Origin of the sequence: Azospirillum lipoferum (genome assembly GCF_024170005.1) — a bacterium.
Lineage (GTDB): Bacteria > Pseudomonadota > Alphaproteobacteria > Azospirillales > Azospirillaceae > Azospirillum > Azospirillum lipoferum.
The window spans coordinates 1-56,506 of sequence record NZ_JALJXJ010000021.1; the positions used below are offsets into that span (position 1 = coordinate 1).

At 67.4% G+C, this 56,506-nt stretch carries 51 protein-coding genes and 1 tRNA gene (1 of these 52 cut by a window edge); 16 read left to right on the forward strand and 36 right to left on the reverse strand.

What is annotated here, in order from left to right; translation table 11 throughout:
- Positions 1–169 precede the first annotated feature (169 nt).
- The 4 genes from J2848_RS32100 to J2848_RS32115 all read right to left on the reverse strand — a co-directional run bounded on the left by J2848_RS32100 (position 170) and on the right by J2848_RS32115 (position 6,233).
- Complete coding sequence (locus tag J2848_RS32100) at positions 170–1,612, reverse strand: UbiD family decarboxylase (protein WP_246194391.1); 1,443 nt, start codon at positions 1,610–1,612, stop codon at positions 170–172.
- 74 nt (positions 1,613–1,686) lie between these two features.
- Positions 1,687–3,093: a sodium:solute symporter family protein gene (locus J2848_RS32105; protein WP_149234959.1), complete on the reverse strand. Its 1,407-nt coding sequence runs from the start codon at positions 3,091–3,093 to the stop codon at positions 1,687–1,689.
- Positions 3,094–3,216: 123 nt separating this feature from the next.
- On the reverse strand, positions 3,217–4,503 hold the full coding sequence (locus J2848_RS32110) for an alpha-hydroxy acid oxidase (protein WP_246194392.1): 1,287 nt from the start codon (positions 4,501–4,503) through the stop codon (positions 3,217–3,219).
- The gene (locus tag J2848_RS32115) at positions 4,503–6,233 is read right to left on the reverse strand and encodes a thiamine pyrophosphate-requiring protein (RefSeq protein WP_246194393.1); all 1,731 of its coding nucleotides are present in this window, start codon (positions 6,231–6,233) and stop codon (positions 4,503–4,505) included. The genes J2848_RS32110 and J2848_RS32115 overlap by 1 nt, the downstream gene beginning before the upstream one ends.
- Before the next feature lie 329 nt (positions 6,234–6,562).
- On the opposite strand from J2848_RS32115, the gene J2848_RS32120 reads away from it, so the two are divergent.
- From J2848_RS32120 to J2848_RS32130, 3 genes are all read left to right on the forward strand, one after another.
- The gene (locus J2848_RS32120) at positions 6,563–7,252 is read left to right on the forward strand and encodes a UbiX family flavin prenyltransferase (RefSeq protein ID WP_211103326.1); all 690 of its coding nucleotides are present in this window, start codon (positions 6,563–6,565) and stop codon (positions 7,250–7,252) included.
- Positions 7,252–8,202 (forward strand): LysR family transcriptional regulator, encoded by a 951-nt coding sequence (locus J2848_RS32125; RefSeq protein ID WP_149234961.1) that lies wholly within the window; start codon positions 7,252–7,254, stop codon positions 8,200–8,202. The genes J2848_RS32120 and J2848_RS32125 overlap by 1 nt, the downstream gene beginning before the upstream one ends.
- A gap of 132 nt (positions 8,203–8,334) precedes the next feature.
- Positions 8,335–9,786: an aldehyde dehydrogenase family protein gene (locus J2848_RS32130; protein WP_211103327.1), complete on the forward strand. Its 1,452-nt coding sequence runs from the start codon at positions 8,335–8,337 to the stop codon at positions 9,784–9,786.
- A gap of 287 nt (positions 9,787–10,073) precedes the next feature.
- Here J2848_RS32130 and J2848_RS32135 read toward each other — a convergent pair whose 3' ends face one another.
- The 5 genes from J2848_RS32135 to J2848_RS32155 all read right to left on the reverse strand — a co-directional run bounded on the left by J2848_RS32135 (position 10,074) and on the right by J2848_RS32155 (position 15,605).
- Positions 10,074–11,363 carry a TRAP transporter large permease gene (locus J2848_RS32135; RefSeq protein WP_149234962.1) on the reverse strand — a complete coding sequence of 430 codons (1,290 nt, stop codon included), beginning with the start codon at positions 11,361–11,363 and terminating at the stop codon, positions 10,074–10,076.
- 2 nt (positions 11,364–11,365) lie between these two features.
- Positions 11,366–11,860 (reverse strand): TRAP transporter small permease, encoded by a 495-nt coding sequence (locus J2848_RS32140; RefSeq protein WP_170307262.1) that lies wholly within the window; start codon positions 11,858–11,860, stop codon positions 11,366–11,368.
- A gap of 88 nt (positions 11,861–11,948) precedes the next feature.
- Entirely contained in the window at positions 11,949–12,977 is a 1,029-nt protein-coding gene (locus tag J2848_RS32145; protein WP_170307263.1) for a TRAP transporter substrate-binding protein, read from the reverse strand.
- 333 nt (positions 12,978–13,310) lie between these two features.
- Positions 13,311–14,093, reverse strand: coding sequence for an IclR family transcriptional regulator (locus tag J2848_RS32150; RefSeq protein WP_246194395.1), 783 nt, complete (start codon positions 14,091–14,093; stop codon positions 13,311–13,313).
- Between the two features lie 180 nt (positions 14,094–14,273).
- Complete coding sequence (locus tag J2848_RS32155) at positions 14,274–15,605, reverse strand: MFS transporter (RefSeq protein WP_149234966.1); 1,332 nt, start codon at positions 15,603–15,605, stop codon at positions 14,274–14,276.
- A 271-nt stretch (positions 15,606–15,876) separates the two neighbouring features.
- Here J2848_RS32155 and J2848_RS32160 point away from each other — a divergent pair, with 271 nt between their 5' ends.
- The 5 genes from J2848_RS32160 to J2848_RS32180 all read left to right on the forward strand — a co-directional run bounded on the left by J2848_RS32160 (position 15,877) and on the right by J2848_RS32180 (position 20,863).
- Entirely contained in the window at positions 15,877–16,794 is a 918-nt protein-coding gene (locus J2848_RS32160; protein ID WP_149234967.1) for a dihydrodipicolinate synthase family protein, read from the forward strand.
- A gap of 82 nt (positions 16,795–16,876) precedes the next feature.
- Positions 16,877–17,770, forward strand: a complete 894-nt coding sequence (locus tag J2848_RS32165; RefSeq protein WP_149234968.1) for a dihydrodipicolinate synthase family protein — start codon at positions 16,877–16,879, stop codon at positions 17,768–17,770.
- 68 nt (positions 17,771–17,838) lie between these two features.
- Positions 17,839–18,825 (forward strand): dihydroxyacetone kinase subunit DhaK, encoded by a 987-nt coding sequence (locus tag J2848_RS32170; protein WP_149234969.1) that lies wholly within the window; start codon positions 17,839–17,841, stop codon positions 18,823–18,825.
- Between the two features lie 2 nt (positions 18,826–18,827).
- Positions 18,828–19,448 carry a DAK2 domain-containing protein gene (locus tag J2848_RS32175; protein WP_149234970.1) on the forward strand — a complete coding sequence of 207 codons (621 nt, stop codon included), beginning with the start codon at positions 18,828–18,830 and terminating at the stop codon, positions 19,446–19,448.
- A complete protein-coding gene (locus J2848_RS32180; RefSeq protein ID WP_149234971.1) occupies positions 19,445–20,863 on the forward strand; it encodes an FAD-binding oxidoreductase in 1,419 nt (472 codons plus the stop codon). The genes J2848_RS32175 and J2848_RS32180 overlap by 4 nt, the downstream gene beginning before the upstream one ends.
- Positions 20,864–20,973: 110 nt before the next feature.
- Here J2848_RS32180 and J2848_RS32185 read toward each other — a convergent pair whose 3' ends face one another.
- From J2848_RS32185 to treS, 9 genes are all read right to left on the reverse strand, one after another.
- Positions 20,974–21,942, reverse strand: coding sequence for an IS5 family transposase (locus tag J2848_RS32185; protein ID WP_149234972.1), 969 nt, complete (start codon positions 21,940–21,942; stop codon positions 20,974–20,976).
- Between the two features lie 203 nt (positions 21,943–22,145).
- Positions 22,146–22,219: transfer RNA gene (locus J2848_RS32190), tRNA-Gln, on the reverse strand.
- 157 nt (positions 22,220–22,376) lie between these two features.
- Positions 22,377–24,581, reverse strand: coding sequence for a 4-alpha-glucanotransferase (gene malQ / locus J2848_RS32195; RefSeq protein WP_149234973.1), 2,205 nt, complete (start codon positions 24,579–24,581; stop codon positions 22,377–22,379).
- Between the two features lie 121 nt (positions 24,582–24,702).
- The gene (locus J2848_RS32200) at positions 24,703–25,785 is read right to left on the reverse strand and encodes a response regulator (RefSeq protein WP_149234974.1); all 1,083 of its coding nucleotides are present in this window, start codon (positions 25,783–25,785) and stop codon (positions 24,703–24,705) included.
- A gap of 158 nt (positions 25,786–25,943) precedes the next feature.
- Positions 25,944–28,082 carry a glycogen debranching protein GlgX gene (gene glgX / locus J2848_RS32205; protein ID WP_149234975.1) on the reverse strand — a complete coding sequence of 713 codons (2,139 nt, stop codon included), beginning with the start codon at positions 28,080–28,082 and terminating at the stop codon, positions 25,944–25,946.
- A 43-nt stretch (positions 28,083–28,125) separates the two neighbouring features.
- Positions 28,126–28,479, reverse strand: coding sequence for a HepT-like ribonuclease domain-containing protein (locus tag J2848_RS32210; protein WP_149234976.1), 354 nt, complete (start codon positions 28,477–28,479; stop codon positions 28,126–28,128).
- Complete coding sequence (locus J2848_RS32215) at positions 28,469–28,750, reverse strand: nucleotidyltransferase family protein (protein ID WP_246194396.1); 282 nt, start codon at positions 28,748–28,750, stop codon at positions 28,469–28,471. The genes J2848_RS32210 and J2848_RS32215 overlap by 11 nt, the downstream gene beginning before the upstream one ends.
- Before the next feature lie 183 nt (positions 28,751–28,933).
- Complete coding sequence (gene glgB, locus J2848_RS32220) at positions 28,934–31,216, reverse strand: 1,4-alpha-glucan branching protein GlgB (RefSeq protein ID WP_246194397.1); 2,283 nt, start codon at positions 31,214–31,216, stop codon at positions 28,934–28,936.
- A 242-nt stretch (positions 31,217–31,458) separates the two neighbouring features.
- The gene (treS, locus tag J2848_RS32225) at positions 31,459–34,794 is read right to left on the reverse strand and encodes a maltose alpha-D-glucosyltransferase (RefSeq protein ID WP_149234979.1); all 3,336 of its coding nucleotides are present in this window, start codon (positions 34,792–34,794) and stop codon (positions 31,459–31,461) included.
- A 281-nt stretch (positions 34,795–35,075) separates the two neighbouring features.
- Between treS and J2848_RS32230 the strand changes: the two genes are divergently transcribed.
- From J2848_RS32230 to J2848_RS32240, 3 genes are all read left to right on the forward strand, one after another.
- Positions 35,076–36,005 (forward strand): glycosyltransferase, encoded by a 930-nt coding sequence (locus tag J2848_RS32230; RefSeq protein WP_149234980.1) that lies wholly within the window; start codon positions 35,076–35,078, stop codon positions 36,003–36,005.
- An 89-nt stretch (positions 36,006–36,094) separates the two neighbouring features.
- A complete protein-coding gene (locus J2848_RS32235) occupies positions 36,095–36,262 on the forward strand; it encodes a hypothetical protein (RefSeq protein ID WP_170307264.1) in 168 nt (55 codons plus the stop codon).
- Between the two features lie 9 nt (positions 36,263–36,271).
- Positions 36,272–36,862, forward strand: a complete 591-nt coding sequence (locus tag J2848_RS32240) for a hypothetical protein (protein WP_149234981.1) — start codon at positions 36,272–36,274, stop codon at positions 36,860–36,862.
- 8 nt (positions 36,863–36,870) lie between these two features.
- Here J2848_RS32240 and pdxR read toward each other — a convergent pair whose 3' ends face one another.
- Positions 36,871–38,352 carry a MocR-like pyridoxine biosynthesis transcription factor PdxR gene (pdxR, locus tag J2848_RS32245; protein ID WP_149234982.1) on the reverse strand — a complete coding sequence of 494 codons (1,482 nt, stop codon included), beginning with the start codon at positions 38,350–38,352 and terminating at the stop codon, positions 36,871–36,873.
- A gap of 121 nt (positions 38,353–38,473) precedes the next feature.
- On the opposite strand from pdxR, the gene J2848_RS32250 reads away from it, so the two are divergent.
- Positions 38,474–39,154: a pyridoxamine 5'-phosphate oxidase family protein gene (locus J2848_RS32250; RefSeq protein ID WP_149234983.1), complete on the forward strand. Its 681-nt coding sequence runs from the start codon at positions 38,474–38,476 to the stop codon at positions 39,152–39,154.
- A 139-nt stretch (positions 39,155–39,293) separates the two neighbouring features.
- Here the strand turns inward: J2848_RS32250 and J2848_RS32255 are convergent, their stop codons facing one another.
- The 7 genes from J2848_RS32255 to J2848_RS32285 all read right to left on the reverse strand — a co-directional run bounded on the left by J2848_RS32255 (position 39,294) and on the right by J2848_RS32285 (position 44,489).
- On the reverse strand, positions 39,294–39,905 hold the full coding sequence (locus tag J2848_RS32255) for an OmpA family protein (protein ID WP_109083874.1): 612 nt from the start codon (positions 39,903–39,905) through the stop codon (positions 39,294–39,296).
- 170 nt (positions 39,906–40,075) lie between these two features.
- On the reverse strand, positions 40,076–40,612 hold the full coding sequence (locus tag J2848_RS32260; RefSeq protein WP_149234984.1) for a gamma carbonic anhydrase family protein: 537 nt from the start codon (positions 40,610–40,612) through the stop codon (positions 40,076–40,078).
- 177 nt (positions 40,613–40,789) lie between these two features.
- Complete coding sequence (argC, locus tag J2848_RS32265; RefSeq protein WP_149234985.1) at positions 40,790–41,854, reverse strand: N-acetyl-gamma-glutamyl-phosphate reductase; 1,065 nt, start codon at positions 41,852–41,854, stop codon at positions 40,790–40,792.
- A 150-nt stretch (positions 41,855–42,004) separates the two neighbouring features.
- A complete protein-coding gene (gene rpsI, locus J2848_RS32270) occupies positions 42,005–42,493 on the reverse strand; it encodes a 30S ribosomal protein S9 (protein WP_042698563.1) in 489 nt (162 codons plus the stop codon).
- Between the two features lie 2 nt (positions 42,494–42,495).
- On the reverse strand, positions 42,496–42,960 hold the full coding sequence (gene rplM, locus J2848_RS32275) for a 50S ribosomal protein L13 (protein ID WP_014187880.1): 465 nt from the start codon (positions 42,958–42,960) through the stop codon (positions 42,496–42,498).
- Between the two features lie 182 nt (positions 42,961–43,142).
- Positions 43,143–43,640 (reverse strand): PaaI family thioesterase, encoded by a 498-nt coding sequence (locus J2848_RS32280; protein WP_246194399.1) that lies wholly within the window; start codon positions 43,638–43,640, stop codon positions 43,143–43,145.
- A gap of 72 nt (positions 43,641–43,712) precedes the next feature.
- Positions 43,713–44,489, reverse strand: a complete 777-nt coding sequence (locus J2848_RS32285) for an outer membrane lipoprotein (RefSeq protein WP_149234986.1) — start codon at positions 44,487–44,489, stop codon at positions 43,713–43,715.
- 196 nt (positions 44,490–44,685) lie between these two features.
- Between J2848_RS32285 and J2848_RS32290 the strand changes: the two genes are divergently transcribed.
- The gene (locus J2848_RS32290; protein WP_149234987.1) at positions 44,686–44,868 is read left to right on the forward strand and encodes a hypothetical protein; all 183 of its coding nucleotides are present in this window, start codon (positions 44,686–44,688) and stop codon (positions 44,866–44,868) included.
- A gap of 98 nt (positions 44,869–44,966) precedes the next feature.
- Here the strand turns inward: J2848_RS32290 and J2848_RS32295 are convergent, their stop codons facing one another.
- Complete coding sequence (locus J2848_RS32295; RefSeq protein WP_149234988.1) at positions 44,967–45,488, reverse strand: ferritin-like domain-containing protein; 522 nt, start codon at positions 45,486–45,488, stop codon at positions 44,967–44,969.
- Positions 45,489–45,688: 200 nt separating this feature from the next.
- Here J2848_RS32295 and J2848_RS32300 point away from each other — a divergent pair, with 200 nt between their 5' ends.
- Positions 45,689–46,684, forward strand: a complete 996-nt coding sequence (locus tag J2848_RS32300; RefSeq protein WP_246194400.1) for a formylglycine-generating enzyme family protein — start codon at positions 45,689–45,691, stop codon at positions 46,682–46,684.
- 20 nt (positions 46,685–46,704) lie between these two features.
- Here the strand turns inward: J2848_RS32300 and J2848_RS32305 are convergent, their stop codons facing one another.
- Positions 46,705–47,466 carry a transporter substrate-binding domain-containing protein gene (locus J2848_RS32305; RefSeq protein ID WP_246194402.1) on the reverse strand — a complete coding sequence of 254 codons (762 nt, stop codon included), beginning with the start codon at positions 47,464–47,466 and terminating at the stop codon, positions 46,705–46,707.
- A gap of 235 nt (positions 47,467–47,701) precedes the next feature.
- Positions 47,702–48,601, reverse strand: coding sequence for a LysR family transcriptional regulator (locus tag J2848_RS32310; protein WP_149234990.1), 900 nt, complete (start codon positions 48,599–48,601; stop codon positions 47,702–47,704).
- 110 nt (positions 48,602–48,711) lie between these two features.
- On the opposite strand from J2848_RS32310, the gene J2848_RS32315 reads away from it, so the two are divergent.
- Both J2848_RS32315 and J2848_RS32320 read left to right on the forward strand, forming a co-directional pair.
- Positions 48,712–49,344 (forward strand): glutathione S-transferase family protein, encoded by a 633-nt coding sequence (locus tag J2848_RS32315; protein ID WP_149234991.1) that lies wholly within the window; start codon positions 48,712–48,714, stop codon positions 49,342–49,344.
- Between the two features lie 129 nt (positions 49,345–49,473).
- Positions 49,474–50,340 (forward strand): 5'-nucleotidase, lipoprotein e(P4) family, encoded by an 867-nt coding sequence (locus J2848_RS32320; RefSeq protein ID WP_149234992.1) that lies wholly within the window; start codon positions 49,474–49,476, stop codon positions 50,338–50,340.
- Between the two features lie 28 nt (positions 50,341–50,368).
- On the opposite strand, the gene J2848_RS32325 is transcribed toward J2848_RS32320, so the two are convergent.
- The 7 genes from J2848_RS32325 to urtA form a co-directional block, all read right to left on the reverse strand.
- On the reverse strand, positions 50,369–50,521 hold the full coding sequence (locus J2848_RS32325; RefSeq protein ID WP_170307265.1) for a hypothetical protein: 153 nt from the start codon (positions 50,519–50,521) through the stop codon (positions 50,369–50,371).
- 187 nt (positions 50,522–50,708) lie between these two features.
- Positions 50,709–51,104: a COG4315 family predicted lipoprotein gene (locus J2848_RS32330; protein WP_149234993.1), complete on the reverse strand. Its 396-nt coding sequence runs from the start codon at positions 51,102–51,104 to the stop codon at positions 50,709–50,711.
- A gap of 115 nt (positions 51,105–51,219) precedes the next feature.
- Positions 51,220–51,915 (reverse strand): urea ABC transporter ATP-binding subunit UrtE, encoded by a 696-nt coding sequence (gene urtE / locus J2848_RS32335; RefSeq protein WP_149235023.1) that lies wholly within the window; start codon positions 51,913–51,915, stop codon positions 51,220–51,222.
- 14 nt (positions 51,916–51,929) lie between these two features.
- Positions 51,930–52,676: an urea ABC transporter ATP-binding protein UrtD gene (gene urtD / locus J2848_RS32340; RefSeq protein WP_149234994.1), complete on the reverse strand. Its 747-nt coding sequence runs from the start codon at positions 52,674–52,676 to the stop codon at positions 51,930–51,932.
- A gap of 3 nt (positions 52,677–52,679) precedes the next feature.
- Positions 52,680–53,828 (reverse strand): urea ABC transporter permease subunit UrtC, encoded by a 1,149-nt coding sequence (urtC, locus tag J2848_RS32345; protein ID WP_149234995.1) that lies wholly within the window; start codon positions 53,826–53,828, stop codon positions 52,680–52,682.
- Between the two features lie 4 nt (positions 53,829–53,832).
- The gene (gene urtB, locus J2848_RS32350; RefSeq protein ID WP_149234996.1) at positions 53,833–55,455 is read right to left on the reverse strand and encodes an urea ABC transporter permease subunit UrtB; all 1,623 of its coding nucleotides are present in this window, start codon (positions 55,453–55,455) and stop codon (positions 53,833–53,835) included.
- Positions 55,456–55,602: 147 nt separating this feature from the next.
- On the reverse strand, positions 55,603–56,506 hold the 3' portion of the coding sequence (gene urtA / locus J2848_RS32355; protein ID WP_149234997.1) for an urea ABC transporter substrate-binding protein. The gene runs 407 nt beyond the window's last position; only the last 904 of its 1,311 coding nucleotides appear in the window; its start codon lies off the right edge, out of view; its stop codon occupies positions 55,603–55,605.

A 56,506-nucleotide genomic window follows, 5' to 3' on the forward strand; every position in this document is an offset into this window, starting at 1 on the left:
TGCAGGGTGCCGGGCTTCACCGGCAGATCGTCGGCATAGCGGGCGACGCCGGTCAGCAGGGCGGCGTCTTCCACCCGCGGCATAGAACGGCCGACGAACGGGACCGTCACCGGCTGCTGCGACGAAGCGCCTTTGATCTCAAAGGCCTGGGTAGCCGTCATCGTCATCCTCATTCGATCGCCACGCGCCAGGCGGCGGTGGGGGCGGCCAGCCGGTCGAGATCGACGGACTCTTCGCCTGGAACGCGGATGCGCTTGAACTTCATCTCGGGCGAGCCAACCGGGATGGTGGCGTCGATGCCCCATTTCGCCCCCAGCCCCTCGTCGGTCGAGGGGTCGAGCTTGGAGCACTGGCTGTTCCCCACCACCACCAGATCGCGGTCGGCCTGGAAGCGGGTGGCAATGGCCCATTCGACCTCGCGCGCGTTGTGGATGTCGACGTCGGGGTCGACCACCACCGCATGCTTGATGTCGTAATGGGCGGCGCAAGCGCCGAGCAGGACGTTCTTCGCCTCACCATGCTGGGTTTGGCGCAGCTTCACCACCAGATGGTAACGGCCGACCCCGCCCAGCGACAGGTGGACGTCCTGCACGTTGGGGAAGTTGCGCTGGAGCGTCGCCAGGATCGTCGCCTCGCGCGGGATGGCGCCGAGCAGCAGATGCTCCAGGCCGCCGCCGACGATGGTGTGGAAGAGCGGACGGACGCGGTGGGTCACCGCATCGACCTGGATCACATGGCGGTCGGCCCGCTCACCGTAATATTGCGGGAATTCGCCGAACGGTCCCTCCGCCTCGCGCACCCGCGGCAGCAGCCGGCCCTCGATGACGATCTCGGCCTCGGCCGGCACGCGCACCCCGTTGGTCTTGCAGCGCACGACGTCCAGCGGCTCGCCGCGCAATGCCCCGGCGATCTCCAGTTCGTCCTGGCCAACCGGGACGATGGCCTGGGAGGCCAGCAGCGTCGCCGGATCGACACCGATCACCAGCGCGATCTCAAGCGCCTCGCCCTTCGCTTCCGCCTTGCGGTAGAAATGGTCGGTGTGGCGCGGCAGCAGCAGGATGCCGATGCGGTCCGGCCCGTTGATCTGGCAGCGGTGGATCGAGACGTTCTGCACCCCCGTCTCCGGATCGCGGGCGATGGTCAGCCCGGCGGAGATGTAGGGGCCGCTGTCATGCTCGTTGTGGGTCGGGATCGGCAGCAGCCGGGTCAGGTCGATGGGACCGCAATGGACGATCTCCTGCGCCGGCGCCTCCGCCACCTCGCGCCAGGGCAGGGGTTCGGCGGCGGCGCGCTGGCAATGGGCGATCAGCTCGTCCCCCGGCACCCCCAGCGCCTCCGCCATCCAGGCCCGGTCGGACACCAAGCCCGACACCACCGTGCCGGAATGGCCGTCGGGATGGGGAAACAGCGTGGCGGTCGTCCCGTCCAGGCGCTTGGCGACGGCGGCGAGCTGATGCACCAGCCCGACGCCCGGCCGCATCACCGTCAGGCGGTTGGTCGCCTCCAGCCGATCGAGCCAGCCGCGCAGGCTGTAGGCGGCGCTCGGCGTTTCCGGGACCGGAGACAACATCGTGGCCGGGGTGGGGAAACGGTCTATGGCGTGGTTGCTCATGGCTGTCTGCCTTGGAATGGACGGTGCGACAATGCGGACAAGAGGTCGTGTGAAGAGGCAAGCGTGGCCCTGGTTCAGGCGGTGTCCCGCATCGTCCGGGAGGAGGACATCAGGCGCGGCAGGTGGCTGACGCTCATCACGATCAGCGGGATGACCAGCGCGACATAGGCGTTGTCGATGCCGTAGGGATCGCCGGCCAGATACCAGCCGATGGTCAGCACCAGCGACAGCAGGATGCTGGTGAGGGCGCCCTTCGCCGTGCCGAACTGCGGCGCGTAGAAGATGAAGAGGACCAGCACGGCAAGGGTCAGGCGCAGCGACTTCGCCAGGAAGGTGACCTTCAGCACGTCGGGGGCGAAGATAGCGAGCGGGATCGGCAGCAGGCAGACGACGGTCGACGCGATCCGCACGAACATCAGCGCCCGGGAGTCGGCGGCCGTGACCGCATCGGTCTTATGGACGGCCGGCAGATAGAAATCCTTGTAGAGCAGCGTCGCCGTACCGATGCTGATGGCGGAGATCGTCCCGAACAGCGAGCCGGCCAGACCGGCGACGACCACCGCGGCCATCAGACTGTCCATCTGCGACACGACCATCGGGAATGCCTGGAGCGCGTTGATCTTCGGGAACATCAGCGATGCGCACATGCCGCACAGCGCCGCCGCAAGCCCGAAGGGCACCAGCAGCAGGGCGGTGTAGAGGCTCGCCCGCTGCGCCTTGGCGGCGTTGTCGACGGTGCTGATCGCCTGGAGCACATACTGGGTGGAGAAGACGGCGCCGGTTCCCGCCAGGATCCAGGCGAAGATCTGCGGCCAACCGGCAGTGCCGACCTCGAACATCTCGGCCGGCAGGCGGGCCTGCAGTTCCCCCATGCCGCCGACCTGCGACAGGGCGAAGGCGGTGGCGACGAGGATGCCGACATATTTGACGATCGCGTGCATCACGTTGGTGTAGATGACCGACCGCATGCCCCCCATGCTGACATAGAGCGCGGCGACCATCCCGGTGATGACGATGGCGGTCCCCCGATCGATCTTAAGGAGCCCGGCCAGCACGGCGCCGCCGCTGGCATAGACGGAGACGGCGACGATCTGCAGCGCCGCGATCATGATGATGCTGGTGGCGAGCTTCGTCCCCTTGCCGTAGGTCTTCGCCATCACGCCGGAGATGGTGTTCTCGCCCAAATCCTTGAACTTTCGGGCGAACAGGAAGGCGTAGAACACAAAGCCGATGCCCAGCGCCGCGAGATTCCACGCCGCCGAGATGCCCCACTTGTAAGCGGCCTGGGCGGTGCCGACGCTGGCGGTGGTCCCGATGAACTCCGACATCAGCAGGAAGCCCACCAGCAGCGCCGGATAGGTGGTGCCGCCGGAGGTGAAATTGTGCGCGGTGTTGGCGAAGCGCTTGGCGGCATAGCTGATGACGCCCATCGCCAGGATATAGACGATGGCGAGCGACATGGCTGTCCAATTGGCGTCCATGGCGAATGTCCTCCCGGTGTGGCAAGGCCCGCCCGTTGCCTGGGTCTTTTGCGGGCATGTGGGTGCGTGCGGGGCCGACGATGTCAGCTGGCCCGATAGCCGGTGCGCTACGGTGCAGGCGCGCTATGGCGCGGGCACACCGGCGCGCGATGGCGAGGGATCGTGAAGCAGGGTTCCGCTCTGGATGAGGGCGGTCCGGAACTCCTCGGTGAACAGGCGGACGACATGGTCAAGCCCGTCGGCACCGGCGGCGGCATAGGCCATCAGGAAGGCGCGGCCGGCGAAGGCGGCGGCGGCGCCCCGCTTGCGGGCGCGCAGCAGGTCGAGGCCGGAGACCATGGCGCCGTCGACCAGGACGGTAGCACGACCGCGCACCCGTTCCTCGATCGGCGGCAAGGCGTCGATGGCCGCCGGAGCCGCATCGAACTGGCGGCCACCATGGTTGGAGACCAGGATGCCGTCGACACCCAGCGACACCGCCTTGTCGGCATCGTCCGGATGCAGGATGCCCTTGACGATCAGCGGACCGCGCCAGACGTCACGGAAGCGGGCGACCGACTCCCAGGTCAGCGGGCCGGTCATCTTCTGGTAGACGAAGCCGGCGAGGTCGCCGGTGCTGGCGTCCGGACCCAGATAGGGTTCGAAATTGAAGAAGCGTGGCTGACCGCGCCGCAGCATCGCCAGCGCCCACAGCGGCGCCCGCGCTACGTCCCATGCCGTCCGCAGGGTCGGGCGGAACGGCACGACAAGGCCGTTGCGCACGTCGCGCACCCGCTTGGAGCGGACCGGCACGTCCATCGTCAGCACCAGCGCGTGGGCGCCCGCCGCCTGCGCCCGGCGGATCAGGTCGAGCGACACCGCATGATCGTTTTCCGGCACATTGTACAGCTGGTACCAGAACACGTCGGGCGCAATGCGGGCGATGCGCTCGATCGAGCTGTTGGCGACCGTCGACATCACGTAGGGGATGCGGGCGCGCTGGGCCGCGGCGGCGATCGCCTCGTCGGCATCCGGCCACAGCAGGCCGGCCAGCCCCATCGGCGCCACCCCGACCGGCAGGGCATAGCCGCGGCCGAACAGCGTGGTCTCGATCGACACGCCCCGCAGATCGACGCCATAGCGCGGCACGATCTCGATGGCGTTGAGCGCCTGGCGGTTGCGCGCCAGCCCATGATCGTCCCCCACCCCGCCGGCGACGAAATCATAGGCGAAGCGCGGCGTCCGCCGCCGGGCCTGCGCCGCGAGATCGGCGACGGTGGGGAAGCGGCGGCGCAGCCGCGCCGCCTCGCTGCTCAATCCACCGCTACCCCAGCCGGCCCCGGCCGTGGGGGTCGCTTGCGGCTTCGGAACGGGCGGTACCGCGGAGGCTTGAGGCGTCGCCGCCTCCATGGCCGGATCACGCGCCGACATCAGTAGTCGCACAGCACGTTGACCAGCGCCTGACGGCGCTCCTGCGTCACCACCGCCACCGCACGGCGCAGGGTGTCGCGCAGCTCCTCCGGCCGCTCCACCCGGAAACCGGCGCCACCGCTCGCCTCCACCAGCTTCTCGAAGGCCGGCGACGGGCTAAGGTCGGCCAGCATGCGCCCGCCGCTGCGCGCGGCGACGCCGGTCTTGTACATCGCCATGGTGGCGTTGCGCACCGCGCCATAGAGCTGGTTGTTGAAGACGACGGTCAGCACCGGCAGGTCATGGGCCTCGCCGACCCAATGGGAGGCCGTCGGGTTGGCGAACATGTAAGCGCCGTCACCCAGCGTCGCCACCACCAGCCGGTCCGGATTGGCCAGCTTGGCCCCCAGCGCCGCCCCCAATCCCCAGCCGAGCCCGCCGGCGGCGCTGAGGCCGAAATAGGTGCCGCTGCGGGTCTGTGGGCAATGGTCCAGCCGCAGGGGATATTCGTTGACGACGATCGCGTCGGGACCGACCGCCTCGCCGATGCAGGCGCTGAGCCATTCCGGACCGATGCGGCCGTCGGACGGCACAGCATCGGGCGACAGCCGCTTGCCGGCCAGTGCCTGCGACTGCGCCCGCAACGCCTCGCCGCGGGCGGCGATGCTCTTGCGGTCCAGCCGCTCGTGACGATCCAGAAGGGCTTCGACGGCCGTCAGCACGTCGGCAGTCTCGCCGGCGACGCAGAGGTCGGACGGAAAACTGCGCATCGGATAGCGGGTGTAGGCGGGATCGGTCGCGACATGCACCACCCGGCAGCCGGCCGGCGGCGATTCCAGCGCCGGGATCCAGGGCACGTCGGCCTCCAGCGCGATCACCAGATCGGCCTGGGCCAGCAGCCCGCCGGGGAGCGAGCCGAGATTCATCGGATGGTCGGCGGCGATGTTGAGAAAGCGCGGGTGGAAGGAGACCACCGGCAGGGCGAAACGCTCCGCCAGCCGCGCCAGCGCGTCAAAGCCGGCCTGGGTGCGCCCGGCGCCCTGGGTGACGATCAGCGGACGTTCGGCCTCGGCGATCCAGTCGGCCAGGGTGCGGATGTCGTCCGGCTGCGGGTGGGGAGCGGCAGGCGCCGTCCGGCGACCGGCATCGGGGCGGGACACCCGGATCGGGTCGGCCAGCACGTCGCGCGGCAGCGTCGCGTAGACCGGGCCGCGCGGTGCCGTCATCGCCACCTGCCAGGCGCGCGCCACCATGTCGCCGGCCTGTTCGGGCAGATGGAGTTCATAATCCCACTTCACCGCCTCGCGCAGCATGCCGCCCTGGTCGAACATCTCCTGCGCCCAGTGGATGTAGCGGGTGCGGGTGCCGTGGCGGCCGCTTTCGCTGTAGGGGGAGCGGCCGGCGAACAGCAGCACCGGGGTCTCGTCGCGGCTGGCGTTCAGCACCGCGTTGACGGTGTTGGCAGTTCCGACATTCACATGCACCATGACCGCTTGCGGCCGTCCGGTGCTCATATAGACCCCGTGCGCCATCGACACGGCGAGATTCTCGTGCGGGACCACCATGGGGCGCGGAACGGCCGCCCCGGTCTCCTCCGCCCGGGCAAACGCCTCGGCGATCGGCGGAAAATCGGTTCCGCCATTGGCGAAGAAGTAATCGACACCGTACGCGGAGAGCTGGGTCAGGAAAAGATCCGACGCGCTCTGCTCGAATTCTCCGGATTCGCCGGCGTTCGATTGATTTTCGACCAAGGACTGTACTCCCTCAACGTGCATTGGCTGATCGTCGGTGCTCGTTCCGCCGCTTCATAGGTCGCGCGATTGGGAACGCTAATCAAATAATTTAAAATCATGGACCCGATCATCCGATTTGATCGCATGCCTGACTGATGGATTTTCGGATCATCGCCTATGCCCGGATATATCAGGCTTCCACCATGCCGCCGCGCTGCCATCAGTTTTTATGATAATCAGCATTCCCAATCATTATTTGTGATGGCGATCCGGTTCCACCATAGTCCGGCAGCAAGCCCTGCCCCCACCTGCGGGCGACGACCGACCAGGATTGAGGATGCCGACCGATGGAGATGTCCACCGATACGCCGCACCACGGCACAGGCCCGGACGGGCGCCCGCGCACTGCGGCGCCGCAACGGCTGATCGTCGGCATTTCCGGCGCATCGGGTGTGGTGTACGGCATCCGGATGCTGCAGACCCTGCGGGCGCTGGATGTGGAGACGCATCTGGTGCTGACCCGCTCGGCGGAGGTCACCATCGCCATGGAGACCGACTGGAAGATCGCAGAGGTCCGCGCGCTCGCCAGCGTCGCCCATCCGGCGGACGACATCGCTGCGTCGATCTCCTCCGGGTCGTTCCGGACGATGGGCATGGTGGTGGCGCCCTGTTCGATGCGCAGCATGTCCGACATCGCCTGCGGCACCACGACCGGCCTGTTGAGCCGGGCGGCCGACGTCGTGCTGAAGGAGCGGCGCCGGCTGGTGCTGATGGTCCGCGAGACGCCGCTCCATCTCGGCCACCTGCGCACCATGACCGCCCTGGCCGAGATGGGCGCGATCATCGCCCCGCCGGTTCCCGCCTTCTACGCCAAGCCCGACGGGCTGGACGACCTGATCGATCACACGGTCGGGCGGGTGCTGGACCTGTTCGAGCTGGACAGCGGACGGGTACGGCGCTGGGGAGAAGCTGCGCGCCGGTCCGGCCGTTCCCCCGCCCGCCAGGCCCCGGCCGATCAGCCGGGCGCGAGCGTCTGATGGACCTGCGCCAGCTCCAGTATTTCATGTGCCTGTACGAGGAAGGCAACGTGACCCGCGCGGCGCGCCGGCTGAACGTCGTGCAGCCGGCGCTGAGCATGCAGATCGCCAAGCTCGAGGCCGAACTCGGCGAGAAGCTGTTCGAGCGCAGCCCGCAGGGCATGATCCCGACGGCGGCCGGCCGAACCATGTTCCGGCTGTTCCTGCCCATCCTGCGCGACATCGCCGCCGCCAAGCAGGAAATCGGCAATCTGGCCGGCCGCATCTCCGGCCAGGTCTCCATCGGCCTGATCGCCTCGGTCACCCAGTCGGTGCTGTCGCGGACGATCGAGATCTTCTCCAACCAGTATCCCAGCGTGGAACTGAGCGTCGCCGACGGCTATACCGCCACCTTCGTGGAGCAGGTGACCTCGGGCCAGCTCGACATCGCGGTGATCAACCGGCCGCGCAAGCGTCTTGCGCTGGAAATCACGGACATCCTGAACGAGGAGATGGTGCTGGTCAGCGGAGCGGCACAACCGCCTCCCCTGCCTGATACGGTACGGCTCAGCGACCTCGCGCAATTCCGCCTGGTCATCCCGTCCAAGCGGCACGGGCTGCGGGCGGTGCTGGAGCAGGCCGCCGAGGCGCAGGGCATCGACCTGAAACCCCAGCTGGAGATCGACACCCTGATCTCCATCGCCGAACTGGTCGCGCGCACCGATTGGGTCACCGTGCTGCCCAGCATCGCCGTCCATCGCGGTCTGGCCGACGGCACTTTGCGGGCTACTCCGATCGTGGAACCGACGATCGTGCGCACGCTCGCCTGGCTCCATCACCCGCGGCGGCCGCTCAGCCTAGCCGCCGTCCGCTTCATGGAAACCATGAACGAACGCCTGATCGAGGCGGCCCGCCCCGGTGCGCATCTGGACGCGTCCCAAGCCGCCGCCGAGAGCCATCAGGCAAAGTGATCTCATTGATTAGAATAGATTATTTGCCTTGACAGGACCGCCGAGGATTAGCTGGCGACGGAGAGGAGCGCGCGCAAGTTCCACATGCGCCCCCTCGCAATGAAAACGTCCAACGAGCATGGGAGGATAGCGGTGACCAACTTGGACAGCCGGCATTGGATCGACGGTGCGTGGGTGACCGGCACCGACCGCTTCGCCAGCCTCAACCCCGCCGACGGCAGCGTCGTCGGCCATGCCGCCGAGGGCGGACGCGCCGAGGCCGAGGCCGCCATCGCCGCCGCACATGCGGCCTTCAATCGGCCCGACTGGGCACAGAATCCGCGGCTGCGCCAATCCATCCTGCTCGGCTGGGCCGACAGGCTCGACGCACAGGCCGAGGATCTCGCCCGCCTGCTGACGCTGGAGAACGGCAAGGCCATCGCCCAGTCGCGGGGCGAGATCGCCGGCGCCATTTCGGAAATCCGCTATTACGGTGGCCTCGCCCGCCATGTTCCCGGCCATGTGCTGGAGGTCGAGCCGGGCGTGCTGTCCACCATGCTGCGAGAGCCGGCCGGCGTGGCGGCGCTGATCATTCCGTGGAACGCACCCGCGGTGCTGCTGGCGCGGGCCATCGGCCCGGCGCTGGCCTGCGGCTGCACCGTCGTGGTCAAGCCGGCGGCGCAGACCACCCTGCTGACCGCCGCCTTCCTCCGCGCTTTGTCCGAGGTCCCCGGCCTGCCCCGCGGCGTCTGCAACATGGTCAGCGAGACCGGCCATGCCGCCGCCGCCCGTCTGGTCGACTCGCCGCTGGTCGACGTGGTCAGCTTCACCGGCTCGACCGCCACCGGCAAGCGCATCATGGTCGCCGCGGCGGACACCATGAAGAAGCTGTCGCTGGAGTTGGGCGGCAAGAGCTGCTGCGTCGTCTTCCCCGACGTCGATCCGGCGGAGACGGCGGCGCGCATCGCCACCGCCGCCACCATCATCTCCGGTCAGCAATGCACCGCCGCCCGCCGGGTCCTGGTCCATGCATCGGCTTTCGACGCGATGAAGACGCATCTGCGGGCGGCGCTGGCGGCCATGACGGTGGGGAACGGTCTCGATCCGGCGATACGGATGGGACCGCTGATCGACCGGCCGGCGCGCGACCAGGTGCAGACCCAGGTCGAACGGGCCTTCGATTCCTGCAACGAGGTGCTGCTGCGCGGCGGCGTGCCGCCGGACGCCCCGGCCGCCGCATCATTCCTCACCCCGTCGCTGGTGGTGCACGACGATCCGTCCGCCTTCTTCTGCCAGGACGAGATCTTCGGCCCCTTCGTCGTGCTGGAGCGTTTCGAGACCGAGGCGGAGGCGGTGGCCAAGGCCAACAACACCGTGTTCGGCCTGTCGGCAAGCGTCTGGACCCGCGACGGCGCCCGGGCGCTGCGCATGGCCCGGGCATTGCGCAACGGGACCGTCTGGATCAACGATCACAACCGGCTGTTCGCGGAGGCCGAAACCGGCGGCTACCGGCAAAGTGGGCTGGGCCGGTTGCACGGCTACGATGCCTTCGCCGATTTCACCGAACTGAAGCATGTCTGCCAGACGGTGGGGACCATCGGCTGAACCGTGTCGGAAAGCTGGGAGACCATCGCCAGCGATGGCAACGGCACCTGCAACTGGAGGATTGGAGGCATCGGCCTGTGGGGCCAACAGGCCGAGCCTGCATATCCGATCATTGCTGGCGCAAATGGGAAAGGGGACTCATCGACCTCCTTTACACGACCTTTGGCAGCGAGAGGTTGACGTCATTCCCTGCAATATCGCCCGATTGCGGAAGCTGGGCAAAACCCGGATGCGCGACGTTGCTGCAAAAAGAACAGGCCAGTGGCAGTCGTAGAGCGTGCCCCGCATCATTTGTCGAGACCGAACAGGCGTGGCAGGAACATCACAACGTCGGGCACGTAGGTGATGAGCAGAAGAACACCTAGACTCGACAGGAAGAACGGCCACATATTCTGAACGATCCGTTCGATTCGTACGCCGGTCACCAGAGCACCGGTGAAGAGTGCCGTGCCATAGGGCGGCGTTAGCAGACCCAGTACCAGATTGAAGACGACCACGACCCCGAAATGGATCGGGTTGATGCCGACCTGGGCAGCAAGCGGGGTCAGGATCGGTACAACGATGAAGATCGCCGGCAGCATGTCCATGAACATCCCCCAGACCAGGAGGAAAAGATTGATGATCAGCAGGATCACCATCGGGTCCTGCGAGATTTCGAAAAGCAGGGCGGCCACATGGCGTGGCATCTGTTCGGTCGCCAGGATCCAGCCGAGCACGCTGGACGCGCCGGAGAGCATGAGGACAACGGCCGACAGGGTCGCCGCCCGCACGCAGATGCGAAAGAAGGACCGCAGGTCCGGCCTGCCCCTCGCTCCGACAATGATCAGCAGAAGTCCGTAGCCGACCGCGACCGCCGAGGCCTCCGTCGGCGTGAATACGCCGGTCAGGATGCCGCCGAGGATGATTGCCGGCATCAGAAGGAAAGGGATCGAGGCGATGGTGATCGCGATGAAGTTGACGAGCGTCATCGGCTCGCGTTCGATCGGCCGGCGGAAGGACTGGAACCAGACGACGACCGACATCGCCAAGCCGATCAGGACGCCGGGAACCGCGCCGCCCAGCAGCATGCCGCCGATCGACGTCCCGGTCACCGCGCCGACCAGCACCATCGGGATGCTTGGCGGGATGATCGGCCCCTGGATGCTGGCGCTGGTCATCAGGGCGGCGGCGAAGTCGCGCGGATAGCCGCCCTTTTCCATCATCCGGACCTGCAGCGGCCCCAGGCCGGTTATGTCGGCGATCGCCGACCCCGAACAGCCGCCAAAGAGCATGCTCGAAAAGACCGTGACGTAGGCCAGACCGCCGCGCAGCCGCCCGACCGTCGCCTTGGCGAAGGCGAGCATGCGTTCGGCAGTCCCGGATTCGACCATTAGATCGCCGGCGAGCGTGAAGAACGGAATCGCCATCAGCGTGAACGTGTCGATACCGGTGAAGAACTGCTGCACGAGCAGATAGAGCGGTTGTCCCTTCACGACGAAATAGATGAAGCAGGACAGCAGCATGGAAAAACTGAGCGGCATTCCCAGGATCATGAATCCGAAGAAGGCCGCGAACATGAGGGGAAGGGCGAGGGACATCGTCAGCTCTTCGGCTGGTCGGCAAAGACCGATTTGGCGACGATCTGAATCGCCATCAGCACGGCCCCGACGGGAAAGGCGAGATAGATCCAGAAGAAAGCCACGCGCAGCGCCGGTGTCCGCATGATCCCGTCCTCGAGCGCGAGGTCGAGGCCGTGCCAGAACAGGGCGGCCACGACGACCAGCATGCCCAGGTCGACGATCCCTCCGACGATCCTGCGGGCGCGCTCGGAAAGGCGGTCGACGAAGAGCGTGAGACGCAGATGGCTGTCATGGCGGATCGCCAGGGCGCTACCGAGCAGCACCATATAGAACATGGTATAGCGGGCTAGTTCCTCGCCCCAGAAGATCGGCAGGTGGATGACGTAGCGCGCGAACACCAAAGCGAGGACGACGGTCACCATGAGGACGAGCGTCAGGCCGCAGGCCAGATCGAGCGCCTGTCGCAGGAGTCTGTCGATTCGGGCGAAGACACCCGGGGTGGGGGTATCGGACATGATCGGTCGGTTCCTTCGGCGGGGGGAAGGGATGCCGGTTTGGCCGGCCCGAGGCAGGCGCCGCGGCGCCCGCCGGTCGCAGCGCCGGTCAGCGGTCGGCGGCCTCGATCGTCGAATAGAAAGCGTCGACGAACTCCTTGCCCCACTGAGCCCCGGCCCAGTTGCGGGCCGGTCCCTCGGCCGTCTTGCGGAAGGCGGCCATCTCCTCGGGAGTCGGTGCATAGATCGACATGCCCAGTTCCTTGAGTTTGCCGAGCGCAAGCAGATCCTGGACCGCGCCGATTCCGTCATGGGCGAGCCGCGCCTCCTTCTCCGCGTCGATGAAAGCCTTGCGGTCTTCGGGCGGCAGTGACTGGAACCATTTCTCATTGGTGATGACGGCCCCGACGGTCATCAGGTGCTGGGTCAGCGTCAGGTTCTTCTGCACCTGATAGAATCGCTGCTGGATGATGTTCGACGGCGTGTTCTCCTCGCCGTCGACCACCCCGGTCTGAAGCGAGGTGTAGAGTTCCAGATAGGGGATGGGCACGGGAGTCGCGCCGAAGGACTTCATCATCTCCTGATGCGGAACCACCTCCATCGTGCGGATCTTCAACCCCGCCACATCCTTCGGCTTCTGGACCACGGTGTCCCTGGTGGTCAGGCTGCGGAAGCCGTAGGGGTTGAGCGACAGAATCCGGATGCCGCTGTCCTTGGCCACCTCGTCGAGCAGTTGATGGATGAAGGGATTGTCGTTCGACAGGGCAGCGCGCAGGTGGGCACGGGATTTGAAGACGAAGGGAAGATCGACGATGCCGAGTTTCGGCGTATAGAGCGAGGCGAGAACGCCCGACGCGATGTTGGCAGCATGGATCGTCCCGCGCCGGACCTGCTGGATCATCGAGCGTTGATCGCCGAGCTGCCCGTTGGGGTAGAGTTCGACGATGTAGCGCCCCCCGGTCAGCCGCTCGAACGTACTTTTGAAGACATGCATTTCGGCGGCGGTCGCCACCGTCGTCGGATCGTCCGGATCGGTCCAGGTGAAGCGAAGCGTCTCGGCCGCCGGGGCGATGTCGGCGGCAAGGGTCATCATGCCGGCAAGGGCCAACGTGGCGAGGCTTTTGAAATGGCTCTTCATCGTCGTCTCCTCGAAGTGGTCGGATCCACTCGACGGGCCGGGCGCCCCAGGGCAGTCGAGCAGGGGCGCTCGCTCCAAGGCGGTCATCGGCCGGAAGGGCTGATCGGGCCAGGTCTTGATCGGGTCGGAAGGGAGTGGAGCGCCGCCGGGCCGGGGAGGCGTTCCAATGCATGCGTCCTCGCGTCCGGCAAGGCCGCAGCCGCCGGCGACAGCGTCAGGTCGGGCGACCGGAACGACGCTTCGGATCGGCTTCGCTTTTGCGCGACCCGGTCATGTCACCCGATCCGGTGCGGGACAGGGGGCGGGAGCCGCTGCTTGCCGGCGACGCGCGCGTCAACCGGTGGTTGCGACGGCGGCCGGCGGGCGCCCCCGGCCGCGTGCGGGCTTCGGCGGTTGCCAGCCGAGCCGAACCGAAACGAGGTCGGCATGCTCGATCACCTTGGGGGCGAGTTCGAGGGCGCGCTCCTCGGTGATCCGGCGGTCCGGTCCGCTCACGCTGATCGCGGCGAACACGCGGCCGGAACTGTTGCGGATCGGGGCGGCAACGCAGCGCACGTTGGCTTCCATCTCGCCATTGTCGATGGCAAATCCCCGCTCGCGGATCCGGGCAAGCTCGGCCCGGAGCGCGGTTGGATCGGTGATCGTGTTGCGCGTGTAGGCAGGCAGGCCGAGACCGCAAATCCGGTCGATCACGCGCTCCTCCTGGAAGGACAGGGCGGCCTTGCCCACGCCGGTGCAGTGGCAGGGCGAGGATTCCATCACGATCGTCGAGTTGTTGGGTCCTGACCGGCCGCCCAGCACCCGCTCCACGAAGGACATCCGCCAGCCGTCGAAAACGCAGAGATGAACCGATTCGCCAGTGGCCTGCCCAAGCAGTTCGACGAAGGTGCGGCCCTCGCGATGGATGTCCATATTGATGAGAACCGCGGTGCCGAGTTCGAACAGCTTGAGACCCAGGCGGTATTCGAGGCGGTTGCCGTCCTGGTCGAGCAGACCGATCTGGCGCAGCGACAGCACCAGCCGATGCGCCGTCGAGCGTGGCAGTCCCGAGCGCTCGGCGATCTCCGAAACCGACAGGCTGCGGTCGACCGTCGAGAAACATTCGAGGATCGTCATGATCTTCTGGAAGGACTTCACGCCGTAGTCGGATGCCATGGGGGCTCGTCAGGGTCATCGCAATGGATTCCATCGAAGTTCTAACGCGCCTTGGGGCGGGCCGTCAGCCGGGAAATTCGGCTGGAAAATTTGGCCGGACAACTCAGCGGGGACGGGCCGCCAGCCGGTCCCCGCCGGCTTTCAGGCGTGCCGGGGCTGCAGCGCGAGCGCCGACACCGCCGACAGGAGCGCCATCCCCACCATGTAGACTGTCACGAAAGTCGTCGTGCCGTAGGCCGCAAGGATCGCGGTTGCGATGAGCGGGGAGAGGCCGCCACCGAGGATCGGCCCCAGTTGCTGGACCAGGGAAAGGCCGGAATAGCGGATGCGCGCCGGGAACAGTTCGCTGAAGAAGGCCCCCTGCGCCCCATAGACCGAGCCGTGGCCGATCGCCAGGCCGAGTGCGATGGCAAGCCAGATCAGCCCGGTGTTCCCGCTGTCGAGCATCGGGAAGAAGACGAGGGCGAGCGCGGCCTGGAAAGCCATGCCAATGGCATAGACCGCCTTGCGGCCGATGCGGTCGGACAAGGCCCCGAACATGGGCAGCGTGATGCATTCCAGTGCGCAGCCGAGGAGGACGCCGTTCAGGATGGTCTGCTTCGGCAGGCCGAGCCTGGTCATGCAATAGGTGATCGCGACGACCGCATAGACGTTGAAAAGTCCGCTCTCGGCGATCTTGGCGCCGATGCCGAGCAGGATGTCCCGCCAGTGGCCCGTCACCGCTTCGACCAGCGGCAGCCGTGCCGGCTTCTCCTCCTTCAGCATCTTGGCGAAGGCGGGGGTCTCCGAAATCCGGCGCCGGATGAAGACGCCCAGACCGACCAGAACGATCGAGAAGAGGAACGGCAGGCGCCAGCCCCAGGCAAGAAAGACATCTTCCGGCATCGCCGCCGCCATGACCGACAGCAGGACGATCGGGATGAGGAAACCGGCGGGAACCCCGATATGGACGAGAGCGCTGTAGTAGCCCCGCTTTTCCGGCGGGGCGTGTTCCACCGTCATCACCATGCCGCCGCCATATTCGCCGCCCAGGCCGATGCCCTGCACGATCCGCAGGATCAGAAGGCCGATCGGCGCCAGCACTCCGACCTGATCGTAGGACGGCATGAGGCCGATCAGGACCGTGCCGAGGCCCATCATCATGATCGTGATGAGCAGCATGGCCTTGCGGCCGACCCGGTCGCCGAAATGCCCGAACAGCATGCCGCCGATCGGCCGGGCGCAATAGCCGACGAAGAAGGTCGCGAAGGCGGCGAGCGATCCGACGAGCGGATCGGAACTGGGAAAGAAGATTTTGTTGAACACCAGCGCCGTGGCGGTCGCGTAGAGCGTGAAGTCGTAATACTCGATCGCGTTTCCGATCGCGCTGGCGAATGCGACACGCTCGACCAGACCGGATTCCACATCCGTGGCCGCCGCATGCGGCGATGGTTCGGCCAGGTCGATCCGGCCGTCGAAAGCCTTGTGTGACATGTTCGCCCTCCCGGCCACCGCAGGACTTAAGCGGCGGTCCATTATCTTTGATTACGAGACAATGACGACACCCGGCTTGCCGCGCTGTCAACAGAAAATCGTTGCTGCATCGCCGAGATAACCCATCAGAATACTATGTGCATTGCGGAATTTCGTGCTGCTCTGCAGTAAATCGCGTAATTTGTAACCGAAACTTGAATCATCAGGCTTGACGCCTTCCAGCTTCAAAATTAGCCTTTAACCCGCAATCCGGGATAAAAGGAGATTTCATATGTCGCTCCCGTTGACAGGGATCATTCCGCCGCTCGTGACGCCGTTCACGGCGGAGGGACGGATCGATGAGAGCGCCTTCCGCAACGTCGTGCGCTTCACGCTGTCCAAGGGCGTTCACGGGGTTTGCGTCGGCGGTTCGACCGGCGAAGGCCATACCTTGAAGACGGAGGAGCTTGCCCGTCTGATCGAGATCACCACCGAAGAGGTCGACGGCCGGGTGCCGGTCGTCGCCGGCGTCATCGCCAACTCCACGGGTGACGCCATCGAACGCTCGAAGGCGGTCGCCAGGTTCCCGATCGCCGCGCTCCAGGTCACGCCCGTCCACTATGTCTTCAAGCCGAGCGAGGACGCGACCGTGGACCATTTCGCCCGCCTGACCGACGCGGTCGACGTGCCGGTCGTCATCTACAACGTCATCCCCTGGAACTATCTCAGCCCGTCGCTGCTCGTCCGCATCATGAGCGGGAATCCCGGCGTGATCGGGGTGAAGCAGAGCGCCGGCGACCTGAAGCTGATGGCCGACCTGATGCTCACCGTGCCGGCCGGCAAGATCGTGCTGACAGCGGTGGACGCCCTCCTCTACCCTTCTTTCGCCATCGGCGCGCACGGCACCATCGCCGCCAATCCGGCGGCGGTGCCGGGCGTTTGCGTCGCCCTCTGGGATGCGGTGCAGCGCGGCGACCACGGGACCGCGCACAAGATCCATTGCGCCCTTCTGCGCTTCTGGAACACGATCTCCGCCGACAATTTGCCGGCGAACGTGAAATACGCCCTCGGCGCTCAGGGCTGCGCCGCCGGCCTGCCGCGGCGGCCGATGCCGGTCTCCTCCAGCGAGCAGCATCGCCTGATCGACGCCGCCCTCGCCGAGGTTCTGCGCTTCGATCCGACGGCCGCGCCGAGGAGCGCGGTCGCCTGACCGGCGCAGGGCCGAACATCCGCCAACGGAAGGGGCGCCGCCGGCAGCGGGGCGCCCCTCGGACAGCCGAGAACAGGACATCATGACGGTTCGACTCACCGGGATCATTCCCGCCCTGGTCACCCCCTTCGACGCGGACGGCGAGATCCAGGAGGCGCCCTACCGGGAGCAAATCCGCTTCATGCTGAGGAAAGGGGTGCATGGCCTCTGCTTCGGCGGATCGACCGGCGAAGGCTTCGCCCTGGAGACCGAGGAGCTGGTCCGTCTTGCCCACATCACGGTGGAGGAGGTCGCCGGTCGGGTGCCGATCGTCGCGGGCATCATCGCCAACTCGACCAGGGAGGTGCTGAAACGCGGCCGGGCGCTCGCCGGCACCGGGGTCGATGCCCTCCAGATCACGCCGACCTTCTACGTCTTCACGCCCGACGACGAGACCAACTTCCGCTATTTCGAAAGCGTGGCGCGCGAGCTGGCGGTGCCGATCGTCCTCTACAACGTCATCCCCTGGAACCTGCTCGGGACCGATCTGGTGGTGCGGATCCTGGAAGAGATCCCGAACGTGGTCGGCATCAAGCAGAGCCAGGGCAACATTCACCGCGCCGCCGAGCTCGTGCTCCGGGCCCCCAGGGACAAGGTGATCCTCGCGGCGATCGACGGCCTGCTCTACCCCTGCTTCGCCATCGGCGCTCAGGGCACCCTCGCCGCCTCGCCCACCGCGGCTCCGGGACCCTGCGTCCGGCTTTGGGACGCGGTGCAGGCGGGAGACCACGCGACGGCGCGGGCGATCCATGACCGGCTTCTGAATTTCTGGAGCCTGATGCCGCACGACAATCTGCCGGCCTGCGTGAAATACGCCCTTCAACTCCAGGGGCTCGCGACGGGCGTCTCACGCGCGCCGATGCCGATGCCGTCGGCGGCCCAGAAGGCGATCATCGAACCGGCGCTGCGTGCGCTGCTCGAATACGATGTGGCGTAACGACGGGCGACGCCGCCGGTCCTTTTCCGGAGCGCGTCACCGCGACCGCGATTCCCAAGGAGCGTCCCATGAAGAAACTGATGAATTCGGCGGATGCCTTCGTCGACGAGATGCTCGACGGGCTGGTCGCCGCCTGTCCCTCGCTGCGGCGGTCCGGCCGCGTGGTCCGGACCGCCGCCGGACCGGCACCCGGCCGGGTCGGCATCGTGTCGGGCGGCGGCTCCGGCCATCTGCCGCTCTTCACCGGCTATGTCGGCGAGGGGCTTCTCGATGCCTGCGCGATCGGCGACGTCTTTGCCGGACCGTCGGTCGCCTCCTGCGTCGAAGCGATCCGGGCGGCCGACGGCGGCGCCGGCGTGCTGCTGCTTTACGGCAACTACGGCGGCGACCGCATGAACTTCGATCTCGCCGCGGAGTCGGTCGAGTTCGACGGCGTGGCCACCCGTAGCGTGCTCGGCGCCGACGACATCGCCTCGGCGGCTCCGGCGGAAGCGCACAAGCGCCGCGGTGTCGCCGGCATCGTCTATGCCTACAAGATCGCCGGAGCCAAGGCGGCCACCGGTGCCGACCTCGACGCGGTGTCCGCCGCCGCCGCGGCCACCGTCGCGGCGACGCGGACGATCGGTGTCGCCCTGTCGCCCTGTCTCATTCCCGGTGCGGCGTCCCCCGCCTTCGAACTCGGCGACCAGGAGATCGAGATGGGCATGGGCATCCACGGCGAACCCGGCATCTGGCGGGCGCCCCTGACCTCGGCGGATGCGATCGCCGACGAAATGGTCGACCGTCTCCTCGCCGAACCGGTGGAGGAAAGCTCGAAGCGGGTGTCGGTGATGGTCAATTCCCTCGGCGCGACGCCGCTGGAGGAGTTGCTGATCGTCTACCGGCGGGTGTCGGCCCGTCTGGCCGACGCAGGCCTGACGGTCGTCATGCCGCTGATCGGGCATTTCGCCACGTCCATGGAAATGGCCGGCCTGTCGCTCAGCATCTGCCGCCTGGACGGGGAACGCGAGGCGCTGCTCGCCGCCCCGGCCGCCTGCCCGTTCTGGAGGGTTTGAGGATGAGCGACACGCTCGACGCTGCGGCCTTCCGGGCCGCCCTCCTGCGTATCCGCGACGCGGCGGCGGCGGCGCAGGCCGAACTCGACGCCGCCGACGGGCGGATCGGCGACGGCGACACCGGGATCATGCTGCGCCGGCTTTTCGAGGCGGTTGCCGCCGCCGCCCCGGCCGATGTCGCCGATCTCGGGCTGTTCTTCCGCGCCTGCGCCAAGCGGGCGTCGGAGTCGACGGGATCGAGCCTCGGCACCCTGGTGACGGTGGCGCTGATGCTGCTCGCCAAGCGGCTGGCCGGGCGGACGAAGCTTCCGGTCGCCGAACTCGGCGGGCTTCTCGGCGAGATCCGCGATCAGGCGATGGCGCGCGGCGGGGCGGCGCTCGGCGACAAGACGGTCGTGGACATGCTCGACGCCGTCGCCCGCGCGATCGACGGGCTGGACCGGGAGGCCGCCGCCATGGCGGCCGGCCGGGCGATGGACGAGACGCTTGCCGGTTTCCGCGACCGGCCCAACCGGATCGGCCGGGCGCGGATGTTCGCCGAGCGCAGCATCGGCATCGACGATCCGGGAATGTTGGCCTTCGCGCGGCTCACCGCCGTGCTTACACGGGCGGAGGGGGCATGAGTTCGATCGATGCGGCGACGGGACGGTCGCCCGAACCCGGTGACGGCGTGATCCGGGCCGTCGAGGCGCTGCGGCGCCTCCTCGGTCCGCGGCTCTCGACGACGATGGCCGAGCGCACCCAGCACAGCCGCGGCGAAGGCCTGCCCGACGTCGGCATGCCCGATGCCATCGCCCGTCCGCAGACGACCGACGAGGTCGCGGCGATCCTGCGCCTGTGCCATGAACACCGGGTTCCGGTGGTGGCCTTCGGGGCGGGCACCTCGCTGGAAGGACAGGTCGCGGCGATCCGGGGCGGCATCTCGGTCGATCTGACCGGCCTCGACCGGGTGATCGACATCTCGGCCGACGCGATGGATTGCCGGGTCGAGGCGGGCGTCACCCGCAAGCGGCTCAACGAGGAACTCCGCCATCTCGGGCTGTTCTTTCCGGTCGATCCGGGGGCGGATGCCACCATCGGCGGAATGGCGGGGACACGGGCTTCCGGCACCAACGCGGTCCGTTACGGGACGATGCGCGAGAGCGTGCTCGGCCTCACGGTCGTGACGCCGGACGGCACGATCGTCCGGACCGGCACGCGGGCGCGGAAGTCCGCCGCCGGCCTCGATCTGACCGCGCTCTATGTCGGCAGCGAAGGGACGCTCGGCATCGTCACCGAGATCCAGCTGAGACTCCAGCCGATCCCGGAAGCCATCCTGGCGGCGGTCTGTTCGTTCCGAGACCTGACGGGGGCGGTGAGCACCGCAGTCGCCGCTCTCCAGTCGGGGCTGAGGATGGCGCGCATTGAACTTCTCGACGAGGTGCAGATGGACGCCTGCATCGCCTATTCGAAGCTCGACTATCCGCGCGGGCCGGCGCTGTTCCTCGAGTTCCACGGCAGCAAGACCGGGGTCCGCGAAGATGCCGAGACGTTCGGCGTGCTCGCTGCCGACTATGGCGGAGGGACACTTATCCGGGCGACGGAGACGGAGAGCCGCAACCGGCTGTGGAAGGCGCGCCACGACGCCTATCACGCGGTGATGGCCCTGGCACCGGGCAAGGCCAACATGGGGACAGACGCCTGCGTGCCGATCTCCGCGCTGGTCGACTGCCTGCTGGAGACCAAGGCGGACGTGGAGGCGAGCGGTCTCGTCGCTCCGATCGTCGGTCATGTCGGTGACGGCAATTTCCACCTCGGCATTCTCTTCGACCCGAACGACGATCAGGAACGGCTGACGGCCGACGCGCTCGCCCGTCGGGTCGGATTGCGGGCGATCGCCTTCGGCGGCACCTGCAGCGGCGAGCATGGGATCGGGATCCACAAGCTCGACCAGATGGAAACGCAACACGGACCGGCTCTCGATCTCATGCGGCGGATCAAGGTGGCGCTCGATCCCGAAGGAATCATGAATCCGGGCAAGCTCATTCCGGATGCCTGATGATTTGATCCCGTCAGGTTTCAAGCCATCTTGGAAATGCCGATGCGACAGCGGGGGACGTTGGTGCAGAACTCGGCGCGTTGACGGACACCGCCCTGGAAAGTTGTCGTTCAGGCGACCTTGCGGGAGGCCGGCATTCCAAGACTGGTCATCCTGTTCATGACCTTGCAGCCGACCGCCGCCTCGACTTTCTGGGCAGGCAGAGTCCGGGCGCGCAAAGTGCGCCCGATCAGCTGCTTGTAGCGCATCATCGCGACCTCGCCCAAGGAGCGGCGGCCGTAGCGGACGTCCCGCTGCCAGCCCTGCCGGCCTCGCTCGGCAATCCTCCGGATGTGGCGGTCGCGTTGGCTGGGTGCGCCGGTAGCGCTCTCGCCCGGCACCGCGGTGGAGCGCGGCGGGATGATCACCTCGGCGTCGGGGGTGTGGGCGGCGACGGCGCAGTAGACCGGCTCACCGTCATAGGCGCCGTCCGCCAGCACCGTGCCGATCGGGCGCTTGATCTGGTCGAGCAGCGGGCCGACCAACGAGGCATCGCCGTCCTGCGTGGTCGTCAGCTCCGCGGCGAGGATCTCGCCGGTACCGGGATCGACCGCCAAGTGGAGCTTTCTCCAGCTCCGGCGCGCTTGGCCACCATGCTTTTCCAGGTGCCACTCGCCCGTGCCGAACACCTTCAGCCCGGTCGAATCGATCACCACGCTGACCGGCCCGTCCGTCCTGGCCAGCGCTGACGCGACCTCCAGATTGGCGCTGCGCCGGGAGAAGGTCGTGTGATCTGGAACCGGCAGGTTCAGGCCGAGCAGGCGCATGAGCGAACCCAGCAAACCCTCGGTCTGCCGCCACGGCCGGCCGAACGCCAAGCGTAACATCAGCCCGGCTTCGATCGCCACGTCCGAGTAGCGCGCTCGCCGACCGCGGCGGCCCGAAGCCGGCGGCGTCCAGATGGCGATCGCCTCCGGCGTCACCCAGATCGTCAGGTCACCGCGCCGGCGCAGCGCCGCATCGTAGGCCGACCAATTCTCCACATGGTACCGGGCCTTCGGGATCTTGTGGCGGCGGGGCTCATTCGCCTTGTACGGCATCAGCGGCTCGACTTCAGCGGGCCGCCTCTATAACCGCTCGCCCTCCCGACCACCACCAGCTCGGGCTTTGTGCACCAACGTCGGTGGGTCCGGCAAGTATGGCCAGCCGACAAGGCCTGATCAGCACGAAAGCACCGTGCTTACTGGGTGCTTACTGGAGCACCCAACCGGCCCAAACGCAGTTGCTAAGTGATTGAAAAGGTTGGTTGGGGGACTAGGATTCGAACCTAGGCTGGCGGAGTCAGAGTCCGCTGTCCTACCGCTAGACGATCCCCCAGACCGTCACCGGGGCGGCTTGTTCGCCGTGCCCCGTGGTGTGGGCGGGTTTATAGCGACCACATGCCGGGCTGTGAAGAGCTTTTTTTGCCCCGGATGCATTTTTTTCCAACAGCTGCCGCCAGCCCGGTTTTCCCCAGGCCGGCGGCGGCTGTCGGTCAGCGTGGGAGGATAGCCGTCATCGGGGCGACGATGCGGCGGAGGTCTTCATCAGCCTCCAACTCCTCCAATCTGCAGGGAAGGCGACGACGCCAGTTGGGGTGCTGGTCCACCGTGCCGGGAAGGTTGGGCTGCTCGTCGTCGGCCAGCGCGTCCTCGATCTGGACCATTACGATGCGGGACGGCGTGCGCGCCAGATAGGCATGGACGGCGGCCGACAGCTCCACACGGAAAGGCTGGTCGCCCTCCTCGGTCGGATAGCTGTCAGGACGCAGCCCCTCGCGTGACAAGGCCTGCAGCAGGCGCCAGCGGTCGACGCCACGGTCCCAGCGGTCCTTGTCGCGGCTGGCATCGTCGGGATAAAGGCTGAGGCGCTGGCGCCAGTCGAGATCGCGGCCGGTCCAGAAGCCCTTGAAAGGCGCCAGATCATGGGTGCTGACCGCCGCCATCGACCCGGCCGGGTATTCATCTGGAGACTTGAAGCCCCCATCGGCGGTGCGCTCGAAATAGAGCACGCGGTAGCTGAGGATACCGGCCTGCTCCAGCGCCGGGCGGAACCCCTCCGGCACGGTGCCCAGATCCTCGCCGATCACGACGCAGCGGTTGCGGCGGCTCTCCAGCGCCACGATGCGCAGCAGGTCGTGGAAGGGATAGGCGACATAGGCGCCGGGGCTGCCGTCCTCCGGAATCCAGAACAGGTGCTGCAACGCCATCACATGGTCGATCCGCAGGGCGGCGGCATGGCGCATGTTGGCGCGCAGAAGCTCGACGAAGGGACGGTAGGCGGACTCGCGCAGACCCAACGGCGACAACGGCGCCAAGCCCCAGTTCTGGCCGTTCATGTTGAACTGGTCGGGCGGCGCCCCGACATTGGCGCCCCGCACCAGCATCGCCGGGTCGGCCCATGCGGACCCACCGCCGGGATGGGCGGCTACCGCAAGGTCGCGGTAGAAGCCCATGGCAAGCCCGGCGGAGCGCCCTCGCGCCATGGCCTCGCCCAGCTGGCGGTCGGCTTCGAACTGGGCCCAGGCGAAGAAATCGACGCGGTCGGCATGCCCGGCGGCGAAGGCGGCGACCTCGGGGCTCAGCGGATCCTGGAAGGCGGCCGGCCAGGTCCGCCACATCCACTGCGCGGGATCCTGGCGGAAGAAATGCTCGTGCAGGGCATCGAACAGGGCATGGCGGTCGAGGGCCGCCCCCATGTCCTGCCGGAAAGCGGCATAGGCGATCTTGCGCGGGTGGTCGTCAGGCAGAGCGCGGAAACGGGCGTGCAGGGCGTCCAGCAGCGGCAGCTTCAGCGCGGCGACCACGGGGTAATCGACCAGTTCCGCCTGCCGGGCCGCGGTCAAGGTCGCCTGGAAAGCGGGGGCCTCGATCCGGGCGCGCAGATCGTCGGCATCGGCGAATTCGGGAACGGAGGCCGGGTTGATATAGAGAATGTTCAGGAACTGCCGGCTGGACGGCGAATAGGGGCCGATGTGGTTGGGGTCGGCCGGGAACAGGGCATGCAGCGGGTTGAGGCCAACCAGCCCGGCGCCGAGCCGCCCGGCGACCTCGGCGAAGCCGGCGAGGTCGGTGAAATCGCCCATGCCCCAGTCATGCTCCGACCGCAGCGAATAGACCTGCAAGCCGATGCCCCAGCTGCGGCCGGCCGGGACCATCTCCTCCACCGTCACGCAGCGGTCCGGTGCCACGATCAGGGTGGTGGACCCCGACGGTCCCGCAGATGGCTCCACAGTTCCGCCGGCGGCCTCCACATGCAGGTCCAGCCGGTGGTAGCCGATGGGCAGGGACACCGGCAACAGGGCGCCCAGCGCACGGCGCTCGTAGGCCGTGCCGTCGAGCGTGGTGCAGTCAGTGACGGGCAGGTCGCGGACGGCGATGCTGCCGCCCTGGGCGGTCCCACCCTCCGGCGTCAGTTCCCACAGCAGCGTCGCGTCGTCCAGGCCGGCGGGCAGGGCGACACCCAGATCGATCCCCTGCCCTTCCCCGCTGACCAGCACCGGCGGCAGCGGACGGCTCCAGGACCGGCGTTCGACCGTACGCAGGCTGTCGGCGACCTGTTCGTCCGTGGCGGCCGGTAACCCCATGGCGGAGATCAGCGCCCGCTTGGTGGCAACAGAGGTCTCCCGCCGGTTGCCCCAGATGTCGTGATAGTGGGGTTCGAGTCCAAGCAGATCGGCCAGCCGGTCGAGATCACTCATGCAGGGTCCCCGCGGGTTGTACGGAAAGAAGGGTGGGGCTTAGGGATTGGGACGGTGGCCGCCGGCGTCAATGCCGCCCGGCGGCCTATGCCATCGAAACTCTTCCAGCGAAAGATCGCCATCAGCCGGCAGACAAGGCCGTGCCGGCCGCAGCCGGGGCTGAGGCCGCGGCAACGGACTCGTTCGCGGACTCGGCGGGCGCGGCGGTGGCGGAGGCCGTCAGCGCCGATGCCGCGGCGGCCTTGGCCTGGGCGATCTGCTCCAGCCGGCTGCGATAGCCGGCGACGGCGGACGACACCTCGCGCGTCATCGCCTCCAGCGGGCGGTCGGGGTCGACGGCCTGCATCAGGGCGCGGGACAGCGCCTGCAACTGGTCGCGGTCGTCGGCGGGGATGGGCCCCGTTTCGGCGGTCGCGCGGACCTTGTCGGCCAGCGTCTTGATGGCGCGGGCGATTGCCTCCACCGGCGCGTGGTCGCCGTCGTCGCCCAGCCGGCGCAGCAGATCGTCCAGGAAGCCGCCGATGCGGCCGACATGGTCGATGGACATGCGGTCCGGCGCCGGCCGCGCCAGACCGTCCAGGGCGAATTCGACCAGGAAGGCGACCTGGACGCTGGCGCGCAGCCGCTTCTGGGTGGTGACGGTGGCGATCGCCTCGTTCAGCAGCATGCGGGCGCCGGACTGGGTCCATTGGCCGGTGGCCTTCAGCCGCAGCATGTTGGGGGCGTCCAGAACCGGCACCTGCGCGCCTTCGCGCGGCGACTTGCGGCGGTCGGGACCGGTGTAGTCGGCGGTGACGACGAAGCCCTTGCGCGCCTCGATCAGGCTGACGATGCGGTCGCGCACCTGCTTGGGCGAAACCGGCTTCATCAGCAGGTCGTCGCCGCCGGCATTGGTGACGCGGGTCAGCAGCGCCGGGGTCGGCGCCCAGGTGGTGACGATGACGCCGACGAAGGGGTTGGGCACCGCCGGTTCGTTGCGCAGGGACCGGATGAAGCGGAAGGCCTCCGAATCCTCGCCATCGGCATCGACCAGCACCAGATCGGGCATAGCGGCACTCAGCAGGCCGGCGGCGGCCTTCACGGAGTCGAACAGCTCCACCCGCCGGAAGCCCAGCCGGATCAGCACGTCGCGGAACACGCGCGCGGTGTTGAGCTGGCTGTCGATGATCGCGGCGTCGACCTGCGAGAAATCGTAATCCGGCATCGTCCTACCCGAAGCTCCGCTGCGGCCGTGACGGGAACGCGCGGCACAGCGTAACACGCTTTGTCTCCGCCCGTCGCGGTAGCATCTCCGCCCGGGCGAAGCATGGACAGTGGGCAAAGGATCGCAGGGCGGTTCGCCAGCGGTCGCCTGCCCGCCCACTACATTCCCGGTTGCTCCACCAGGGTGAAGACCAGGACCGTCCGCCCGTCGACCAGCGCCGAGCGTCCGGCCAGATGGATGCGCTCGTCTCCCGCCCCGTCGGCGACGCGGGTGTCGAGCACGCAACGCCAGCCGCGGCCGCCCGGCACGTCGGGCAGGGTCACGGTCAGGATGTCGGCATGGGCGTTCAGCACGATCAGCAGGACGCCGTCGGAAAGCGACTGGCCGTCCGGCCCGACATGGGTCCCGGCGCGGCCGTTCAGCAGCAGGACGATGCAGCGCGCCTGGGTGTTGCGCCAATGCTCCGCCGTCTTCTCCACCCCCTGGGCGTTGTACCAGACGATGTCCTTCAGCCCGTTTTCCGCCACCTCCCGCCCATGCAGGAAGAGCGGCCGGCGCAGCACCGGATGGATGCGGCGCAGCGCGATCAGCCGGCGGACGAAGGACACCAGCGACCCGTCGCGCCGGCTCCAGTCGAGCCAGGTGATGTCGTTGTCCTGGCAATAGGCGTTGTTGTTGCCGTCCTGGCTGTGGCCCAGCTCGTCGCCAGCCAGCATCATCGGCGTGCCCTGCGACAGCATCAGCGTCGCCAGCAGGTTGCGCTTCTGCCGCGCCCGCAGCTCGACCACCGCGGGGTCGTCGCTCGGCCCCTCCACCCCGTGGTTCCAGGAGCAGTTGGAGGAATGGCCGTCGCGGTTCTCCTCGCCGTTCGCCCAGTTGTGCTTGTCGTTGTAGGAGACGAGGTCGTGCAGGGTGAAGCCGTCATGGGCGGTGATGAAGTTCACGCTGGCCCAGGGGCGGCGCCCGCGCTTCTCGAACAGGTCGGCGGAGCCGGCGATGCGGCCGGCCAGTTCCGGCAGCATGCCGTCGTCGCCGCGCCAGTAGCGCCGCACGGTGTCGCGGTAGCGGTCGTTCCACTCCGCCCAGCCCGGCGGGAAATTGCCGACCTGATAGCCGCCGGGACCGACGTCCCACGGCTCGGCGATCAGCTTGACGTCGGCCAGCACCGGGTCCTGCCGCACCGCGTCGAGGAAGCCCGAACCGGGGTCGTAGCCGTAGGGCTCCCGCGCCAGCACGGTGGCGAGGTCGAAGCGGAAGCCGTCGACATGCATCTCCGTCACCCAGTAGCGGAGGCTGTCCATCACCAGCTGGACCACGCGCGGATGGCTGAAATCCAGCGTGTTCCCGGTGCCGGTGTCGTTGATGTAGTGGCGCGGGCTGTCCGGCATCAGCCGGTAATAGCTGAGATTGTCGATGCCCTTGAAGGACAGGGTCGGCCCCAGATGGTTGCCTTCGGCGGTGTGGTTGTAGACGACGTCGAGGATGACCTCGATCCCCGCCTCGTGCAGGCGGGCGACCATCGTCTTGAACTCCGACAGGACGCCGGTGTTCATGTAGCGCGGCTCCGGCGCGAAGAAGCCGATGGTGTTGTAGCCCCAGTAGTTGGTCAGGCCGCGGGTGACGAGATGCTGCTCGTCGGCGATGGCCTGGACCGGCAGGAACTCCACCGAGGTGATGCCGAGTGCCCGCAGATACTCGATGACGCTCTGCGTCGACATGCCGGCGAAGGTGCCGCGCAGATGGGCCGGCACGTCGGGATGGCGCATGGTGAAGCCGCGGACATGGGTCTCGTAGAGAACCGTGTCGGTCCAGGGCACCCGGCGGTGACGGTCGTGCCCCCAGGTGAAGGCGCCGTCGACCACCCGGCATTTCGGCATGCCGCGGGCATTGTCGCGCCGGTCGAAGGAGAGATCCTCCTTGGTCGAGCCGACCCGGTAGCCGTAATGGGCGTCCGACCATTTGAAGCTGCCGAACAGCGCCCGGGCATAGGGGTCGATCAGCAGCTTGTTCGGGTTGAAGCGGTGCCCCTCCTCCGGCTCGTACGGCCCGTGGACGCGGTAGCCGTAGAGCAGGCCGGGCCGGGCGTCGGGCAGATAGCCGTGCCAGACCTCGTCGGTGTGTTCCGGCAGGGTGACGCGTTCCACCTCGCGCTGGCCGGTCTTGTCGAACAGGCAAAGCTCCACCCGCTCGGCATGGGCGGAGAAGATCGCGAAATTGACGCCGAACCCGTCCCAGGTGGCGCCGAGCGGATTGGGCTTGCCGGGCCAGACCGGGGTGCGCGCGGGAGTGGAGGGCATCAGCGGGTGGCCTTTTTGTTGGGCGCACAAATGGACAGTGTGGTCATTCGTCTGTCCGCAGCAGTGCCAACTCGGCATCCACCGCCGCTTTCAGAGGAGCAAGCTCACTGTTGATCGTGTGCCAGATCACGGCATCGTCGACACTATCATAATCATGACGATAGACATTTCCGGCACCCGCGACAGCGCGCCAATCGATGTCAGGATACCGGCTTTTCACATCCGTCGGCAGGTGACGGGATGCTTCCGAAATAATCTCCAGAGCCCGAAGAACGGCATAGCAAGTCTTCTGATCCCGCAGAAAATCCTCGAAGCTCATCCCTTTGATGAAAGAAGCGATCGCAACAATATTTTTCTGGATGTCGGTCAAAGGCTTGCCCGGCAGCTTAGAACGCATCGACCACCTCCTGGGCGACACCGTCCCGCAACAGGGGGCTCAGCCTCTTGCGATCCACCACATCGGTCGGCCGGTCGAAGAGGTCGGCAATGTCCAGGGTGACTCGGGTATACTCGAACAGCCCCATCGGACGAGCGGGATCGAGATCGATCAGGATGTCGATATCGCTATCGGCGTCAGCGCTGCCACGGGCGACCGATCCGAAGACGGCGGCATGCAGGACCCCCCGGCGCTGCAGCGCCTCGCGGTTCGCCCGGAGGGTCCGCACCACCTCTGCGGCGGAGGGAGGGGGTTTCCTATCGACCATCACCCGATGCCCGGCTTACCGGATCTCCGAAAAGATACAAGGGATCCAATAAGAAAGCCTCCCCCCGTCGCCGTCAAGTGAGGTTGATGGCTATGGCGAGTGTTGGTGCGTGTGGCTCCCCCTCAACCCTGAGCAAGGGCGAGTACCCTACTCCGCCATCCGTTCCAGGATCAGCGTCGACAGCGGTGGGATGGTCAGATCCAGCGAGTGGGTGCGGCCGTGCCAGGGCACTTCCTCGGCATAGACGCCGCCGCCGGGATTGCCAACGCCGCTGCCGCCGTACTTCGCGTCGTCGGTGTTCAGCCGCTCGACATAGCGGCCGGGCAGCGGCACGCCGACGCGGTAGCCCTGGCGCGGCACCGGCGTGAAATTGCAGACGGCGATGACAATGTGCCCGGACTCGTCGGCCTTGCGCAGGAAAGTGAAGACCGAGTTCTCGTTGTCATTCGACTCGATCCACTCGAAGCCGGATGGGTCGCAGTCGGTCTTGTGCAGCGGCTCCAGCTCGCGGTAGAGGCCGTTGAGGTCGCGGACGAGGTCGCGCATGCCGCGGTGCATCGGCTGGTCCAGCAGGTGCCAGTCCAGGCTGCGCGCCTCGCTCCACTCGTTCCACTGGGCGAACTCGCCGCCCATGAACAGCAGCTTCTTGCCGGGATGGGCGAACATGAAACCGTAATAGGCGCGCAGGTTGGCGAACTTCTGCCAGTCGTCGCCCGGCATCTTGTTGATCAGCGAGCCCTTGCCATGCACCACCTCGTCATGGCTGAGCGGCAGCACGAAGTTTTCGGAGAACTGGTAGATCAACCCGAAGGTCATCTGGTGGTGATGGTAGCGGCGGTGGATCGGGTCGTTCTGCATGTAATGCAGCGTGTCGTGCATCCACCCCATGTTCCATTTGTAGCCGAAGCCGAGACCGCCCAAATAGGTCGGCTTCGACACCATCGGCCAGGAGGTCGATTCCTCCGCCACCGTCATGGCGCCCGGCTGCTGGCCATAGACCAGCTCGTTCATCCGCTTGAGGAAGGCGATGGATTCGAGATTCTCGCGCCCGCCGAACTTGTTGGGGATCCACTCCCCTTCCTTGCGGCTGTAGTCGAGATAGAGCATGGAGGCGACGGCATCGACGCGCAGCCCGTCCAGCCTGTACTGGTCGAGCCAGAACAGCGCGTTGCCCAGCAGGAAGTTCTGCACCTCCGTCCGGCCGAAATTATAGATCAGGGTGTTCCAGTCCTGGTGGAAGCCCTGGCGCGGGTCGGCATGCTCGTAGAGGTGCGTGCCGTCGAAATTCCCCAGCCCGTGCGGGTCGGTCGGGAAATGGCCGGGCACCCAGTCGAGCAGCACGCCGAGGCCGGCGCGGTGGCAGGCGTTGACGAAGTCCTTGAAATCCTCCGGCGAGCCGTGGCGGGCGGTCGGCGCATAGAGGCCGATCGGCTGGTAGCCCCAGGAACCGTCGAACGGATGCTCGGTGATCGGCAGCAGCTCGATATGGGTGAAGCCCATGTCCTTGGCGTAGGGGATCAGCCGCTCCGCCAGTTCCTGATAGGTCAGGAAGCGGTTGTCCTCCTCCGGCACCCGCGCCCAGGATCCGAGATGGACCTCATAGATCGACACCGGCGCGGTGCGGTCGGAGGTGGTGACCTTGCGGCTCTGCCAGTCCTGGTCGCGCCATTCGTAGGGCGGCAGGCCGTGGACGACCGAGGCGGTGGCCGGACGCATCTCCGCCTGGAAGGCGTAGGGGTCGGCCTTGGCCGGCATCAGGTTGCCATTCGGACCGCGGATCTCGAACTTGTAGCGCTGGCCGGCATGGGCGTGGGGGACGAAGATTTCCCAGACGCCAACCTCGACGCGCCGGCGCATCGGCATCCGGCGGCCGTCCCAGTTGTTGAAGTCGCCGACCACGCTGACGCTGCGCGCACTCGGCGCCCAGACGGCGAAGGACACGCCGGCGACGCCGTCGACCTCGCGCGGGTGGGCGCCCAGCTTCTCGTAATTGCGCAGGTGGGTGCCTTCGGCCAGCAGATGGACGTCCAGCTCGCCCAGCATGTTGCCGAAGCGGTAGGCGTCCTCGAACTCCTGGGTCGCCAGCGGATACTGGGCGCGCAGGCGGTAGCGGAAGCGCTCCGTCCGGTCGGGCAGAACGGCGCGGTAGAAACCGTCCTGGTGGATGCGCTCGGCCTCGCCCGCCGGCTCGCCGGTGGCGCTGTCGATCACCCACAGCCGCTCGGCGCCGGGCACGAAGGCGCGGACCTCGACCGGCCGGCCGGGCGCCTCCTGCTGCATGCCGAGCACGGCGAAGGGATCGCCATGGTCGGCCCGCGCAATGGCGTCCGCCGCCGCGCGCAGGGCCTCGGCCCGGTGGTCGGTGGGGCCGGATTTAGGGCTTTCGGAGACGCCGGTCTGCGCCTGGTCCTTGCGGGTGTCCGTCGTCATGTCGCTCGCCATTGGCCAAGTGCCCTTCTTCGTGGAGGCCCTATCGTCTTCGTGGACCATAACCGTCCCAGCACCGTCATCCCTGCGAAGGCGGGGATCCAGGCTTACGCGCTAAACCCCGTCTTGGGGAGCCCTGGATTCCCGCCTTCGCGGGAATGACGGCCGATGCCGGCACGCCTTCTCCGGAGGTGAACATACTCGCGGCGGTTTCGTCACACCATGCCCGCCGCGGATTTGTCCGGTCATTCCTGCGCGCCCGCCTCTTTGGCGTCGTCGAGAAGACCCAGCACGCCCTTGACCGGGATGCCGATCCAGTTGGGCCGGTTCGCCGCCTCGTAGCCGATCTCGTAGAAGGCCTTCTCCAGCAGGAACAGGGTCAGCAGGCCGCGCGCCGTGCCCTCTTCCGCCGGCCAGACCGGGCAGCCTTCGACCGCCTTGCGATAGCCGTCGAGGAAGGAGTCGACGCTGCGGCGTTCCCAATCGCGGGCGGCGGCCAGCGCCGGGCTGTCGCCGCTGTTGGACCCCTCGCCGGCGCTGTCGAGGCGGAACAGCGCCGCCCAGGCCGCATAGTTGAAGGAGCGCAGCATCCCGGCCACGTCGCGCAGCGGGCTGGACTTGGCGCGGCGTTCCTCCAGCGTCTTGGCCGGCTCGCCTTCGAAGTCGAGGATGTACCAGTCGTTCTGCGCCCGCACCACCTGACCCAGGTGATAGTCGCCATGGATGCGGGTCTTGACGCCGCCGGCCGGCATCGCCGCCAGCGCCGAAATCCGCTCCATCGCCTCGGCCCGGCGGGCCAGCAGCCGTTCGGCGTCGGCCCGCACGTCGGCCGGCAGACGCTCCAGGGCTCCGGGCAGGGCGGCGAAGGCGGCCTCCGCCTGGGTGCGGACGGCATCGGCCCAGCGCGCCAGATCATCGGCGGCGATCGGCTCCGGATCGAAGGCCGGGTTGCCGGTGCTCTGCGCCAGCGCCCGGTGCAGTTCGGCGGTGCGCTGGCCCAGCGTGGTCATCATCACCAGATGCATGCCGAAGGGCTCGCCCGACTCGGCGGCGTCCTCGGTGGTGCCGGCGACGCCGAGGCGGATGTCCTCCAGTTGGCGTTCCAGTTCCTCCACCGTGCTGGCCCAGCCGTCGCCCTGGTTGCGGACGAAGGCCTGGGCCACCGCCAGCGCTGTCGGCGTGCCGTCGGCGGCGACCTGCTCCACCGTGCCCAGCAGGGCCGGGGTGTTGGCAAAACCGACCCCCGTCAGGAAACGGCCCATCTCGACCTCGGGATGCTCGCCCTCCACCAGACGGCGCAGCACCTTCAGCACGATCTGGCTGTCGACCAGGACGGAGGTGTTGCTCTGCTCCACCCCCAGACGCCGCACCTCGGCCTCCGGCGACAGCTCGATGGCGGTCAGCGCCTCGGTCGGGGTGAAGCGGATGGCCTCATCTCCGGCGGTGGCCTTCAGCGTGTCGCCACGCCGCAGCGCCTCGATCAGCGCCAGGGCGAAACCGTCGGCCTGCACCGCGTCATAGATGGCGCCGGTGCGCGGACCGCGCCGCACCTTGGCCAGCGTATAGGGCAGCAGCGGCCAGCCGGTGCCGCCGGCCCCGTCCTCCCAGCTCATCGCCAGCGGCAGGAAATAGCTCTGGTCGGCGGCGTCGCCGTCCAGCCCAACCTGCGTTCTGACCAGCATGAAGCCCTCGCCCGGCCCCGGAAGCTGGGCGGCGAGCGTGACATGCGAGCGGGTGATGCGGCGGTCCTTGGCTGAGAACCAGCGCTGTTTCGGCAGGAAGGCCTGGAGGATGTCGCGGCCAAGCTCGTCCGCCGCCTTGCCGGTGGTCAGGCTGTGCCAGCCGTCGCGCACGACGATGGTCAGCAGGTCCGGCACCGGCTCCGGCGGAGTCTCGTGCCAGGTCGGCAGCTCCGCCTCCGCCGTCAGGGCGAACCAGTAGAAGCCGTAGGCCGGCAGCGTCAGCAGATAAGGAAGATCGCCGATCGGCGGGAAGACGGTGCGGCCCAGCAGCTCGACCGGGATGCGGCCCTTCCAGGCCTTCAGATCCAGCTCCACCGCCTGGGCCGAGCGCGACAGGTTGGCGACGCACAGCGCGATCTCCGACCCGTTCTCGGTCTCCAGGCAGCGGATATAGGCCAGGACCTTGCGGTTGCCGGGATAGAGCAGGGAGAAGCTGCCGCGGCCGAAGCTCTGGCGCTGCTTGCGCACCGCCACCAGCCGCTTCATCCAGTTCAGCAGCGAGGAGGGGTTGCGGGTCTGCGCCTCGACATTGACGGCCATGAAGCCGTAGATCGGGTCGAGCACCGCCGGCAGGTAGAGCCGCGCCGGATCGGCGCGCGAGAAGCCGCCGTTGCGGTCGATCGACCATTGCATCGGCGTGCGCACGCCGTCGCGGTCGCCGAGATAGATGTTGTCGCCCATGCCGATCTCGTCGCCGTAATAGAGCACCGGCGTGCCGGGCATCGACATCAGCAGGCTGTTCAACAGCTCGATCTTGCGGCGGTCGTTCTCCAGCAGCGGGGCGAGGCGGCGGCGGATGCCGAGGTTGATCCGCATCCGCCGGTCGGCGGCGTAGAAGTTCCAGAGATAGTCGCGCTCGCTGTCGGTGACCATCTCCAGCGTCAGTTCATCGTGGTTGCGCAGGAAGATGGCCCACTGGCAGTCGGCCGGGATGTCCGGGGTCTGGCGCATGATGTCGGCGATGGGATGCCGGTCCTCCATCGCCACCGCCATGTAGATGCGCGGCATCAGCGGGAAGTGGAAGGACATGTGGCATTCGTCGCCGCCCTTCTCCGGATCGCCGAAATAGGGCAGCACGTCCTCCGGCCACTGGTTGGCCTCGGCCAGCAGCATGCGGTCCGGATATTCGGCGTCGAGTGCTGCGCGGATCGCCTTCAGGACGTCGTGGGTTTCCGGCAGATTCTCGTTGTTGGTGCCCTCGCGCTCCTTCAGGTAGGGGATGGCGTCGAGCCGCAGCCCGTCCACCCCGATGTCCAGCCAGAAGCGCATCACCTTCAGCACCTCCTCCAGAACCTCGGGATTGTCGAAGTTCAGGTCGGGCTGGTGCGAATAGAAGCGGTGCCAGTAATAGGCGTTGGCGACCGGATCCCAGGTCCAGTTGGACTTCTCGGTGTCGCAGAAGATGATCCGCGTGCCCTGGTATTTCTGGTCGCTGTCGGACCAGACATAATAGTCGCGGTGGCTGGAGCCGGCCGGCGCCTCCCGCGCGCGCTGGAACCAGGGGTGCTGGTCGGAGGTGTGGTTGATCACCAGTTCGGTGATCACCCGCAGGCCGCGGTTGTGGCATTCCTCCATGAAACGCCGGAAATCCTCCAGGTTCCCGTAGGTCGGGTTGACCGAGGTGTAGTCGGCGATGTCATAGCCGTCGTCGCGCAGCGGCGATGGGTAGAAGGGCAGAAGCCACACCGCCGTCACCCCCAGCTCCTGGATGTAGTCCAGCTTCTGGGTCAGACCGGCGAAATCGCCGATGCCATCATTGTCGGCGTCGAAGAACGCCTTGATGTGCAGTTGGTAGATGACGGCATCCTTGTACCAAAGCCGGTCCTGCCGATCGATCATGGGTCCAGCACTTTCGAGAAGCGATTGACGGAACACGTGTCGCGGGAACACGGGACGGAAACAAGCCACCGGGTCGAAGGTTTCACCCGGATGTGCGTCCGGCAACCCCTGACTTCCGGATAGGCGACACGGCGAAATCCAAGGCGTACGACCTTCAGAGAGGTCGAGAGCCCCCGTCCGGAAGCGCGGCAACCCGGACCGGACACCGATTGACGCCGACGGATTACGCAGGCAGGGTGGGCCGACGTAAAACTTTGCGTCTAGGGCGTACCGGATACATCATGCTCGGTTCCTTCATCGTCGTGACCGGCGGCGACTCCCGCTACTGCCCGCTGATCCGCGAACTGATCGCCTCGCTTCGGGCTTTGAAGCCGGCGGCGGACTGCCCCATCGGCGTGATCGACGCCGGGCTGACCGCCGGGCAGATCGCTGAGCTGAAGGCCGAGGGCGCCGCGGTGGTGACGCCGCCATGGCCGGTCAGCATTCCGGCGCACAAGCTGCGCAACCGCATCCACCTGAAGGCCAACCTCGCCAAGCTGCACCTGCCCACCTACTTCCCCGGCTACGACACGGTGATCTGGATCGACGCCGATGCCTGGGTGCAGGATTGGGAGGCGGTGGAGATGCTGCGGCGGGGAGCGGCGCTGAACCGCTTCGCCATCGTCGCCCAGTTCGGCCGCTTCTCGGAGACGGAGCTGCGGCTGGACTGGCTGTTCGGCCGCTTCGCCCGGGTGCGCTCCATCCTCTACAAGAACTCCAGCCGCGCCGGCCTGACCACGGCGGAATGCCGGGCGCTGGCGACCCGCCCGACCCTGAATGCCGGCGCCTATGCGCTGAAGTCCGACGCGCCCCATTGGGAGGCGTTCCAGCGCTGGCAGAAGCGGGTCCTGCGCAAAGGCCGCCTGTTCACCTCCGACCAGCTGGCGATGGCCGGCGCGATCTATCTCGACGGGCTGCCGGTCGAGCTTCTGCCGGAATGGTGCAACTACATCGGTCCCTGGCGCTTCGACCCGGAGCGGCGGGAACTGGTGGAGTATTACCTGCCCAACCGCCGGCTGGGCATCGTCCACATGGCGGGCGAGGACGCCATGCGCGCCGACCCGTCGGTGCTGCGCCCGGTCCTGGACATGCAGGACCGCACGCATCAACTGAGCCTGCGCTACCCGGCGTGGGAAGTGCCGGCGGTGGAGCGGGTTGCGGAAGGAGTTTAGCGGTCGCCACTCCCGTTCTTGCGGTTCCATGCTATTTTGATCGCAGGCACTGGTTGGTTTCCCGATGTAACCTGCGGGGAGAATTCGAGATGGCGACCTTCAACAGGGGTACGGCGATGACCGACGAGGATTTGAAGGCGATGAAGGAGGCGATCCGGCAAGCAACGGAACGTGCGCTGGAATCGCCGGAAGCCGCCCGCCGGTTTCTCGAACGGATCTCGGCGCCTCCAGCGAGCCATCGGGGAGACGCGGACTGATCCTGCCCAATGACCGAACTCTCCAACCCATTCGTTCTTGGCTATCACGGATGTCGAAGGACGGTGGGCGAGGATATTCTCGCCGGAAAGGTTCCCCATCTGCTGGACAGCAGGAACAAATGGGATTGGCTCGGGTCAGGGGTTTATTTCTGGGAAGCCGACCCGCGGCGGGGATACGAATGGGCGCTCGACCGCTACGGCCCGGGTGAAGCCTTCGTCATCGGCGCGGTCATTCACCTCGGCTATTGTCTTGACCTGATGTCGCGCGGCCCCCTCGACCTTCTGAAGCCGGCCTGCGGGAGTTTGGTCCGGATCTGCGAGATGGCAGGCAAGCCTCTGCCGGAGAACCGACGCACCACGCGGGGACCATCCCATGCCCTCGATTGTGCGGTGATCAACGCACTACACGATTACCGGGCCACCAACCAGCCGGAAGCGCTCCAGCCATTCAACACCGTACGGGGGCTCTACCAAGAGGAGCCTCCGGTCTTCGAGAACTCGATGATCATGTCCAAAACGCACGTTCAAATCTGCGTGCGGACACCGGACGAGAGCATCAAGGGCTACATCCGCGTGCCGGAGAGCCAATACCTCCCGTAAAGCTGACCTTACCCGGTGGCCAGCCGCGCCAGATCCCGCACCGCGCGGTCGAGCGCCGCCGGGTCGTGGGCGGCGAAGCCCAGCAGCAGGCCGTTGCCGGCGCTCCCGCCGTCGGTGCGGTAATAGGTGGACAGGGGCGGCGTGGTCAGGCCGATGCGGGCGGCTCGTTCGGCAAGAAGCTGGTCGGGACAGTCCGGCGGCAGGCGGAGCAGGACATGCATGCCGGCTTCCCCGGGCTCGGCGGTGGCGAAGCCGGCGAAGGCATTGGCGAGCGACGCCAGGATGGCGGTGCGCTTGACGGCGTAGAGGGAGCGCATGGCCCGCAGGTGCGAGGCGAAATGGCCGTCGGCCAGGAAGCGGTGCAGGGCCGCCTGCGGCACCACGCTGGTCCCCCCGTCGAAATGGCGGCGCGCGGCGCGCACCGGCTCGACCAGATCGGGCGGCACCACGACATAGCCGAGCCGCAGGGCCGGGAACATCACCTTGCTGAAGCTGCCGACATAGATGACCCGGCCGGCGCCGTCCAGACCCTGGAGGGCGGCCAGCGGCGGGCCGGCATAGCGGAACTCGCTGTCATAATCGTCCTCGACGATCCAGGCGTCGCGCGCCGCCGCCCAGTCGAGCAGGCGCAGCCGGCGCGCCAGGCTCATGGTCACGCCCAGAGGGAACTGGTGGGAGGGGGTGACCAGGGCCAGTCGGGCATCGGCCCCGCGGGCCATGCCGGCGGCGACGTCGATCCCCTCCCCGTCCACCGGCACCGGGACCAGCCGCGCCCCGGCGCCCAGCAGGGCGGCGCGGTTGCCGGGCCAGCCGGGTTCCTCCACCCAGGCCTCGTCGCCGGAGTCGAGCAGCAGCTGCGCCATCAGCGCCAATCCCTGCTGCGCGCCGGAGACGATGACGACCTGTTCCGGCTCGCAGCGCACGGCACGGACGGCGCGCAGATAGGCGGCGATCTCCGTGCGCAGGGGAACATGACCCAGCGGGTCCGGCTCCGTCGCCAGCACCCGTCCGCCCTGGCGCCAGCAGCGGCCGAGCAGCTGCGCCCACAGGGCGAAGGGAAAGGCGCCGAGGTCCGGCGTGCCGAGCGCGAAGGGCCGGCCCACCCGGTCGCGGGTGATGGACGGCGCCTCGGCCAGCGCCCGGCCGCGGGCGGACAGGCCGACGCCGCGCCGGGCCTCGTCGCGGCCTGCGCTACCGCCGGGCGCCGCATCGGGCAGGGAGGTGGCGACGAAGGTGCCGGCACCGACCCGGCCGGTGACGTAGCCCTCCGCCAGCAGCGTGTCATAGGCGGTGACCACCGTGTTGCGCGACAGCACCCACTCGGTGGCGAGCGCCCGGCTGGGCGGCAGCCGTTCCCCCGGGCGCAGACGGCCGTCCAGCACCGCCTGACGCAGGGCGCGGTAGAGCTGGCGGTGCAGCGGTTCCGCCCCGGCACGGTCGAGCGCCACCGGCCCCAGGCTGGATAGAACCGGACGGGCCGAACGGGCCATGGCGATCCTCGCGAGGAGTCAGGGAAATTGGTCCCTATGGAATCAGCATTCCGGACCTTTCGAAGGAGCCATTCTGCCGGCCATTCTGGGGCATCGCAACAGTCCGGCCCTGAGTACGACCATGACCAGCCTTCTCGTCGAGTCCTCCGCCACCGATTCCCCGGCCCCCCTGCCCCAGACCCCGCGCACCCGGCCGGTGCGGCTGGGTGACCGCGGCAGCCATGACGTCGCCCTGATCCACGCGATCATCGACGAGGCGCCGATCTGCCACGTCGGCTTCGTCGACGATGCCATCAAGGGCCATGACACACCCTCCCCCATGGTGATCCCGACCATTCCCTGGCGGGTGGGGGACGAGCTGATGATCCATGGCGCCTCCTCCAGCCGGATGATCCGGCGTTTGCAGGAGGGGGGCGAGGCCTGCATCACGCTGTCGCTGATCGACGGCTGGGTGCTGGCACGGTCGGCCTTCCATCACTCCGTCAACTACCGCTCGGTCATGCTGTTCGGCCGGCCGCGGCTGGTGTCGGAGGAGGCGGAGAAGCGGGCGGCGCTCGACGCGCTGATGGAGAAGATCGAGCCCGGCCGCAGCGCCAAGGTGCGGGCGCCCAACACGCAGGAACTGAAAGCGACCAGCGTTCTGGCCTTTCCCATCGCCGAGGCGTCGGCCAAGCGCCGCTCCGGCCCGCCCGGCGACGATCCGGAGGATATGGACCACCCGGTGTGGGCGGGCGTGGTGCCCTTGCGGCTGATCGCGGGGGAGCCGGAACAGGACCCGGCCCAGATCGCCCGCCAGAAATAAGCCGGCGGACGGCCGAACGGCAGGCTCAAACGGAAAAAGGCCGCGACCGGGAAGCCCGGCGCGGCCTTTTTCCTGCGGTTTCTCCCGCAGGCGGGAAGGCCGTTCCGAAACCCCCGGAACGGCCCCCTGCCAACCGTCCTTAGGACGACGGAGCGTTCAGCAGGCGCGGCAGGATCTGCGCACGACGGTTGGACGGCTCGCGGACGTTCGGACCGGTCTGGACCAGCAGCTGGCTCTCGCCCTTGCCTTCGGTCGTGATGTTGGCAGCCTGGATGCCCTTGGCGACCAGGGCCTTCTTGACCGCGTCGGCACGACGGACCGACAGCTTCTGGTTGTAGGCCGGCGAACCCGACGTGTCGGTGTGGCCGACGACGTGGATCTTGGCGCCACCGTTCTTCAGGATGGCCGACACCGCGTCACCGATCACGCGATCGGCGGCCGGGGTGATGTTCGACTTATCCCAGTCGAAGAACACCAGATATTCGCTCTGGACCGCGGCGACGGCGGCCGGAGCCGGAGCGGCAGCGGCCGGCGGGCACGGATAGCTGCCCTGATGGATGACGTAGCCGCCATCAGCGGTGCGGGCGGCGACGCCTTCCGACACCTGACCGGTCCAGCCGATGACCGGGTTGCACCACTGGGTGCCCTTGCCGACCAGGCTCGCGTCCTGGGCATTGGCGGCCGCCGACAGACCGAAAGCGACGATGGCGGCCGGAACGGCAGCCAGACCCGCGCGAACAATAGTCTTCATTGTCTTCACTCCCTTCCAGAACCCTTCCCCATCAGAGTGCCTGCGGGGGATGAACGTATCAATCGAAGCATCCGCCCATGTTCAAGCGCGGCGACGACCTTCCCAACATGTGGTGCCGGATGATGTTCCAGCACCTCAGCCGATTGGCCGAACCGTACCTGTTCTTGGACCTATGCTCCACTTCCATAGCAGCTTTTCCGGTAGGTTTCCGCCAAATCCGTGTAACGGTGGCCGATAACCGGAAAAACCGCGAGATCGCGTTCCGTCAACTCGCGAACCGGTCTAGCAGGGCTGCCGGCCCACAAGAATCCGGACGTCACCCGTTTTCCAGGGGTCACCAGAGCACCGGCGGCGACCATCGCCCGCGACTCGACATGGGCCCCATCCAGGATGCAGGCCTTCATGCCGATGAAGCAGCCGTCTTCCAGCGTGCAGGCGTGCAGCATCGCCATATGGCCGACGGTGATGTCGTCACCGATGTAGGTGCCCTGCCCTTCAGCGGCCACGTGGATCACGGTGCCGTCCTGAATGTTGGTGCGAGCGCCGATTCGGATCTCGTTGATGTCTCCGCGCACGGTGCAGCCGTACCAGATGCTGCTGTTCGCCCCGATCACGACATCACCGATCACCGCCGCCGTTTCCGCGATGAACGCGGTCGGGTCGACGGTGGGCAGGATGCCGTTGAAGGCGCGGACAAGGCCGGTCATCAGGTCGTACCGAAATCGTGCATGACGGGCCGGATTGAAGCACCGTAAGGCTTAAGGCACCACCTGATTTCGCATTGACAGGCCAAAGCAAATCCCGATTGGTGCCTCCGTGCAACAGTGCGGACAGGGGGCCACAACGCTGTCACAGCCCCCTGCCTGTCCTTTTGCGGTATCCGATTACGGGAAAAGCGGCGCCTGATCGATGCCGGTCGTCTCGCCCAGCCCCATCATGACGTTCATGTTCTGGATCGCCTGACCCGACGCGCCCTTCACCAGATTGTCGATCACCGACACGATGATGGCGCTGCGCGGAGCGCGGTCGGCGACCACGCCGATCAGGCTGTGGTTCGACGCGCGGACATGGCGCGTCGCCGGCACCACGCCGGCGGACGTGACGCCGACGAAGGGCTCGTCGGCATAGCGGGCCGCCAGGGTCGCCCGCAGGTCGTCGGCGGTGACGCCGTCGGCCATGCGGACATAGATGGTCGCCATCATGCCGCGGTTCATCGGCACCAGATGCGGGGTGAAGGAGACGGTGACCGGACGGCCGGCGGCCAGCCGCAGCTCCTGCTCGATCTCCGGCATGTGGCGGTGATGGCCGACGCCATAGGCATTGAAGCCTTCCGACACCTCGGTGAACAGGTTGGCCTGCTTGGCGTCGCGGCCGGCGCCGGACACACCGGACTTGGCGTCGATGACGATGCCGCCGGACTCGATCTGGTTTTCCAGCAGCAGCGGCAGCAGCGGCAGCAGCGAGCAGGTCGGGTAGCAGCCCGGGTTGGCCACCACCCGCGCCTTGCGCACGCCCTGGCGGTTGAACTCGGTCAGGCCGTAGGCGACCTCCTTCTGCAGGTCGACGGCGCGGTGCTCATGCCCGTACCAGGTGGCGTATTCGGCCGGGTCGGTCAGCCGGAAATCGGCGGACAGGTCGACCACCTTCAGCCCGCTGGGCAGGCCGGCGATCACCTCCTGCGTCGTGCCGTGCGGCAGGGCGCAGAAGACGAAGTCCAGGTTGTCCCACTTCAGATCGTCGATCTTCACCAGATCGGGCAGGCCATAGCCGCCCAGATGCGGGAACACCTCCGCCATCGGCTTGCCGGCCTGTCGTTCGGCGGTCAGCGCGGCGATCTCCACGTTCGGGTGGCGCAGCAGCATGCGCACCAGTTCGGCGCCGGTATAACCGGAAGCGCCCAGGATGCCGACGCGGATTTTCGAACCGCCGGGAGTGCTGATCGAGGCCATGGAGGCAATGTCCTTCGCTGAAGACGATCTGAAGACGGGTGAAACCTGTATCCGGGATAAGCGAAAGCGTGATGACAGCGCAAAAAGAAAGGGGCGCCCCTTTCGGGACGCCCCTCGCTTGTACCGTAAAGCCGCGGGCCCGTGTAGGGATTAGCGCTTCGAGAACTGGAAGCTGCGGCGGGCCTTGGCGCGGCCGTACTTCTTACGCTCGACCGTACGGGCGTCGCGGGTCAGGAAGCCGGCGGCCTTCAACGGCGGGCGCAGGGCCGGCTCGAAGTAGGTCAGCGCCTTGGAGATGCCGTGACGGACGGCACCGGCCTGGCCCGACAGACCACCGCCGGCGACGGTGGCGACGACGTCGAACTGCTCCGAACGCTCGGTCACGCCGAACGGCTGGGCGATCATCATGCGCAGAACCGGACGGGCGAAATAGACCGACTGGTCGCGGCCGTTCACGGTGACCTTGCCGGTGCCCGGCTTGATCCACACGCGGGCGACGGCGTCCTTGCGCTTGCCGGTGGCATAGGCGCGGCCCTGGGCGTCCAGCTTCGGAGCGGCGAGCTCCTCGGTGACGGTCGCGGTGGCGGCAGCGCCCGTCAGTTCCTTCAGGCTGGAGAGGGTGGTGGTGACCTGAGCCATGCTTACGCGCTCCGCTTATTCTTCGGGTTCAGGGCGCCGATGTCGAGGGCGACCGGCTGCTGCGCATCGTGCGGATGCGTGGCACCCTTGTAGACCTTGAGGTGGGTCATCTGCTGGCGGCCGAGCGGACCGCGCGGAACCATGCGCTCCACGGCCTTCTCGATCACACGCTCCGGATACTTGCCGTCCAGGATCTGGCCCTTGGAACGGCCCTTGATCCCGCCCGGATAGCCGGTGTGCCAGTAGAAGATGTCGGCGTCGCGCTTGTTGCCGGTCAGCTTCACCTTCTCCGCATTGATCACGACGACATGGTCGCCGCAATCCATGTGCGGGGTGTAGGTCGGCTTGTTCTTGCCACGCAGGATGTTCGCCAGGATGCTGGCAAGCCGCCCGAGAACGAGGCCGTCGGCGTCGACGACGTACCACTTCTTCTCGATCTCGGTCGGCTTCAGATTGAAGGTCTTCATCGCCACACTCGTTTCTTCGAATACGGATCGGCTGGCCGCCGATACCGGGGCGCCGAAGCGGACGGCTTTCTACGGGGCAAGGCAGGGCTCTGTCAACGGAAAAATTATCGTTTATTATCAATGGTTTCCGGGCGCGGTAATTTGATACCGCGATCGCAAACCCATTGATCTGAAACGCTTTTTTATGACCCTTCGCCAGTACGGTAATGAGATACCGCAACCGTGACGGGGTCGTGCGGAGGGATCGAGTAGGTGCCGGTGACATGGGCGACCGGTTCCGGATCGCCTTCGGAGAACAGCAGGATCTCGCCATAGGCCAGCCGCTTCCCCAGCTTGAGGACGCGCGCTTCGGCGATGATGGCGACCGGCGGCGGGCGGCGCAGGAAGTTGATGGTCATGCTGGTGGTCACCGCCAGTTCGACCCGGCCGATCAGGCTCAGCACCGCGCCGTAGAGCGCCACGTCGGCCAGCCCGAACATCGCCGGGCCGGTGACGGTGCCGCCGGGGCGGACGAAATCGTCCTTGTAAGGCAGGCGCAGGCGAATCGTGCCGGCCCCCAGGCTTTCGACCAGGACGCCGAAATTTCCGACGAGGGGAACCCCCTCACGGATCAGATCCTCCAGCTCCTCCTTTGTCATGGCGGGAACGGGAGTGGCGGCAGGCTTGTCGACGGCGGACATGGAGCCTCTGTCGGTGATCTCGGTTTGATCACCGGACTGTGCGCCATCCCGTCCATTCGGACAAGTATGGTGCTACTCGGCGGGCTTCTGCTCTGCCGGAGCCGGGCTTGCCGGCTCCGGCGCCGTCGCGGACGCGGCGGCGGGAGGATTGTCGGCCGGGAGGTTGTCGGTCGGAGCAGTCAGACGGACCGGGCCGCCGCCGCTGGCGGGCTGCGCCGCACCGGCGGCGGACTGCTCGGCCGGAGCAGGTGCGGCGGGCGGAGCGAGCGGCACCGCCTGAATGTCCGATTTCGGCGTCTCGGGTTTCGGGGTTTCCGGCTTCGGGGCGTCGGCCTTGGCGGCGTCGGCCTTCGTCGATTCGGCCTTGGCGGGTTCGGGATCGGCAGGGGTGGAATAGTCGGGGACGATGCGGGCCTGGCTGCCGGTGATGACCAGGACCTTCTGGCCGATGGGCAGCGGCTGCGGCTCCTTCTGGGTCAGCGACAGCAGCTCGCCGTTCGATTTGCGGACGATGTATTCCCAGCCGTTGGTGTCGCCGGCGATATGCTCCATCGCCGTGCCCAGCAGGCCGCCGATCGCCGTACCACCCACTGTGCCGAGCGCCGCGTTCATGCCGCCGCTGCCGACCTGCGCGCCCAGGATGCCGCCGGCAGCACCACCGCTGACGGCGCCGACGGTGCCGTTGGCGCTGATCGCCACCTGACGGAAGCCGACGACGATTCCCGGCTCGACCTTGTTGGCCTGCTGGACCGCGCTGGAGGCGTAGGTATTGGGAGAATAGTCGGAGGTGCAGCCCGCAAGACCGCCGGCCGCGGCGATGAACAGGCAGAGAGAGACCGATCGGAGCACGGGCGAACCATCCGTTTTGAAACCCGCCCAGTTTCTTACGGCAAAGCCCCCCGGTTCGTCACCGGGCAAAATCCGGACGGAACGGGGATGCTGCATTGCAGCGTAGCCATGGCAGGCGGCGGATTATCGGCAATCCCAGCAACGGCGACAGCCTTCCGCTGTTGGAAAGGCATCGTCACAACCGGGAGCGACCACGATGACTGATGCGTCCAAGCAGGGAAAACCGCAGGCCGACACGGCCAAGGGCGGCAAGCCGCCGAGCGCAGGAACCGGCACCGCCGGCACCGACCAGGACCGCGACAAGACCCTGACGGAGAAGTCGGAGGAAAAGGCCGGCGGCGCCAACAGGAAGACCCCCGGCCCGATCTACGACGTCTGATCTCCGTTCCGTCCGCAGGAATGAACCAGGAATGAACAGGGAAAAGGCCGGGGAGGAACCTGTCTCCCCGGCCTTTTACCCTGGATGGCGGCCCGGCGTCAGCGGCCGGCGGTCTGGTCGCTGGCCTTCAGCGACAGGTACTTCAGCGTCAGCGTCGGCACATTCTCGATCACCCAGGCGGCCATCGCCTCCTCCTCGCGCAGCGAGGTCTGCAGCAGCGGCGTCGCGAAGGCGAAGTTGCCGGCATCCGCCACGGTCAGCAGCGACCGGTAGCTCGCCACCTCGAAATTCTCGAAGGCATAGTTGGCGAAGGAGTTCTTGAGGATCTCGTCCTCGGCGAAACTGTGGCCGAGCGCGGCCAGATTGCCCATGATCGACAGGGCGGTGTCCTTCAGTCCGGAATGGCTTTCCTGAAGCTGGTCGAGGATCTGCTCCAGGCGGGTGATCTGGGCCTCGGTCTCGCCGCGGTGCATGCGCAGATGGTCGGAAACCTCCGGATAATTCACCAGACGGTCCAGCTGGCGGTCCATCAGGGCCAGCGCCTGCTGTTCCACCGCATGGGCATTGCGCAGGCCGGTGACGAACAGCGCGCGCGTGAGGTCCGCGGGATAGGCAGCCATGTGTGTCTCCTGTGGTATCAACGCTCCGTTGAACGTCTGCCCGCACCAACAGCGGGACACCGTCTTCGACGCCTACCGCTTGCGCCATAATTCAAAGGGGCAAAGCTCCGGCCGCGGTGTTCCGGCACCGTCTGGAAGTGCCCCGACCGGGACACGGACGCGCGATTGCCGGATGCGGATTGCTGCGGGGAAATGGCGGCATGATCCGCACCCGCACACCAGCAAGAGACATCCACGCCATGACCGTCACCCTGCCCGGCTCCGTGGGGGCGGTCGTCGTCCTGATCCTTGTGCTGGCGGCCCTGGCCGGCTGGCGCCGGGCCGAACCGGAGGATCTGACCGGCTGGCGCCGGGAACGGCTGGTGGACTTCCATGTCTGGCAGGGGCGCAGTACGGCACGCGAGACCTGGGACCATCCCGACGCCCCGGTCCTGGTGACGATCCCCGCCGGCAGCTATCTTCAGGGTTCCCCGGCAACGGAGACGGAACGCTTCCCCGACGAGCCGCCGCAACGCCCGGTGTCGATCCCGCAGCCGATCGCCGTCGGCAAATATCCGGTGACGCGCGGCGAATATGCCCGCTTCATCGAAGACAGCGGCTACCGGCCGCAAACGGTTTGCCGCGGCTATGCCGGAGAGACGGAGCTGCTGCCGCGCTGGCACTTCTCCTGGCGCCGGCCGGGCTTCGAGCAGACGAACGAAGACCCGGCGGTCTGCGTCAGCTGGTACGACGCCAAGGCCTATGTGGACTGGCTCAGCCGGCGGACCGGCAAGACCTATCGCCTGCTGACCGGGGCGGAGTGGGAATATGCCGCCCGCGCCGGCACCCGGACCGCCCGCTGGTGGGGGGATGATCCCGCCAGGGGCTGCGACGCGGCGAACGGCGCCGACCTGACCGCCAAGGACCGCTTCACCGACTGGGAGGTGGCGAACTGCCGCGACGGCGCCCTGTTCACCTCGCCGGTCGGCAGCTACCACGCCAATGCTTTCGGCCTGTACGACATGCTGGGCAATGTCTGGCAGTGGGTGGAGGACTGCGCGCCGGACAGTCAGGCCGGAGAGACCTGCTCCGGCCGGGTGATGCGCGGCGGGTCATGGCACAGCAACCCGCGCTATGTCCGTTCGGCCGTGCGGCGGGTCGACGCGGCGGAGAGCGGCTATGCCGCCTACGGCATCCGCGTCGCCCGTGAGCCCTAGGTTGCTTACTGCATGGCCGCTTACTGCATGGCGGCGTCGAGCTTGGCTTTCCACAGGCCGCTGGACAGCGCCTTGGTCATCCAGGCGTCGACGGCCTGCTTCAGCTCCGGATCCTTGCGCAGCAGATAGGCGTTCTCGAAATGGGTGAAGGGCGCGGCGACCGGAACGGCGCAGAGAACGCCGGGGTTCAGCTTCGCCTGCATGTCGACTTCGATGCCGTCGGTGACCATGACGTCGGCCTTGTCGGCGGCGATCTGCGCATGGATGGTCTTGTTGTCGGGCCAGACCTCGATCGGCGCCTTGGTGAAATTGGCGCGGGCGAATTTCTCGTTGGTCCCGCCGGGGTTGACGACGACGCGGGTGGTGGGCTGGTCAATCTTCTCGACGGTCGTGAACTTCTCCTTGTCGGCGCAGCGCGCGATCGGGCGCTTGCCGTCGCTGACGTTGGGGACGGAGAAGTCGCCGACGGCGGCGCGGTCGGGATTGACGGTGATGCCGCCCAGCGCGATGTCGAACTTCTCGGCCTTGAAGTCGTCCATCAGCGTCTTCCAGCTGGTCTGCACGAACTCCACCCGGACGCCCAGCGTCGAGGCCAGTTCCTTCGCCATCTCGATGTCGGCACCCACCAGGGCGCCATCGGCGCCCTTGTAGCTGAAGGGCTTGTAATCGCCGGTCGTCCCGACCCGGACGACACCGGCCTGCCTGATCGCCTGAAGCACGCTGTCGCCGGCCCAGGCCGTCGGAACCGCGGTAATGGTAGCGGTGGCGGTCGTGACAAGCATCGCAGCCGCCGTGAGAAATGCCCTCATCCTGAACCCCTGTCGTTGGTCGTTTTGTATCGTTCTTCGCCATGGCCGGCCTGCCGGCCGGCACTCCACAGCGGGAGTGCACCAGTATGCCGCCGGAGGCGGCGAATGTACGGCCGGAAAATGCCGTTCGAGGCGGGATTCGCAGTGGATCGTTGCGCTGGTGCGTGGCGATGCGAACGATTTTTCCCGCATCCGGCCCGCTCCCCGGTCAGGCGCGCAGAACCTCCAGCGCCGACAGCCCCTGCACCGCATGGTCGAGGAAGACGCGCACCCGGCCGGGCATCAGCCTTGCCGTCGGCACCACGACATGGACCGGGATCGGCACCGGCTCGGTGTCCGGCATCAGCCGCAGCAGGGTGCCGGCGGCGAGGTCGTCGGCCGCCTGATAGGAGAGCGGGCGGGCGATGCCGTGCCCGTCGCGCGCGGCGAGCAGGGCCGGTTCGATGTGGCTGACCGCCAGCTTCGGGGTGACCCGCAACACCCGCTCCCGCCCCTCGACCAGAAAGCGCCAGTCCGGCGGGCCGGGCCGGGCGGTGGCCAGGATGAGGTCGTGGCGGGACAGATCCTCCAGCATCGACGGCGAGCCGCGCCGCGCCAGATAGCCGGGGCTGGCGACCAGATAGCGCCCGACCTGCCCCACCCGCCGGGCGACGAGGCCGGAGTCGGGCAGCGGGCCGATGCGGATCGCCACGTCCAGTTCCTCCTCGATCAGGTCAAGGTTGCCGTCGGACAGCACCAGCTCGACCCGGATGTCGGGGAACGCCCGCATGAAGTCGAGGACCAGCGGCGTCACATGCTTGCGCCCGAACATCACCGGTGCGGTGACGCGCAGCCGCCCGCGTAGCGGCCGGTCGGTGCCGGTGGCGGCCAGCGCCTCGTCATAGTCGGCCAGCAGCCGGCGCGCCTGCTCGGCCAGCCGCCGGCCGGCATCGGTCGGAGCGAGGTTGCGGGTGGTCCGCTCGATCAGCCGCAAGCCGAGCCGCTCCTCCAGCCCCGACAGCGCCCGGGTGACGGCGGGGGCCGACCGCCGCAGCCGCTTGGCCGCGCCGGCAAGGCTGCCGGCCTCCAGGATCGCGACGAAGGTCGCCAGTTCGTCCAGCCGGTCCAAGATTGTTCCAATTCCTGAAAGAGAACCTTTCGATGAAAGCGCGTTCCTGCTGAATGACGCAAGTGGTTGGCTGTCGGCATCCACGATCGACCGAAGAGAGGAGCCCTTCCATGAGCATCAGCACCGACCCCGCCATCACGCTCTATGGCACGCCGCTGTCGGGGCATGCCCACCGGGTGGAAGCCTTCCTGAACATCCTCGGCCTGCCATACCGCTATGTCGAAGCGAATGCGGAGGTGCGGCGGTCGGACAGCTTCCTCGCCCTCAATCCCTTCGGGCAGATCCCGGTGCTGGTCGACGGTGATCTCGTCCTGCCGGACTCCGTCGCCATTCTGGTCTATCTTGCTGACCGCTACGACGGTTCCGGCCTGTGGAACCCGAAGGCGCCGGAAGAGACGGCGCAGGTGCAGCGCTGGCTGTCGATTGCCGCCGGCGACCTGCGCTTCGGACCGGCCCTGGCGCGCATCCTGACGCTGTGGGGCGGGGCCGGCTCGCTGACCGACGCCCAGAGGGTCGCGGAGCGCGTCCTGCGCTTCATGAACAGCTATCTGGACGGCCGCGACTGGCTGGCGGCGGCAAGGCCGACCATCGCGGACATCGCCTGCTACGCCTATGTCGCCCGCGCCCCGGAAGGCCGCATCCCGCTCGATCCCTATCCGGCCGTCCGCCGCTGGCTGGAGCGGGTGGAGGCGATCCCAGGGCTGACCCCGATGCCGCAGAGCGCCATTCCCCAGCCGGCCTGAGACGTGCCGCAGGACGGCATGACGCAAGCGTATCCAATCATGGTGACGCAAGCGTCACTGGGCCATCGCCAAGCGCCGGGATCTGTGCTTCGATGACAGTTCCATGACACTTGATGGATGGGTATGTCGATGAGCAATTCCGCCTGTTCCGGGCGCTGGTCGCTGCTGTCCGGTGCGGTTGCCCTCTCCCTTCTGGCCGGGCCTGCCTTGGCGGCGGATCCGGTGCCGCAAAGCGATCTGCTGAACGCCGAGCTGTGGATGCAGCGCTCGGTCGAATACAAGGCGAACGCGCTGGCGGTCTATGCGCTGGGCAGGATCCAGCTGGACAAGGCGCTGGCCGACAGGAACTGGACCGCGGCGACCGAGCAGACCGGCAATTACCAGGACCTGCCGCCGGCCGTGGTGCTGGACCTGGACGAGACGGCGATGGACAACTCCGCCTATCAGGCCGGGCTGGTCACCACCAACGGCGAGTTCTCGCCCAAGACCTGGGATGCCTGGGTGAAGGCGGAGAAGGCGACGGCGGTTCCGGGCGCCGTGGAGTTCACCCAGTACGCCGAATCGAAGGGTGTGAAGGTCTTCTACGTCACCAACCGCAACGCCGACCAGGAGGAACCGACCCGCCGCAACGCGCAGGCGCTGGGCTTCCCGATGGGCGGCAACGTCGACACCTTCCTGATGTCCAAGGAAAAGCCGGACTGGGGATCCGCGAAGGGCACGCGGCGTGCCTACATCGCCAAGGATTACCGGATCATCCTGCTGTTCGGCGACAATTTCGGCGATTTCAGCGATGCCTACAACGGCAGCGAGGCGGACCGCCTGAAGGCGTTCGAAGCGGTGAAGGAGCATTTCGGGCGCGACTGGCTGATGCTGGCCAATCCCGGCTACGGCTCGTTCGAGAGCGCGCCCTACGGTCACAATTTCAAACTGTCTGCGGACGAGAAGCGGGCCAAGAAGATCGGCGCGCTGGAACCCTGGGTGGCGCCGGCCCAATAATGGTGTGAAGAGAGGGTGCGCCGGTTCTTTAAAAGATCAGGCGCACCGCTTCCACGATCACCACCCACGGCGTGCCGATCATCACCGCCCAGACGGCCAGACGCGGCAGGCCGGTCATCTTGCGGACCTTCGGCTCGGCGGAGGGGGCGGCTTCGAACGAAGTGGCGTTGTAGATCGACATGGCCTGCTGCTCCATGAGCAAGATGACGGTGAGGCCATCATGCGGTTTCGATCCTTAACGACCTTTAAAGAGCGCCGCCTGCGAAGTCGACGTTTGCGCATTACCTCGACCGGATAAGCATACTCCCGGCGAATGCGGCGCCGTGGTGCCGAACGACAGTCGTCACCACGCCGCCACAACAAAAAGCTTACGGTTTCGCCACGTGCCAGACGTTGTTCACGCCGTCGCCCGTGGTGTCGCCGGGCTTCGCATCCTTGGCCCACGTGTAAAGCGGCTTGCCATTGTAGGCCCATTGCCGGCTGCCGTCGTCGCGGGTGACGACGCTGTATTTGCCCATAGGCTTGGCGGAGGCGGATGCCATCAGCGGTGGCCAGTTCGTCGCGCAGGGCCCGTTGCAGGCCGACTTGCCGGCACCGTCCTTGTCGAAGACGTAGAGCGTCATGCCCTTCGCATCGGTCAGGACAGGGCCCATCGCGGTCTTCCCCGTCATGGCCGGTTCCTTGTCCTGGGCGAAGGCCGGAGCGCCGGACAGGACGGCGCCCAGCCCCAGGGCGACAGCGGTGATACGGAGTGCGGACATCATTGCGCGTTTCCTCCCTAGAAACCCGGCCCGCCGGACGGCGGACCAGATGGACCAAGGACGCAATGGGAAGGCAGATATTCCGCAGATCACCGGGCGAGAGGCGCCGCCATCGGTGTTATACCGTCAGATATCTGCGCACCTCCTGCTCGTCCAGGCCGCTGCGCGGGCCGGACAGCATCACCTCGCCGCGCTCCATCACCACCCAGTCGTCGGCAAGGTCGCGGGCGAAGTCGAAATACTGCTCCACCAGCAGGATCGCCATGGTGCCCTTGTCACGCAGATAGGAGATGGCGCGGCCGATGTCCTTGATGATCGACGGCTGGATGCCCTCGGTCGGCTCGTCCAGCACCAGCAGGCGCGGGCGGGTCACCAGGGCGCGGCCGATGGCGAGCTGCTGCTGCTGGCCGCCCGACAGGTCGCCGCCGCGGCGCTCCAGCATGGATTTCAGCACCGGGAACAGCTCGAACACCTCGTCGGGGATCGAACGCTGGGCGCGCGGCAGCGGGGCGTAGCCGGTCAGCAGGTTTTCCCGCACCGTCAGCAGCGGGAAGATCTCGCGGCCCTGCGGCACATAGGCGATGCCGCGGCGCGCCCGGTCGGCCGGCGCCATCTTCGTCACGTCGGCGCCGTCCCAGCCGATGGAGCCGCCGGAGACCGGCTTCAGCCCGACGATGGCGCGCAGCAGGCTGGACTTGCCGACGCCGTTGCGACCGACCAGACAGGTGACCTTGCCGATTTCGGCCTTCATGGAAACGCCGCGCAGGGCCTGTGCGGCGCCGTAATGCAGATCGAGAGAGCGAACGTCCAACATCATGGGATCTCCCGTCAGCGGCCGAGATAGGTGTCGATGACCTGCTGGTTGGCGCTGACCGCGTCCAGCGAGCCTTCGGCCAGGACCGAGCCCTCGGCCAGCACCGTGACCTTCACGCCCAGCGCGCGGACGAAGCTCATGTCATGCTCCACCACGATCACCGAATGCTTGCCGGCGATGCTGCACAGCAGTTCGGCGGTCTGTTCGGTCTCGGCGTCGGTCATGCCGGCCACCGGCTCGTCGACCAGCAGAAGCTTGGGGTCCTGGGCCAGCAGCATGCCGATCTCCAGCCACTGCTTCTGCCCGTGCGACAGGCTGCCGGCCTGCCGGCTGCGCAAAGCGGACAGGCGGGTGATGTCGAGAATCTCCTCGATCCGCGAGCGGTCGTCGCGGCTGATGGCGTAGGTCAGCGTCTTCAGCGGCCGGCGCGGCGCCTTCAGCGCCAGTTCCAGGTTGTCCCACACCGTGTGCGGCTCGAACACGGTCGGGCGCTGGAACTTGCGGCCGATGCCGAGATTGGCGATCGCCGCTTCGCGCAGGCGGGTCAGGTCGGTGTCGCCCTCGAACAGGATGGTGCCGGTGTCGGGACGGGTCTTGCCGGTGATGACGTCCATCATCGTCGTCTTGCCCGCGCCGTTGGGACCGATGATCGCCCGCATCTCGCCGGGCATCATCACCAGCGACAGGCTGTTCAGCGCCTTGAAACCGTCGAAGCTGACCGACACGCCGTCGAGATAGAGAAGGGTCGATTCCGCGCTCATGGGTCAGGCCCCCTTCTGGTCGGCGGGTTGGGCGTTGGAGAGGGGCGAGGCTTTGCGGCCGGGCAGCTTGGCTTTCAACTGCGCGCCCAGCCCCAGCAGGCCCTTGGGCAGGAACAGGGTCACCGCCACGAACAGGCCGCCCAGCGCGAACAGCCACAGCTCCGGCAGGGCGCCGGTGAAATAGCTCTTGCCCATGTTGACCAGCACCGCGCCGAGGATGGCGCCGGCCAGCGTGCCGCGGCCGCCGACGGCGACCCAGATCACTGCCTCGATCGAGCTGGCCGGGGCGAACTCCGACGGGTTGATGATGCCGACCTGCGGGACATAGAGGGCGCCGGCCACGCCGGCCATGCAGGCCGACAGCGTCCAGGCGAACAGCTTGTAGCTTTCGGTGTCGTAGCCCATGAAGCGGACGCGGCTCTCGGCGTCGCGCAGGGCCACCAGCACCTTGCCGAGCTTCGAGGCGATGACGCCGGACGCGATCATGTAGGAGAGCGCCAGGGCGGCCACCGTCGCCACGAACAGGGCGACGCGGGTGGTGTCGGCCTGGATGTCGTAGCCGAGGATGTCCTTGAAGTCGGTCAGGCCGTTGTTGCCGCCGAAGCCCATGTCGTTGCGGAAGAAGGCCAGCAGCAGGGCGAAGGTCAGCGCCTGGGTGATGATCGACAGGTAGACGCCGGTGACGCGGCTGCGGAAGGCGAACCAGCCGAAGGCGAAGGCCAGCGCCCCCGGCACCACCAGCACCATGACGGCGGCGAACCAGAACTGGTCGAAGCCCCACCAGTACCAGGGCAGCTCCTTCCAGTTCAGGAAGACCATGAAGTCGGGCAGCACCGGGTTGCCGTAGACGCCGCGCGGGCCGATCTGCCGCATCAGGTACATGCCCATGGCATAGCCGCCGATCGCGAAGAAGGCGGCATGGCCGAGCGACAGGATGCCGCAATAGCCCCACACCAGATCCAGCGCCAGCGCCAGCAGCGCGAAGCACAGATATTTGCCCAGCAGCGAGACGGTGAAGACCGACAGGTGGAAGGGCGAGTCCGCCGGCACCCACAGCGTCATCACCGGGACGGCCACCGCCAGGATGGCGAGGATCGTCAGCACGATCCCGGCCTTGCGGTCCAGCCCCATCAGGAAAAAGCGCAGCAGCATCGGATCAGGCCTCCACCGCGCGGCCCTTCAGCGCGAACAGGCCGCGCGGACGCCGTTGGATGAACAGGATGATGAAGATCAGCACCAGGATCTTGCCCAGCACCGCCCCGGCATAGGGTTCGAGGAACTTGTTCATGGACCCCAGCGTCAGCGCGCCGACCAGCGTGCCCCACAGGTTGCCCACCCCGCCGAACACCACGACCATGAAGCTGTCGAGGATGTAGCCCTGGCCCAGGTTCGGGCTGACATTGTCGATCTGGCTCAGCGCCACCCCGGCCAGCCCGGCGATGCCGGACCCCAGGCCGAAGGTCAGCGCGTCGACCCGCGCAGTGCGGATGCCCATGGCGTTGGCCATCGGCCGGTTCTGCGTCACCGCGCGGATCGACAGGCCGAACCAGGTGCGCTTCAGCGCCACCAGCAGCGCCGCGAAGACGGCGAAGGCGAAGATGACGATCCACAGCCGGCCATAGGTGATGGTCAGGCCGCCCAGTTCGAAAGCGCCGGACATCCAGCTCGGCGCCCCGACCTCGCGGTTGGTCGGGCCGAAGATGCTGCGCACCGCCTGCTGGAGCGCCAGCGACAGGCCCCAGGTGGCGAGCAGCGTCTCCAGCGGACGGCCGTAGAGCCAGCGGATCACGCTGCGCTCGATGATGATGCCGACGCCGCCGGACACGAGGAAGGCGGCGGGCAGCGCCACCAGGATCGACAGGTCGAACAGGCCGGGGGCATGGGCGCGGAAGAACTCCTGCACCAGGAAGGTGGTGTAGGCGCCGATCATCACCATCTCGCCATGGGCCATGTTGATGACGCCCATCACGCCGAAGGTGACGGCCAGCCCGATGGCGGCCAGCAGCAGCACCGAGCCCAGCGACAGCCCATACCAGAGATTCTGCAAGGCGGCCCAGAAGGCCAGCTTCTGCTCCAGGGTGGAGACGGCGGCGGCGGCCAATTTCTTGGTGACGTCCGACGCGCCGGAGCCGGCGACCATGTTCAGCAGGACCAGCGCGTCGCGGTCGCCGCGGGCGGTCAGCGTGTCGGTCGCCGCCTGGATGTCGGCGTCGGTCATCTTCGACGCCGCCTCGCCGGTCAGCAGGATGGCGGCGCGCGCCTGCTCCATGGCGGCGCGCACGCCCTTGTCCTGCTCCTTGGCGATGGCGGCGCTCAGCGTCTCCAGCGCGGAGGCGTCGCGGCTCTTGAACACCGCGTCGGCGGCGGAGCGGCGGACGCCGGCATCGGGGCTCATCAGGGTGAGCGCACCCAGCGAGGCGCTGATGGCGCGGCGGAGCGAATTGTTGATGCGGATCTTCTCGACCGCGGCGGCCGGCGCATCGCCCAGCGCGGCGCGGGTCAGCGGGTCGGTCAGGGTGAAGGCGTCGCCGGACTTGCGGGCGACGACCACGGTGCCGTCGGACTTGCGGACATAGAGGTCGCCGGCCTGGAGCGCCTCGATCACCGGCACGGCGGCCGGGTCGCCGGCCTCCGACAATTGCGCCAGGGCCTTTTCGGTTCCGGAATAGCCACCGCTGCCCAGGGCCTGGACAAGCGGGCGGAGGTCAGCGGCATAAGCGGCGGTCGATGTGGCGACCACCACACAGACAGCCATCAGCCAGCGGAGAGCGCGTCGCATCGGGGGTCCTTCGGTGCAGGGGCGTTGCGGGGGCTGGAAACGCGAAACGCTTGCCCTCTCCCCTCCCCCGCCCGGCGGGAAAGGGGAAAGGGCAAGCGTCGCAACCACTCAGGTCAGAAGGGACAGGTCAGAGAGGGAACGCTGCCCTCACGACCCCTTGCCGCCGCACTTGCCGGTCTTCACGTTGAAGTTGCCGCAGGACATCGGCTTGCGCCAATCGGCGATCAGGTCCTTGCTGTCCGGCAGATAGTCCGACCACTCGTCGCCCGGGACGAGGCCCGAGGTCTTGGAGACGACGTCGAACTGGCCGTTCTCCTGCACTTCGCCGATCAGCACCGGCTTGGTGATGTGGTGGTTCGGCAGCATGGCCGAATAGCCGCCGGTCAGGTTGGGCACGGCCACGCCGACCATGGCGTCGATGACCTTGTCCGGCTCGGTGGTGCCGGCCGCCTCGACCGCCTTCACCCACATGTTGAAGCCGATATAGTGGGCTTCCATCGGGTCGTTGGTGACGCGCTTGTCGTTCTTGGTGTAGGCCTTCCACGACTTGATGAAGTCGGTATTGGCCGGGGTCTCGACCGACTGGAAGTAGTTCCAGGCGGCCAGATGGCCGAGCAGCGGCTTGGTGTCGATGCCGGCCAGCTCTTCCTCGCCGACGGAGAAGGCGACGACCGGGATGTCCTGCGCCTTGACGCCCTGGTTGCCCAGTTCCTTGTAGAAGGGAACGTTGGCATCGCCGTTGATGGTGGAGACGACGGCGGTCTTCTTGCCGGCCGACCCGAACTTCTTGATGTCTGCCACGATCGACTGCCAGTCGGAATGACCGAACGGCGTGTAGTTGATCATGATGTCTTCGGGCTTGACGCCCTTGCTCTTCAGGTAGGCTTCGAGGATCTTGTTGGTCGTGCGCGGATAGACGTAGTCGGTGCCGGCCAGCACCCAGCGCTGGACCTTCTCCTTCGACATCAGATAGTCGACGGCCGGGATCGCCTGCTGGTTCGGGGCGGCGCCGGTGTAGAAGACGTTGCGGGAGGACTCCTCGCCCTCATAC

What these genes read in the sequence shown, in the direction of transcription:
- J2848_RS32100 (WP_246194391.1), bottom strand. Translation starts at nt 1,612, where the DNA reads ATGAGCAACCACGCCATAGACCGTTTCCCCACCCCGGCCACGATGTTG.
- J2848_RS32105 (WP_149234959.1), bottom strand. Translation starts at nt 3,093, where the DNA reads ATGGACGCCAATTGGACAGCCATGTCGCTCGCCATCGTCTATATCCTG.
- J2848_RS32110 (WP_246194392.1), bottom strand. Translation starts at nt 4,503, where the DNA reads ATGTCGGCGCGTGATCCGGCCATGGAGGCGGCGACGCCTCAAGCCTCC.
- J2848_RS32120 (WP_211103326.1), top strand. Translation starts at nt 6,563, where the DNA reads ATGGAGATGTCCACCGATACGCCGCACCACGGCACAGGCCCGGACGGG.
- J2848_RS32125 (WP_149234961.1), top strand. Translation starts at nt 7,252, where the DNA reads ATGGACCTGCGCCAGCTCCAGTATTTCATGTGCCTGTACGAGGAAGGC.
- J2848_RS32135 (WP_149234962.1), bottom strand. Translation starts at nt 11,363, where the DNA reads ATGTCCCTCGCCCTTCCCCTCATGTTCGCGGCCTTCTTCGGATTCATG.
- J2848_RS32140 (WP_170307262.1), bottom strand. Translation starts at nt 11,860, where the DNA reads ATGTCCGATACCCCCACCCCGGGTGTCTTCGCCCGAATCGACAGACTC.
- J2848_RS32145 (WP_170307263.1), bottom strand. Translation starts at nt 12,977, where the DNA reads ATGAAGAGCCATTTCAAAAGCCTCGCCACGTTGGCCCTTGCCGGCATG.
- J2848_RS32150 (WP_246194395.1), bottom strand. Translation starts at nt 14,093, where the DNA reads ATGACGATCCTCGAATGTTTCTCGACGGTCGACCGCAGCCTGTCGGTT.
- J2848_RS32155 (WP_149234966.1), bottom strand. Translation starts at nt 15,605, where the DNA reads ATGTCACACAAGGCTTTCGACGGCCGGATCGACCTGGCCGAACCATCG.
- J2848_RS32160 (WP_149234967.1), top strand. Translation starts at nt 15,877, where the DNA reads ATGTCGCTCCCGTTGACAGGGATCATTCCGCCGCTCGTGACGCCGTTC.
- J2848_RS32165 (WP_149234968.1), top strand. Translation starts at nt 16,877, where the DNA reads ATGACGGTTCGACTCACCGGGATCATTCCCGCCCTGGTCACCCCCTTC.
- J2848_RS32170 (WP_149234969.1), top strand. Translation starts at nt 17,839, where the DNA reads ATGAAGAAACTGATGAATTCGGCGGATGCCTTCGTCGACGAGATGCTC.
- J2848_RS32175 (WP_149234970.1), top strand. Translation starts at nt 18,828, where the DNA reads ATGAGCGACACGCTCGACGCTGCGGCCTTCCGGGCCGCCCTCCTGCGT.
- J2848_RS32180 (WP_149234971.1), top strand. Translation starts at nt 19,445, where the DNA reads ATGAGTTCGATCGATGCGGCGACGGGACGGTCGCCCGAACCCGGTGAC.
- J2848_RS32185 (WP_149234972.1), bottom strand. Translation starts at nt 21,942, where the DNA reads ATGCCGTACAAGGCGAATGAGCCCCGCCGCCACAAGATCCCGAAGGCC.
- malQ (WP_149234973.1), bottom strand. Translation starts at nt 24,581, where the DNA reads ATGAGTGATCTCGACCGGCTGGCCGATCTGCTTGGACTCGAACCCCAC.
- J2848_RS32200 (WP_149234974.1), bottom strand. Translation starts at nt 25,785, where the DNA reads ATGCCGGATTACGATTTCTCGCAGGTCGACGCCGCGATCATCGACAGC.
- glgX (WP_149234975.1), bottom strand. Translation starts at nt 28,082, where the DNA reads ATGCCCTCCACTCCCGCGCGCACCCCGGTCTGGCCCGGCAAGCCCAAT.
- J2848_RS32210 (WP_149234976.1), bottom strand. Translation starts at nt 28,479, where the DNA reads ATGCGTTCTAAGCTGCCGGGCAAGCCTTTGACCGACATCCAGAAAAAT.
- glgB (WP_246194397.1), bottom strand. Translation starts at nt 31,216, where the DNA reads ATGACGACGGACACCCGCAAGGACCAGGCGCAGACCGGCGTCTCCGAA.
- treS (WP_149234979.1), bottom strand. Translation starts at nt 34,794, where the DNA reads ATGATCGATCGGCAGGACCGGCTTTGGTACAAGGATGCCGTCATCTAC.
- J2848_RS32230 (WP_149234980.1), top strand. Translation starts at nt 35,076, where the DNA reads ATGCTCGGTTCCTTCATCGTCGTGACCGGCGGCGACTCCCGCTACTGC.
- J2848_RS32235 (WP_170307264.1), top strand. Translation starts at nt 36,095, where the DNA reads ATGGCGACCTTCAACAGGGGTACGGCGATGACCGACGAGGATTTGAAG.
- J2848_RS32240 (WP_149234981.1), top strand. Translation starts at nt 36,272, where the DNA reads ATGACCGAACTCTCCAACCCATTCGTTCTTGGCTATCACGGATGTCGA.
- pdxR (WP_149234982.1), bottom strand. Translation starts at nt 38,352, where the DNA reads ATGGCCCGTTCGGCCCGTCCGGTTCTATCCAGCCTGGGGCCGGTGGCG.
- J2848_RS32250 (WP_149234983.1), top strand. Translation starts at nt 38,474, where the DNA reads ATGACCAGCCTTCTCGTCGAGTCCTCCGCCACCGATTCCCCGGCCCCC.
- J2848_RS32255 (WP_109083874.1), bottom strand. Translation starts at nt 39,905, where the DNA reads ATGAAGACTATTGTTCGCGCGGGTCTGGCTGCCGTTCCGGCCGCCATC.
- J2848_RS32260 (WP_149234984.1), bottom strand. Translation starts at nt 40,612, where the DNA reads ATGACCGGCCTTGTCCGCGCCTTCAACGGCATCCTGCCCACCGTCGAC.
- argC (WP_149234985.1), bottom strand. Translation starts at nt 41,854, where the DNA reads ATGGCCTCGATCAGCACTCCCGGCGGTTCGAAAATCCGCGTCGGCATC.
- rpsI (WP_042698563.1), bottom strand. Translation starts at nt 42,493, where the DNA reads ATGGCTCAGGTCACCACCACCCTCTCCAGCCTGAAGGAACTGACGGGC.
- rplM (WP_014187880.1), bottom strand. Translation starts at nt 42,960, where the DNA reads ATGAAGACCTTCAATCTGAAGCCGACCGAGATCGAGAAGAAGTGGTAC.
- J2848_RS32280 (WP_246194399.1), bottom strand. Translation starts at nt 43,640, where the DNA reads ATGTCCGCCGTCGACAAGCCTGCCGCCACTCCCGTTCCCGCCATGACA.
- J2848_RS32290 (WP_149234987.1), top strand. Translation starts at nt 44,686, where the DNA reads ATGACTGATGCGTCCAAGCAGGGAAAACCGCAGGCCGACACGGCCAAG.
- J2848_RS32295 (WP_149234988.1), bottom strand. Translation starts at nt 45,488, where the DNA reads ATGGCTGCCTATCCCGCGGACCTCACGCGCGCGCTGTTCGTCACCGGC.
- J2848_RS32300 (WP_246194400.1), top strand. Translation starts at nt 45,689, where the DNA reads ATGATCCGCACCCGCACACCAGCAAGAGACATCCACGCCATGACCGTC.
- J2848_RS32305 (WP_246194402.1), bottom strand. Translation starts at nt 47,466, where the DNA reads ATGCTTGTCACGACCGCCACCGCTACCATTACCGCGGTTCCGACGGCC.
- J2848_RS32315 (WP_149234991.1), top strand. Translation starts at nt 48,712, where the DNA reads ATGAGCATCAGCACCGACCCCGCCATCACGCTCTATGGCACGCCGCTG.
- J2848_RS32320 (WP_149234992.1), top strand. Translation starts at nt 49,474, where the DNA reads ATGAGCAATTCCGCCTGTTCCGGGCGCTGGTCGCTGCTGTCCGGTGCG.
- J2848_RS32325 (WP_170307265.1), bottom strand. Translation starts at nt 50,521, where the DNA reads ATGTCGATCTACAACGCCACTTCGTTCGAAGCCGCCCCCTCCGCCGAG.
- J2848_RS32330 (WP_149234993.1), bottom strand. Translation starts at nt 51,104, where the DNA reads ATGATGTCCGCACTCCGTATCACCGCTGTCGCCCTGGGGCTGGGCGCC.
- urtE (WP_149235023.1), bottom strand. Translation starts at nt 51,915, where the DNA reads ATGTTGGACGTTCGCTCTCTCGATCTGCATTACGGCGCCGCACAGGCC.
- urtD (WP_149234994.1), bottom strand. Translation starts at nt 52,676, where the DNA reads ATGAGCGCGGAATCGACCCTTCTCTATCTCGACGGCGTGTCGGTCAGC.
- urtC (WP_149234995.1), bottom strand. Translation starts at nt 53,828, where the DNA reads ATGCTGCTGCGCTTTTTCCTGATGGGGCTGGACCGCAAGGCCGGGATC.
- urtB (WP_149234996.1), bottom strand. Translation starts at nt 55,455, where the DNA reads ATGCGACGCGCTCTCCGCTGGCTGATGGCTGTCTGTGTGGTGGTCGCC.